The 55,658-nt window shown below is 67.0% G+C and carries 55 protein-coding genes, 1 tRNA gene and 1 pseudogene (2 of these 57 cut by a window edge); 34 read left to right on the top strand and 23 right to left on the bottom strand.

All coding sequences use genetic code 11. The annotated features are described in order from the left end of the window. On the top strand, positions 1-155 hold the 3' portion of the coding sequence (locus tag AC1DXX_RS01720) for an isopenicillin N synthase family dioxygenase (protein ID WP_478132432.1). It extends 853 nt beyond the left edge of the window; 155 of the gene's 1,008 nt are visible here — the last part of the coding sequence; the start codon falls outside the window, past its left edge; it ends in the stop codon at positions 153-155. Here AC1DXX_RS01720 and AC1DXX_RS01715 read toward each other — a convergent pair. Together AC1DXX_RS01715 and AC1DXX_RS01710 are read right to left on the bottom strand one after the other, a co-directional pair. Continuing rightward, a complete protein-coding gene (locus AC1DXX_RS01715) occupies positions 98-421 on the bottom strand; it encodes a hypothetical protein (protein ID WP_478132431.1) in 324 nt (107 codons plus the stop codon). The genes AC1DXX_RS01720 and AC1DXX_RS01715 overlap by 58 nt on opposite strands. Further along, positions 418-1,101: an HAD family hydrolase gene (locus AC1DXX_RS01710; RefSeq protein WP_478132430.1), complete on the bottom strand. Its 684-nt coding sequence runs from the start codon at positions 1,099-1,101 to the stop codon at positions 418-420. The genes AC1DXX_RS01715 and AC1DXX_RS01710 overlap by 4 nt, the downstream gene beginning before the upstream one ends. Positions 1,102-1,161: 60 nt before the next feature. Here AC1DXX_RS01710 and AC1DXX_RS01705 point away from each other — a divergent pair, with 60 nt between their 5' ends. Further along, positions 1,162-1,803 (top strand): hypothetical protein, encoded by a 642-nt coding sequence (locus AC1DXX_RS01705; protein ID WP_478132429.1) that lies wholly within the window; start codon positions 1,162-1,164, stop codon positions 1,801-1,803. An 82-nt stretch (positions 1,804-1,885) separates the two neighbouring features. Here AC1DXX_RS01705 and AC1DXX_RS01700 read toward each other — a convergent pair whose 3' ends face one another. After that, entirely contained in the window at positions 1,886-3,229 is a 1,344-nt protein-coding gene (locus AC1DXX_RS01700) for an MFS transporter (protein ID WP_478132428.1), read from the bottom strand. A 180-nt stretch (positions 3,230-3,409) separates the two neighbouring features. Here AC1DXX_RS01700 and cyoA point away from each other — a divergent pair, with 180 nt between their 5' ends. The 8 genes from cyoA to trhA all read left to right on the top strand — a co-directional run bounded on the left by cyoA (position 3,410) and on the right by trhA (position 11,031). After that, the gene (gene cyoA / locus AC1DXX_RS01695; protein WP_478132427.1) at positions 3,410-4,444 is read left to right on the top strand and encodes a ubiquinol oxidase subunit II; all 1,035 of its coding nucleotides are present in this window, start codon (positions 3,410-3,412) and stop codon (positions 4,442-4,444) included. Continuing rightward, complete coding sequence (gene cyoB, locus AC1DXX_RS01690; RefSeq protein WP_478132426.1) at positions 4,441-6,453, top strand: cytochrome o ubiquinol oxidase subunit I; 2,013 nt, start codon at positions 4,441-4,443, stop codon at positions 6,451-6,453. The genes cyoA and cyoB overlap by 4 nt, the downstream gene beginning before the upstream one ends. Next, positions 6,446-7,099: a cytochrome o ubiquinol oxidase subunit III gene (gene cyoC / locus AC1DXX_RS01685; protein WP_478132425.1), complete on the top strand. Its 654-nt coding sequence runs from the start codon at positions 6,446-6,448 to the stop codon at positions 7,097-7,099. The genes cyoB and cyoC overlap by 8 nt, the downstream gene beginning before the upstream one ends. Next, complete coding sequence (cyoD, locus tag AC1DXX_RS01680) at positions 7,096-7,488, top strand: cytochrome o ubiquinol oxidase subunit IV (RefSeq protein WP_478132424.1); 393 nt, start codon at positions 7,096-7,098, stop codon at positions 7,486-7,488. Before cyoC ends, cyoD begins: the two co-directional genes overlap by 4 nt. Continuing rightward, complete coding sequence (locus AC1DXX_RS01675) at positions 7,485-8,345, top strand: SURF1 family protein (RefSeq protein WP_478132423.1); 861 nt, start codon at positions 7,485-7,487, stop codon at positions 8,343-8,345. The genes cyoD and AC1DXX_RS01675 overlap by 4 nt, the downstream gene beginning before the upstream one ends. Further along, positions 8,329-9,735, top strand: a complete 1,407-nt coding sequence (locus AC1DXX_RS01670; protein WP_478132422.1) for an ATP-binding protein — start codon at positions 8,329-8,331, stop codon at positions 9,733-9,735. Before AC1DXX_RS01675 ends, AC1DXX_RS01670 begins: the two co-directional genes overlap by 17 nt. Further along, positions 9,713-10,261: a response regulator transcription factor gene (locus tag AC1DXX_RS01665; protein WP_478132421.1), complete on the top strand. Its 549-nt coding sequence runs from the start codon at positions 9,713-9,715 to the stop codon at positions 10,259-10,261. Before AC1DXX_RS01670 ends, AC1DXX_RS01665 begins: the two co-directional genes overlap by 23 nt. A gap of 80 nt (positions 10,262-10,341) precedes the next feature. Continuing rightward, complete coding sequence (gene trhA, locus AC1DXX_RS01660) at positions 10,342-11,031, top strand: PAQR family membrane homeostasis protein TrhA (RefSeq protein ID WP_478132420.1); 690 nt, start codon at positions 10,342-10,344, stop codon at positions 11,029-11,031. 327 nt (positions 11,032-11,358) lie between these two features. Here the strand turns inward: trhA and AC1DXX_RS01655 are convergent, their stop codons facing one another. From AC1DXX_RS01655 to AC1DXX_RS01645, 3 genes are read right to left on the bottom strand one after another with little or no spacing between them, the layout of a single operon-like run. Next, positions 11,359-11,583, bottom strand: a complete 225-nt coding sequence (locus tag AC1DXX_RS01655; RefSeq protein ID WP_478132419.1) for a SlyX family protein — start codon at positions 11,581-11,583, stop codon at positions 11,359-11,361. 46 nt (positions 11,584-11,629) lie between these two features. Next, positions 11,630-12,526, bottom strand: a complete 897-nt coding sequence (locus tag AC1DXX_RS01650) for an SDR family NAD(P)-dependent oxidoreductase (RefSeq protein ID WP_478132418.1) — start codon at positions 12,524-12,526, stop codon at positions 11,630-11,632. Positions 12,527-12,557: 31 nt separating this feature from the next. Continuing rightward, positions 12,558-13,301: an SDR family oxidoreductase gene (locus tag AC1DXX_RS01645; protein WP_478132417.1), complete on the bottom strand. Its 744-nt coding sequence runs from the start codon at positions 13,299-13,301 to the stop codon at positions 12,558-12,560. Between the two features lie 125 nt (positions 13,302-13,426). Between AC1DXX_RS01645 and AC1DXX_RS01640 the strand changes: the two genes are divergently transcribed. Then, on the top strand, positions 13,427-14,320 hold the full coding sequence (locus tag AC1DXX_RS01640; protein WP_478132416.1) for a LysR family transcriptional regulator: 894 nt from the start codon (positions 13,427-13,429) through the stop codon (positions 14,318-14,320). Positions 14,321-14,329: 9 nt separating this feature from the next. Here AC1DXX_RS01640 and AC1DXX_RS01635 read toward each other — a convergent pair. The 6 genes and pseudogenes from AC1DXX_RS01635 to AC1DXX_RS01610 all read right to left on the bottom strand — a co-directional run. Further along, a pseudogene (locus AC1DXX_RS01635) lies at positions 14,330-15,286 on the bottom strand (MFS transporter); the annotation flags it as partial. A 150-nt stretch (positions 15,287-15,436) separates the two neighbouring features. Continuing rightward, positions 15,437-16,426 (bottom strand): Bug family tripartite tricarboxylate transporter substrate binding protein, encoded by a 990-nt coding sequence (locus AC1DXX_RS01630; protein WP_478132415.1) that lies wholly within the window; start codon positions 16,424-16,426, stop codon positions 15,437-15,439. A gap of 34 nt (positions 16,427-16,460) precedes the next feature. Next, the gene (locus tag AC1DXX_RS01625; RefSeq protein ID WP_478132414.1) at positions 16,461-17,261 is read right to left on the bottom strand and encodes an enoyl-CoA hydratase-related protein; all 801 of its coding nucleotides are present in this window, start codon (positions 17,259-17,261) and stop codon (positions 16,461-16,463) included. Next, entirely contained in the window at positions 17,258-18,478 is a 1,221-nt protein-coding gene (locus AC1DXX_RS01620; protein WP_478132413.1) for a CaiB/BaiF CoA transferase family protein, read from the bottom strand. Before AC1DXX_RS01620 ends, AC1DXX_RS01625 begins: the two co-directional genes overlap by 4 nt. A gap of 135 nt (positions 18,479-18,613) precedes the next feature. Beyond that, the gene (gene gcvA, locus AC1DXX_RS01615; protein WP_478132412.1) at positions 18,614-19,534 is read right to left on the bottom strand and encodes a transcriptional regulator GcvA; all 921 of its coding nucleotides are present in this window, start codon (positions 19,532-19,534) and stop codon (positions 18,614-18,616) included. Between the two features lie 5 nt (positions 19,535-19,539). Beyond that, on the bottom strand, positions 19,540-20,505 hold the full coding sequence (locus AC1DXX_RS01610) for an AraC family transcriptional regulator (protein WP_478132411.1): 966 nt from the start codon (positions 20,503-20,505) through the stop codon (positions 19,540-19,542). 137 nt (positions 20,506-20,642) lie between these two features. Between AC1DXX_RS01610 and AC1DXX_RS01605 the strand changes: the two genes are divergently transcribed. From AC1DXX_RS01605 to AC1DXX_RS01590, 4 genes are all read left to right on the top strand, one after another. Further along, positions 20,643-21,485 carry an oxidoreductase gene (locus AC1DXX_RS01605; RefSeq protein WP_478132410.1) on the top strand — a complete coding sequence of 281 codons (843 nt, stop codon included), beginning with the start codon at positions 20,643-20,645 and terminating at the stop codon, positions 21,483-21,485. A gap of 117 nt (positions 21,486-21,602) precedes the next feature. Beyond that, complete coding sequence (locus AC1DXX_RS01600) at positions 21,603-21,929, top strand: MFS transporter (RefSeq protein ID WP_478132409.1); 327 nt, start codon at positions 21,603-21,605, stop codon at positions 21,927-21,929. 32 nt (positions 21,930-21,961) lie between these two features. Further along, positions 21,962-22,234 (top strand): type II toxin-antitoxin system Phd/YefM family antitoxin, encoded by a 273-nt coding sequence (locus tag AC1DXX_RS01595; protein WP_478132408.1) that lies wholly within the window; start codon positions 21,962-21,964, stop codon positions 22,232-22,234. Between the two features lie 119 nt (positions 22,235-22,353). After that, complete coding sequence (locus AC1DXX_RS01590) at positions 22,354-22,554, top strand: hypothetical protein (protein ID WP_478132407.1); 201 nt, start codon at positions 22,354-22,356, stop codon at positions 22,552-22,554. A 37-nt stretch (positions 22,555-22,591) separates the two neighbouring features. Here the strand turns inward: AC1DXX_RS01590 and AC1DXX_RS01585 are convergent, their stop codons facing one another. Then, a complete protein-coding gene (locus AC1DXX_RS01585; RefSeq protein ID WP_478132406.1) occupies positions 22,592-24,061 on the bottom strand; it encodes an AAA family ATPase in 1,470 nt (489 codons plus the stop codon). An 84-nt stretch (positions 24,062-24,145) separates the two neighbouring features. Then, positions 24,146-26,662, bottom strand: coding sequence for an ABC transporter permease (locus AC1DXX_RS01580; protein ID WP_478132405.1), 2,517 nt, complete (start codon positions 26,660-26,662; stop codon positions 24,146-24,148). Positions 26,663-26,829: 167 nt separating this feature from the next. On the opposite strand from AC1DXX_RS01580, the gene AC1DXX_RS01575 reads away from it, so the two are divergent. From AC1DXX_RS01575 to AC1DXX_RS01530, 10 genes are all read left to right on the top strand, one after another. Continuing rightward, positions 26,830-29,613, top strand: coding sequence for a hypothetical protein (locus AC1DXX_RS01575; protein ID WP_478132404.1), 2,784 nt, complete (start codon positions 26,830-26,832; stop codon positions 29,611-29,613). 13 nt (positions 29,614-29,626) lie between these two features. Beyond that, positions 29,627-30,985 (top strand): SWIM zinc finger family protein, encoded by a 1,359-nt coding sequence (locus AC1DXX_RS01570; protein WP_478132403.1) that lies wholly within the window; start codon positions 29,627-29,629, stop codon positions 30,983-30,985. Between the two features lie 185 nt (positions 30,986-31,170). Next, positions 31,171-31,461: a hypothetical protein gene (locus AC1DXX_RS01565; RefSeq protein ID WP_478132402.1), complete on the top strand. Its 291-nt coding sequence runs from the start codon at positions 31,171-31,173 to the stop codon at positions 31,459-31,461. Positions 31,462-31,547: 86 nt separating this feature from the next. After that, complete coding sequence (gene fdnG, locus AC1DXX_RS01560) at positions 31,548-34,625, top strand: formate dehydrogenase-N subunit alpha (RefSeq protein ID WP_478132401.1); 3,078 nt, start codon at positions 31,548-31,550, stop codon at positions 34,623-34,625. A gap of 3 nt (positions 34,626-34,628) precedes the next feature. Beyond that, positions 34,629-35,597 carry a formate dehydrogenase subunit beta gene (gene fdxH, locus AC1DXX_RS01555; RefSeq protein ID WP_478132400.1) on the top strand — a complete coding sequence of 323 codons (969 nt, stop codon included), beginning with the start codon at positions 34,629-34,631 and terminating at the stop codon, positions 35,595-35,597. 10 nt (positions 35,598-35,607) lie between these two features. Further along, positions 35,608-36,234, top strand: a complete 627-nt coding sequence (locus AC1DXX_RS01550) for a formate dehydrogenase subunit gamma (RefSeq protein WP_478132399.1) — start codon at positions 35,608-35,610, stop codon at positions 36,232-36,234. 10 nt (positions 36,235-36,244) lie between these two features. Beyond that, positions 36,245-37,276 carry a formate dehydrogenase accessory protein FdhE gene (gene fdhE, locus AC1DXX_RS01545; protein ID WP_478132398.1) on the top strand — a complete coding sequence of 344 codons (1,032 nt, stop codon included), beginning with the start codon at positions 36,245-36,247 and terminating at the stop codon, positions 37,274-37,276. Then, positions 37,276-38,724: an L-seryl-tRNA(Sec) selenium transferase gene (selA, locus tag AC1DXX_RS01540; RefSeq protein ID WP_478132397.1), complete on the top strand. Its 1,449-nt coding sequence runs from the start codon at positions 37,276-37,278 to the stop codon at positions 38,722-38,724. The genes fdhE and selA overlap by 1 nt, the downstream gene beginning before the upstream one ends. 14 nt (positions 38,725-38,738) lie before the next feature. Continuing rightward, complete coding sequence (gene selB, locus AC1DXX_RS01535; RefSeq protein ID WP_478132396.1) at positions 38,739-40,646, top strand: selenocysteine-specific translation elongation factor; 1,908 nt, start codon at positions 38,739-38,741, stop codon at positions 40,644-40,646. Between the two features lie 11 nt (positions 40,647-40,657). Then, a tRNA-Sec gene (locus AC1DXX_RS01530) sits at positions 40,658-40,750 on the top strand. Between the two features lie 135 nt (positions 40,751-40,885). On the opposite strand, the gene selD is transcribed toward AC1DXX_RS01530, so the two are convergent. After that, positions 40,886-41,965 (bottom strand): selenide, water dikinase SelD, encoded by a 1,080-nt coding sequence (gene selD / locus AC1DXX_RS01525; RefSeq protein WP_478132395.1) that lies wholly within the window; start codon positions 41,963-41,965, stop codon positions 40,886-40,888. A gap of 107 nt (positions 41,966-42,072) precedes the next feature. Here selD and AC1DXX_RS01520 point away from each other — a divergent pair, with 107 nt between their 5' ends. The 7 genes from AC1DXX_RS01520 (at position 42,073) to AC1DXX_RS01490 (ending at position 47,854) form a co-directional block, all read left to right on the top strand. After that, complete coding sequence (locus AC1DXX_RS01520; protein WP_478132394.1) at positions 42,073-42,927, top strand: putative selenate ABC transporter substrate-binding protein; 855 nt, start codon at positions 42,073-42,075, stop codon at positions 42,925-42,927. A 10-nt stretch (positions 42,928-42,937) separates the two neighbouring features. Beyond that, positions 42,938-43,753: a phosphonate ABC transporter ATP-binding protein gene (locus tag AC1DXX_RS01515; protein WP_478132393.1), complete on the top strand. Its 816-nt coding sequence runs from the start codon at positions 42,938-42,940 to the stop codon at positions 43,751-43,753. Then, on the top strand, positions 43,744-44,577 hold the full coding sequence (locus AC1DXX_RS01510) for a PhnE/PtxC family ABC transporter permease (RefSeq protein ID WP_478132549.1): 834 nt from the start codon (positions 43,744-43,746) through the stop codon (positions 44,575-44,577). The genes AC1DXX_RS01515 and AC1DXX_RS01510 overlap by 10 nt, the downstream gene beginning before the upstream one ends. Further along, positions 44,574-45,368: a phosphonate ABC transporter, permease protein PhnE gene (gene phnE / locus AC1DXX_RS01505; RefSeq protein ID WP_478132392.1), complete on the top strand. Its 795-nt coding sequence runs from the start codon at positions 44,574-44,576 to the stop codon at positions 45,366-45,368. The genes AC1DXX_RS01510 and phnE overlap by 4 nt, the downstream gene beginning before the upstream one ends. A gap of 47 nt (positions 45,369-45,415) precedes the next feature. Beyond that, positions 45,416-46,474 (top strand): tRNA 2-selenouridine(34) synthase MnmH, encoded by a 1,059-nt coding sequence (gene mnmH, locus AC1DXX_RS01500; RefSeq protein ID WP_478132391.1) that lies wholly within the window; start codon positions 45,416-45,418, stop codon positions 46,472-46,474. 106 nt (positions 46,475-46,580) lie between these two features. Next, entirely contained in the window at positions 46,581-47,156 is a 576-nt protein-coding gene (locus tag AC1DXX_RS01495; RefSeq protein WP_478132390.1) for a cytochrome b, read from the top strand. Next, positions 47,153-47,854 (top strand): VIT1/CCC1 transporter family protein, encoded by a 702-nt coding sequence (locus AC1DXX_RS01490; protein ID WP_478132389.1) that lies wholly within the window; start codon positions 47,153-47,155, stop codon positions 47,852-47,854. The genes AC1DXX_RS01495 and AC1DXX_RS01490 overlap by 4 nt, the downstream gene beginning before the upstream one ends. A gap of 7 nt (positions 47,855-47,861) precedes the next feature. Here AC1DXX_RS01490 and fdhD read toward each other — a convergent pair whose 3' ends face one another. The 6 genes from fdhD to modB all read right to left on the bottom strand — a co-directional run bounded on the left by fdhD (position 47,862) and on the right by modB (position 53,753). Further along, the gene (gene fdhD / locus AC1DXX_RS01485; RefSeq protein WP_478132388.1) at positions 47,862-48,737 is read right to left on the bottom strand and encodes a formate dehydrogenase accessory sulfurtransferase FdhD; all 876 of its coding nucleotides are present in this window, start codon (positions 48,735-48,737) and stop codon (positions 47,862-47,864) included. A gap of 35 nt (positions 48,738-48,772) precedes the next feature. Next, the gene (locus tag AC1DXX_RS01480) at positions 48,773-49,060 is read right to left on the bottom strand and encodes a hypothetical protein (RefSeq protein WP_478132387.1); all 288 of its coding nucleotides are present in this window, start codon (positions 49,058-49,060) and stop codon (positions 48,773-48,775) included. Then, on the bottom strand, positions 49,057-51,411 hold the full coding sequence (locus AC1DXX_RS01475) for an FdhF/YdeP family oxidoreductase (protein WP_478132386.1): 2,355 nt from the start codon (positions 51,409-51,411) through the stop codon (positions 49,057-49,059). Before AC1DXX_RS01475 ends, AC1DXX_RS01480 begins: the two co-directional genes overlap by 4 nt. Before the next feature lie 82 nt (positions 51,412-51,493). Then, positions 51,494-52,285, bottom strand: a complete 792-nt coding sequence (locus tag AC1DXX_RS01470) for an ABC transporter ATP-binding protein (RefSeq protein WP_478132385.1) — start codon at positions 52,283-52,285, stop codon at positions 51,494-51,496. After that, the gene (modA, locus tag AC1DXX_RS01465) at positions 52,282-53,031 is read right to left on the bottom strand and encodes a molybdate ABC transporter substrate-binding protein (RefSeq protein WP_478132384.1); all 750 of its coding nucleotides are present in this window, start codon (positions 53,029-53,031) and stop codon (positions 52,282-52,284) included. The genes AC1DXX_RS01470 and modA overlap by 4 nt, the downstream gene beginning before the upstream one ends. Positions 53,032-53,069: 38 nt before the next feature. Further along, complete coding sequence (modB, locus tag AC1DXX_RS01460) at positions 53,070-53,753, bottom strand: molybdate ABC transporter permease subunit (RefSeq protein WP_478132383.1); 684 nt, start codon at positions 53,751-53,753, stop codon at positions 53,070-53,072. Positions 53,754-54,152: 399 nt separating this feature from the next. On the opposite strand from modB, the gene AC1DXX_RS01455 reads away from it, so the two are divergent. Continuing rightward, a complete protein-coding gene (locus AC1DXX_RS01455) occupies positions 54,153-54,392 on the top strand; it encodes a hypothetical protein (protein WP_478132382.1) in 240 nt (79 codons plus the stop codon). Positions 54,393-54,409: 17 nt separating this feature from the next. Beyond that, positions 54,410-55,048, top strand: coding sequence for a nitroreductase family protein (locus AC1DXX_RS01450; protein WP_478132381.1), 639 nt, complete (start codon positions 54,410-54,412; stop codon positions 55,046-55,048). Positions 55,049-55,091: 43 nt separating this feature from the next. Here the strand turns inward: AC1DXX_RS01450 and AC1DXX_RS01445 are convergent, their stop codons facing one another. Further along, positions 55,092-55,439 (bottom strand): winged helix-turn-helix domain-containing protein, encoded by a 348-nt coding sequence (locus AC1DXX_RS01445; RefSeq protein WP_478132380.1) that lies wholly within the window; start codon positions 55,437-55,439, stop codon positions 55,092-55,094. A gap of 139 nt (positions 55,440-55,578) precedes the next feature. Then, positions 55,579-55,658: the final stretch of an OFA family MFS transporter gene (locus tag AC1DXX_RS01440; protein WP_478132379.1), read on the bottom strand. The gene runs 1,618 nt beyond the window's last position; the window shows 80 of its 1,698 coding nt (coding positions 1,619-1,698); its start codon lies off the right edge, out of view — the gene reads right to left on this strand; its stop codon occupies positions 55,579-55,581.

Below are 55,658 nucleotides of genomic sequence, written 5' to 3'. Positions count from 1 at the left end.
AGCGCATCGAAGGCCTCGCGGGCGCCGAAGCGCTCGACGACAGCGCCGAGCGCTGGGACCGCGCCAACGTGCACGCCTTCAGTGGCCGCTACGGCGACTACCTGCTCGCCAAGGTGTCGAAGGTGTTTCCGCAGTTGCGCGACGAAGTGCTCTGAGGCGGGCTGGCTGGGACGTCGATGAATTCGTCCTCCCAACTGCCGACATCCGCGTCGGGATCTGAGATGGGCACGAGCTTGTCGCTGCGGCAATAGAAGGTCCAGCCCTCGAACAGCACGTCGTAGTAGGTGCCGGGCAGGTAGCGCTCGCTGGGCGCCTCGTAGGGCGGCGAGACCACCTCCACGATCCGGCCGACCGCGCGCTCGGTCATCGGCGACGCGAGGCAGCTGTCGAGCACATGGCACAGCGTGCCGATCTTGATCATGTGCCTGCCGCCGCCTGCCCGGGAAACCACCGCGGCACATGCACCACCGCGTCATGCAGCGAATCGAGCACATGAAATGCCCGTTCGATGATCGAAGCCGGCGGGCGCTTGAGGTCCGGAACGATCACGACCCGCAGGCCCGCCGCCAGCGCGGCCTTGGCGCCGTTCTCGCTGTCCTCGAAGGCGATGCAATCCGACGGGGCCACGCCGAGGCGCGAGGCCGCAAGCAGGTAGAGCGCCGGATCGGGCTTGGCACGCGCCACCTCGTCGCCACCCGCGAAGGCCTCGAAATGGTGGAGCACGTCGAGGCTGCCGAGGCAGGCCCGGATCTGCCCGCTGGTCGAAGAAGACGCCACCGCGCAACGCGTTCCGCGCTGGCGCAACGCGGCCAGAAACTCGGCCGCGCCGGGCTTGATGGGAAACAGCGGGGTGCCGTCCGAGCGCTCCAGCTGCAGCCGCCGGCGAACGTGGGCAATCGCATGGCGGTAGGCGTCCGGCCCGCCGAGCAGGGTGCCGAGGATCACCTCGGACTCCACGGTAGCCAGGCCGACGACCTGCAGGTACTGGGCATGCGAAAGCTCGATGTCGAGCGTGCGGGCCGCTTCGATCCAGGCGGCCATGATGGGGCGTTCCGAATCGATGAGGAGCCCGTCCATGTCGAAGATGGCGGCGGCGAACATCGGGCGATCCTACGCCAGTGCCACCGGGCGATGAAGGCCTGCGGCGACAATCGGTGGCTCTTGAAACCCGATGCACCGATGCCGCCTGAACACTACCTGCTCCTGTCCCTTGCGGATCCCTCACAGACGTCGCAGGGCGGCGAGGTGCGCCGCCTGAATTGCGCAGGCCGATGGGCCGTTCGCGGCACCGTGCGCTCGCCGCTTCTCGTGTGGCATCCCGCGCAGGCAGACGCGGCCCAAGCGGCTGCCGGACGATCGTCCGAGGCCCGTGGCCAGAAGATCGAAGTCGTGTCGCAAACGGATGCCGCCTGGGCGGAAGGACGCGGGATCCAGGTATTCGCCGGCACCTTCGAGCCGGCGCTTCTCGGGTCCGCTGCGCAGAGCGCAGGCAAGGCGCGCCGCCTGCGCACCGAAGCCGAGAAACTCGCGGCGTTCTGCGTCGTCGTTCGTGCAGCGTCGAGCGCGGGGGACCACGCAGCGTTCGCCGAGGTCAGCCGCGCGGCGTCGAAGGCGCTGGGTGCCAAGTTCGGCGGCGGCTCGATCACCTCGGCGTTTGCCTGGCTGGCCGGGCCGGCGGGGCAGGAAGCGCTGGAAAGCGTCGTTTCGGGCGAGGTCGAGCTCACCGGCCCGCTGTCGGCTCAACAAGTCATCGAGGCGGTCGAGCTCGCCAGGAAGGCCGAGACCCTCCGCGAAAAGAGTTGACCCGCCGGGCTGCACAGGTCGGGTCGAAAAACAAAAGGGGCCGATCGGCCCCTTCTTCGTGAAATCGGCAGCGGTCTGCCGGTCAGTCGCGAACCAGCTTCCGGTTCAGCCCCAGCGCCGCCAGCGTGCCGACCGCGCCCGAGAGCAGGTAGACGCTGACATACGCCAGCCCGAAGTGCGCCGACAGGCCCAGCGCGACCAGCGGCGCAAACGCAGCGCCGATCAGCCAGGCCAGGTCGGCCGTCAGGGCCGCGCCGGTGTAGCGGTACTTGGGTTCGAAATTCGAGGTCACCGCGCCGGCCGCCTGGCCGTACGACAGGCCCAGCAGCACGAAGCCCAGCAGGATGAAGACGTCCTGCCCGATGCGGCCGCCGTCGAGCAGCGTGGGCGCAAAACCGCTGAACACCGCGATCATCGCGGCCAGGCCGCCCAGCGTGAAGCGACGGCCCACGCGGTCGGCGATCACGCCCGAAGCCACGATGCCGCCGGCGCAGAACACCGCGCCGATCATCTGCACCACCAGGAACTCGGTGATCGATTGGTCCGAATACAGCGTGATCCACGACAGCGGGAACACCGTGATCAGGTGGAACAACGCGTAGCTGGCCAGCGCCGCGAACGCGCCGATCAGCAGGTTGGCACCCTGCGAGCGGGTCAACTCGACCACGCTGGTGGGCTGCAGCTCGCGCTCTTCGAGCAGGCGGGAATACTCTTCGGTCGCCACCAGCCGCAGGCGTGCGAACAGTGCCACAACGTTGATCGCGAAGGCCACGTAGAAGGTGTAGCGCCAGCCCCAGTCGAGGAATTCCTTGATCGAGAGGCTCGCGTAGAGGTAGGCGAACAGCGCACTGGCGATGAAGAAGCCGATGGGCGCGCCCAGCTGGCCCAGCATGGCGTACCAGCCGCGGCGGTTCGGCGGTGCGTTCAGCGCCAGCAGCGACGGCAAGCCGTCCCACGAGCCGCCGAGCGCCAGGCCCTGGGCGAAACGGAACACCGACAGCAGCACGATGGCCGTGAAGCCGATGCTCTCGTAGCCCGGCAGGAAGGCGATGCCCGCGGTGGAGGTGCCCAGCACGAACAGCGCGACCGTCAGCTTGGCTTCGCGCCCGAATCGTCGCTGGATCGCCATCGAGATGACAGTTCCGAACGGCCGTGCGATGAAGGCGAACGAAAAGACCACGAAGGCGTAAAGAATCCCCTCGAGGCGCTGCTCGAACGGGAAGAACACGTACGGGAACACCAGCACCGAGGCGATGCCGTAGACGAAGAAGTCGAAATATTCGGAGGCGCGGCCGATGATCACGCCGACGGCGATTTCGCCAGGCGCAATATGGGAGTGATCGGCGTCGCTCTGGCTGGCGCCGTTTCCGGACGTGTTCGGCACAGGCTGTGCGCCTTGCGGACTGATGCTGGACGTCGTCGTCATTGCGTTTTGTAATTCGGGTGTCACCGGCAGTGACAAAGGTAGAGCATTGAACAGAGGTTCCAAGCGTCTCACCGAACGAGAATTCCCGCCATAGGACAAAACGTCCAATAGGCGGCGGGAACCTTTGGACGTAGATTGTGGAGTCTTTGCGCAGCCCACGCACTTCTTTCTTTCTTCGGCATGCCCACCCTCCACTCCCTTCGCCGATGGCTCCTGTTGCTCCCCCTTGCCTTGCTGGCAGGCTGCAACACGGTGCTGATGAACCCTTCCGGCGACATCGCCAACCAGCAGGGACGCCTCATCGTCGTCTCCACCGTGCTGATGCTGATCATCATCATCCCGGTGATCGCGCTGACCGTCTTCTTCGCCTGGCGCTATCGCCAGTCGAACAAGGAGGCCACCTACAGCCCCGACTGGGACCACTCCACCCAGCTCGAACTCGCGATCTGGGCCGCCCCGCTGCTGATCATCATCGCGCTCGGCGCGATCACCTGGATCAGCACCCACACGCTCGACCCGTACCGGCCGCTGAGCCGGCTCGATGCGCAGCGCCAGATCTCGCCCGAAACCAAGCCGCTGGTGGTCGAAGTGGTCGCGCTCGACTGGAAATGGCTCTTCATCTACCCCGAGCAGGGCATCGCCACGGTGAACGAGCTGGCCGCCCCGGTGGACGTGCCGATCAGCTTCAAGATCACCGCCTCCTCGGTGATGAACTCGTTCTTCATCCCCGCGCTGGCCGGCCAGATCTACGCCATGCCGGGCATGGAAACCAAGCTGCACGCGGTGATCAACAAGCCGGGCGAGTTCGAAGGCTTCTCCGCCAACTACAGCGGCGCGGGCTTCTCGGGCATGCGCTTCAAGTTCCACGGCATGAGCAAGGGCGAGTTCGACCAATGGGTCGAGAAGGCCAAGTCCTCGAAGGACGGCGAGCTCACCCGCGAGGGCTACACGAAGCTCGAAGTGCCGAGCGAGCGCGAGCCCGTGCGTCACTACGCCAGCGTGGCCTCCGACCTGTATGACGCCATCCTCAACCGTTGCGTCGACCGCAACAAGATGTGCATGAAGCAGATGATGGCCATCGATGCCGATGGCGGCCTGGGCAAGCCCGGCGCCTTCAACGTCGCCACCCTGCAGCGCTGGCAGCCCGACACCCTCCATTCGCCCCAACGTCCGTACGGCAAGTACGTCACGGCGATGTGCACCACCGAAGAATGACGATGCTCGAGAACCTTGACCTGACGAAGCTCGTCTTCGGCCGCCTCACCTGGGAGGCGATTCCCTTTCACGAGCCCATCCTGCTCGTGACCTTCATCGCGGTCGTCCTCGGCGGCCTCGCACTTCTGGGCGCCATCACCTACTTCAAGGTGTGGGGCACGCTGTGGCGCGACTGGATCACCAGCATCGACCACAAGAAGATCGGCATCATGTACATCATCCTCGGCCTGGTGATGCTGCTGCGCGGCTTCTCCGACGCCATCATGATGCGGGCCCAGCAGGCCCTCGCCTTCGGCGACAACGCCGGCTTCCTGCCGCCGCACCACTACGACCAGGTCTTCACCGCCCACGGCGTGATCATGATCTTCTTCGTGGCGATGCCGCTGGTCACGGGCCTGATGAACTTCGTGGTGCCGCTGCAGATCGGCGCGCGCGACGTGGCCTTCCCGTTCCTGAACAACTTCAGCTTCTGGATGACCACCTTCGGCGCCGGCCTCGTGATGGCCTCGCTGTTCGTCGGCGAGTTCGCCAAGACCGGCTGGCTGGCCTACCCGCCGCTGTCGGGCATTCTCTTCAGCCCCGACGTGGGGGTCGACTACTACATCTGGTCATTGCAGATAGCGGGGGTCGGGACATTGCTGTCCGGCGTGAACCTGCTGGCGACCATCGTGAAGATGCGCGCGCCCGGCATGACCATGATGAAGATGCCCGTCTTCACGTGGACGGCTCTCTGCACCAACGTGCTGATCGTGGCTGCCTTCCCGGTGCTGACCGCCGTGCTGGCCCTGCTGTCGCTCGACCGCTACGTCGGCACCAACTTCTTCACGAACGACCTCGGCGGCAACGCCATGATGTACGTGAACCTGATCTGGATCTGGGGCCACCCCGAGGTGTACATCCTGATCCTGCCGGCCTTCGGCATCTTCTCGGAAGTGGTCTCCACCTTCTCGGGCAAGCGCCTCTTCGGCTACGCCTCGATGGTCTACGCCACGGTCGTGATCACCATCCTGTCGTACCTCGTCTGGCTCCACCACTTCTTCACCATGGGCTCCGGCGCCAGCGTGAACTCGTTCTTCGGCATCACGACGATGATCATCTCGATCCCGACGGGCGCGAAGATCTTCAACTGGCTCTTCACCATGTACCGCGGCCGCATCCGTTTCGAGCTGCCCATGATGTGGACCATCGGCTTCATGATCACCTTCGTGATCGGCGGCATGACGGGCGTGCTGCTCGCGGTGCCCCCGGCCGACTTCGTGCTGCACAACAGCCTGTTCCTGATCGCCCACTTCCACAACGTGATCATCGGCGGCGTGCTGTTCGGCATGCTGGCCGGCATCACCTACTGGTTCCCGAAGGCCTTCGGCTACAAGCTCGATCCGTTCTGGGGCAAGTGCTCGTTCTGGTTCTGGATCGTCGGCTTCTGGTTCGCCTTCATGCCGCTGTACATCCTGGGCCTGATGGGCGTCACGCGCCGCATGAGCCACTTCCAGGACATGTCGCTGCAGATCTGGTTCCAGGTCGCCGCCTTCGGCGCCGTGCTGATCGCGCTGGGCATCGCCTCGTTCATCATCCAGCTGGTGGTGAGCTACATCCGCCGCGACTCGCTGCGCGACACCACGGGCGACCCGTGGAACGGCCGCACGCTCGAATGGTCGACCTCCTCGCCGCCGCCGGCCTACAACTTCGCCTTCACGCCGCGCATCCATGACAACGACGCCTGGACCGACATGAAGAAGCGCGGCTACGCACGGCCGATCGACGGCTTCACGCCGATCCACATGCCCAAGAACACCGCCGCCGGCTTCGTCATCGCGGCCCTGGCCGCGGTCTGCGGCTTCGCGCTGATCTGGCAGATGTGGCTGGTGGCGGGCGTGGGCTTCGTCTCCATGCTGACCGCCGTGATCGTCCATACCTTCAACTACAAGCGCGACTACCACATCCCCGCGGAAGAAGTCGTTCGCACCGAAGACGCCCGCACGCGACTCCTGGCGGCTGCCCATGTCTGATACCACTGCACTCTCCTCCAGCGCTGCCGGCAGCCTTGCCGGCAAGTCGCCCACATTCGACCTGTTCCACGTCGGCAACGACCACCACCCCGAAAACGGCACGCTGCTCGGGTTCTGGCTCTACCTGATGAGCGACTGCCTCGTCTTCGCCTGCCTGTTCGCGACATACGGCGTGCTGGGCCGCAGCTATGCGGCCGGCCCCTCGGGCGCCGACCTGTTCGACCTGCCGCTGGTGGCCATCAACACCTCGCTGCTGCTGCTGTCGTCGATCACCTACGGCTTCGCCGTGCTCGAAATGCAGAAGCGGCGCATGGGCGGCACGCTGGCCTGGCTGGTCATCACCGGCCTGCTGGGCGCGGGCTTCATCGGCCTCGAACTCTACGAATTCGCGCACCTGATCCACGAAGGCGCAGGCCCGCAGCGCAGCGCCTTCCTGTCGTCGTTCTTCGCGCTGGTCGGCACCCACGGCCTGCACGTGACCTTCGGCATCGTCTGGCTCATCGTGCTGATGATCCAGCTGCCCAAGCACGGCTTCACCGCCGCGAACCGCCGCCGCCTGATGTGCCTGTCGATGTTCTGGCACTTCCTGGACGTGGTGTGGATCGGCGTCTTCACTTTCGTCTACCTGATGGGATCGATGCAATGAGCGCCCACACCGAAACCGCCGCACACGGTCACGACGACCATCACGACGATGGCCCGGTCAGCCACAGCACCTTCAAGGGCTACATGACCGGCTTCGTGCTGGCCGTGATCCTGACCGCGATTCCGTTCTGGCTCGTCATGGGCAAGGCGTTCGCCAACACGAACACCACCGCGCTCATCATCCTCGGCTTTGCTGCCGTGCAGATCGTGGTCCACATGATCTACTTCCTGCACATGGACGCGAAGTCCGAGAGCGGATGGAACATGCTGGCGCTGATCTTCACGATCGTGCTCGTCGTCATCACGCTGGCCGGATCGCTCTGGGTCATGTACCACATGAACACCAACATGATGCCGATGTCGGTGCACGACATGAAGAACATGCCTTGACGACCCCGCCGCCAGACCACAGCCCCCACCACACACCGGCCGGCCGCCAGCGCTCCGCGGCCGCCCGGGTGGCACTGGCGGTCTGCGCGGCCCTGGCCTTTGCCGGCTTCTTCGCGCTCGGCACCTGGCAGGTCGAGCGCAGGGCCTGGAAGCTCGATCTCATCGCCCGCGTCGACCAGCGCGTGCATGCCCCGGCCGCCGAGGCCCCCGGGCGCGGCAACTGGCCGCAAGTGAACGCGGCCGACGACGCGTACCGGCACGTTCGCATGGCCGGCACCTTCCTCCACGACAGGGAAACCCTGGTTCAGGCCAGCACCCGGCTCGGCGCCGGCTTCTGGGTGCTGACGCCGTTGCAGGCCACCGACGGCACGGTGGTTCTGATCAACCGGGGCTTCGTGCCGCCCGAAGCGCGCGACCGCGCGACGCGCACCGCCACCGAGCCCAAGGGCGAAACCACCGTCACCGGCCTGCTGCGCATCACCGAGCCCCAAGGCGGCTTCCTGCGCAAGAACGATCCCGCCGCGGAGCGCTGGTTCTCGCGCGACGTGCAGGCCATCGCCGCGGCGCGCGGGCTGAAGGATGTGGCGCCCTACTTCGTCGACGCCGAGGCCGATCCTTCCCTGTCTGCCGAAACGACCGACTATCCGGTCCGCGGCCTGACGGTCATCGCCTTCCCCAACAGCCACCTCGTCTACGCCCTCACCTGGTACGGCCTGGCGCTGATGGTGCTGGGCGGGGCCTGGTACGTCTGGCGCGATGAGCGCAGGCGCGGAAAGAAGGCCCTCGGCGGCAGCGGCGAAAATGCAGCCCATGCCGACGCCCGCCCCTCCTCCCCGCCGGATGCCCGCCGCGACTGAAGCCGCCGCGGTCGCGGGGGAGCTGCACGCCCCCCGCGCCGGGGTCGCGAGCCTGGACAACGCCACCGGCCACAAGAACATGCAGCAGCTGATCCAGCTGCGCTGGTTCGCGGTGGTCGGGCAGGTGGTCACCATCCTGGTGGTGCACTACGGCTTCGGCATCCGGCTGCCGCTGGACAACATGCTGCAGGTGCTGACCTGCCTCGCGCTGTTCAACGTGGTGAGCCTGCTGCGCTCGCGCACCCACCGCCGGGTGACCAACGGCGAACTGTTCCTCGCGCTGCTGGTCGACGTGGCCACGCTCACGGCCCTGCTCTACCTGAGCGGCGGCGCCACCAACCCCTTCGTTTTCCTCTACCTGCTGCAGGTCATCCTGGGCGCGGTGCTGCTCAAGGCCTGGTCGACCTGGACCATCGTGGTCATCACCAGCCTCTGTTTCGCGGGCCTGGCGCTGTTCTCGCGCCCGCTCGCGCTGCCGCTGGACCACGACCGCGGCCTGTGGAGCCCCTACATCCAGGGCATGCTGGTCTGCTTTGCGCTCAATGCGGCGCTGCTGGTGATCTTCATCACCCGCATCAGCCGCAACCTGCGCGCGCGCGACGCACGGCTGGCCGACTTGCGCCAGCGGGCCTCGGAAGAAGAGCACATCGTGCGCATGGGCCTGCTGGCCTCGGGCGCCGCACACGAGCTCGGCACGCCGCTCGCCACGCTGGCGGTGATCCTCGGCGACTGGCGCCGGCTGCCGCACTTCAGCTCCGACCCCGAGCTGCTGACCGAGGTGGCCGAGATGGAACTGCAGATCCAGCGCTGCAAGAGCATCGTGAGCGGCATCCTGCTGTCGGCCGGCGAGGCGCGCGGCGAATCGTCGGAAGAGACCACCGTGAGCACCTTCCTCGACGATCTGGTCGAGGAATGGCGAACCACCCGCCCCGTCGAGGACTTCGACTACGAGAACCGCTTCGGCCAGGACCTGCCCATGGTCTCCGACTCGGCGCTGAAGCAGATGATCTGCAACGTGCTCGACAATGCCCTGGAGGCGTCGCCGCACTGGCTGCGCCTCGAGGCGGCGCACGACGCCGACGCACTGACGATCACGGTCACCGACGCGGGCCCCGGTTTCCTGCCAGGCATCCTGAAGGAGTTCGGCAAGCCCTACCAGTCGAGCAAGGGCCGGCCGGGCGGCGGGCTCGGGCTGTTCCTGGTCGTCAATGTGGCGCGCACCGTGGGCGGCCGCGTCGCGGCATCCAACCGGCCCGAAGGCGGCGCCGTCGTGACCATCACGCTGCCGCTTGCGGCCATCGTGCTGGAAGAAGAGGAAGAGGACGAAGAAGAGATCGAGCCGATCGAATCCATCGAAACGGAAAGCCATGACGGAAACCGCCGAAGCTGAGCGCCAGTTGCTGATCGTCGAGGACGACGATGCCTTCGCGCGCACGCTCGGCCGCTCCTTCGAGCGCCGCAGCTATGCGGTGATGCACGCCAGCAATGTCGAGGAGGTCGAGACGCTGCTTCAGACGCGCTCGCCGGGCTACGCGGTGGTCGACCTGAAGCTCAACGGCGAGGCCTCGGGTCTGGCCTGCGTACAGATGCTGCACCGGCACAACCCCAAGATGCTGATCGTGGTGCTGACCGGCTTTGCCAGCATCGCCACCGCAGTGGAGGCCATCAAGCTCGGCGCCTGCCACTACCTGGCCAAGCCGTCGAACACCGACGACATCGAGGCCGCCTTTGGCCGCGCCACCGGCACCACCGAGGTGGAGCTGACCAACCGTTCGACCTCGATCAAGACGCTCGAGTGGGAGCGCATCCACGAGACGCTGGCCGAAACCGGCTTCAACATCTCCGAGACCGCGCGGCGACTCGGCATGCATCGGCGCACATTGGCACGTAAACTCGGCAAACAGCAGGTCAAGTAACATGATCTGCTGGTTTTGCGATAGTCGCGGAACCAAACCCGATCCATGAGGTTCTGTTCTTGATGATGAATCGACCACCGATGCAGCTGCAGCCCGCCGTGTCCGGGGACCTGAAGAAGAAACAGGCCACCGCGGCCCGCGACCAGACAGCAATGGAGGAGCTCTTCAATGCCCTGAGCCACGGCTTCGGCCTGCTGCTGGCCGTTGCCTCACTGCCCATCCTGGTCTACAGCGCCCTGCAGAAGGGCCAGGCGGCCAACGTGGTGGGTGCATGCCTCTTTGCCGGCACGGCGATCATGCTGTACCTGATCTCCACGCTGTACCACGCGCTGCCGATGGGCCGGGCCAAGGCCTGGTTCAACCGGCTCGACCACGCAGCCATCTATCTCTTCATTGCGGGCAGCTACATGCCCTTCCTGTTCGGCGTGCTGCGCGGCCCCTGGGGCTGGACGCTGTTCGGCGCGATCTGCGCCGCGGCGACGCTGGGCGTGGGGGCCAAGCTGTTCAACCGGCTGCAGCATCCGCTGTGGTCGACGGGGCTGTATGTAGCAATGGGCTGGATGGCGCTGATGGCGGCGGTGCCGCTGTATGAGCGCATGTCACCCGCGGGGCTGGGTTGGCTCGTGGCCGGCGGGCTGTTCTACACGGCGGGTGCGGTGGTCTTCCTGTTCGACAACAAGGTGCGCTTCGCCCATTCGGTATGGCACTTGTTCGTGCTGGCCGGCAGCACCTGCCACTTCTTCGCCGTCCTCTGGCACTCGCACGGCTGATCCTGTTGAGGTGAGCTGAACAGCACAGGCAGTTCGGGGCGCGTGCACAGGCCACCGGGTACTCCCCTCCGCGAATGTCCCCCGCTTCGCTCCTCCTTTATTTCGCTGCGGGGAGCACCCGGTGCCCTGTGCACGAGGGCACGCTGCTGGTTTGCGGCCGATCAACCAGTGCTCTGAGCGATCACGCCGATGGGGTGCCTTGCGCAGCGAAATAAAGGAGGAGGCATGCGGCCTTAGGCCGCGCCGGGGGACATTCGCTTCGCTGCGTACCCCGTCGGCGTGAGCGCGCCCTGAACAGCAGCACCCCAACGCGGCCCCAAATAGATCTCAGTAGTGCGGCGGGAGTTCGTCGCGAAGATTGCGTGCCGCCCCGTCCTGCCCCGCGTTCTGGCTCTGTTGCCGGAGAAGGGCCACTTGCTGGATCAGGCTGTCGATCTGCTGCTGTTGCCGGTAGATCGTCATGTTCAGCTGCTCCAGCAGGTCGTCGGCATAGCTCGACTTGATCTCGAGTTCGGTCAGCCGCTCTGCGAGCTCGTTCGGTGGATAGTCCATGCCGCTATTGGACAGGAAGATCCACCGGTTTTTTGTGACGCCCCGCTCAGCGCCTGACCTTCGCTTCGAGCAGGTCGCCCATGCCGATGCGCCTGGCGAAATCGATGCGCACCCGCTCCGACACCTCGAACACTTCCTTCGCGCCGTCGCCCACGAAGTCGATCAGCGAGCGCATCGGCCGGCTGCCGGCGGGCAGCCCCACGATGCGGACGATCTCGTCGGCCACGGCCTGCGGATCGGCGTCATCGGGCGTCAGCGCGGAAAGGCGCTCGCCGATCTGGTCCATCACGCCGTCGTAGCGGCTGTAGGCGGCCGCGGTGGCGGCGTCGGCCGGCTTGCCAGCGCTCGGGAAGTGGTCGGTGCCCTTGGTGAAGGCGCCGGGCACCACGATCGAGGTCTCGATGCCGAAGCGTGCGATCTCGTAGGCCAGCGTGACGGCCAGCGAATCCATCGCCGCCTTGGCCGCGCCGTAAGGGCCCATGAACGGCGGGAAGCCGCCCTTGGTGGTGGTGCTGCTGATCCACAGCATCAGGCCGGACTCCTGCTTGCGAAGATAAGGCAGCACCGCGCGGTTCACGCGCTGGGCGCCGAGCACGTTGGTGTCGAACACCTTGGCGATCTCCTCGGGCGTGAAGGCTTCGGTCGGGCCGACCACGAGATGGCCGGCGTTCTGCATCACCACGTCGAGGTGGCCCTGTTCGCGAACGATGGCGGCCGCGGCGGCATCGGCCGATGCCTGCGAGAGCACGTCAAGTTCGAGCGGGTGCAGCTGCAGGCCCTGGGCCGCTGCGTGGCTGCGCATCTCGGCGGCGCGGCCACTGTTGCGGCCCGCAATGTCGCGCATCGATGCGTAGACCACATGGCCGGCTTCGGCCAGGGATTGGGCGCTGAGCTTGCCGATGCCGGTGCCCGCGCCGGTGACCAGGATGATTTGCTTTTGCATGGTGTTTCTCCGAAGGTTGGAATGGGTGGCCTCAGGCGACGCCGCCGTTGGCACGCAGGATCTGGCCGTTGACCCAGCCCGCATCGGGACCGGCCAGGAAGGCCACCACCGAGGCGATGTCTTCAGGCTGGCCGAGGCGCTGCAGCGGCGGCATCTTCGCGAAGGCCTGGATCTGCTCCTCGGTCTTGCCGTCGAGGAACAGCGATGTGGCGATCGGGCCGGGCGCCACGGCGTTCACCGTGATGTTGCGGCCGCGCAGCTCCTTGGCGAACACGTGCGTGAAGGCCTCGACCGCCGCCTTGGTGGCGTTGTAGATCGCATAGCCGGGCATGTTCAGCGCGAGCGTGGTGCTCGAGAAGTTGACGATGCGCCCGCCCTCGTTGAGCCGGGTGGCGGCTTCGCGCAGCGTGTTGAAGGTGCCGCGCACGTTGATGTCGAAGGTCTGGTCGTAGAGCGCGTCGCTGTGGTCCGCGAGCGGCACGGTCTTCAGCACGCCGGCGTTGTTGACCAGCACGTCGACCTTGCCGAGCTGCGCTTCGACCGTATCGAACATGCGGCGCACTTCCTCTGCGTTGGCCACGTCGGCCTTGACCGCGATGGCCCTGGCGCCGGCGGCCGTCAGTTCGGCGACCAGCGCCTCGGCCTGCGCCGAGCCCGAGGCGTAGTTGATGGCGACGGCAAGACCGTCCTTGGCGAGGCGCTGCGCGACGGCGGCGCCGATGCCGCGCGATGCGCCGGTGACGATGGCGACCTGGGTGTCGAGGGGGGTGTTCATGGTGCGGTTCCTTGCAGTGGTTGGTGGGTGAGACGAATCATCGATCGTTCCATTTGAAAGATAATTACCCCAATATCGCCATGACAGTTCCATTTACTTAAACAATCAGACAAGGGGAATCGCCCGTGGACCGCTTTCAGGAAATGCTGGCCTTCGTGCGCATCGCCGAGCGCCAGAGCTTCACGCAGGCCTCGGAAGACTTGCAGATTCCGCGCGCGACGGTCACCAACCTGATCAAGCGCGTGGAGCAGCGCATCGGCACCCGGCTGCTGGAGCGCACCACCCGCACCGTGCGCCTCACGCAGGACGGCGAGGCCTACTACCGCCGCTGCGTGCGCCTGCTGGCAGACGTGGAAGAAGCCGAGGGGCTGTTCAGGAACGAGGCGCCCAAGGGCCTGCTGCGCGTGAACCTGCAGGGCACGCTGGCACGGCATTTCGTGGTGCCTGTGCTGCCCGGCTTTCTGGCGCGCTATCCCGGGCTGGAACTGCACATCGGCGAGGACGACCGGCTGGTCGACCTGGTGCGCGAGGGCATCGACTGCGTGCTGCGCGCAGGCAACCTGCAGGACTCCTCGATGGTCGGGCGGCGCATCGCGCTGCTGCCGCAGGTCACGGTCGCGAGCCCCGGCTATCTGGCGAAGTTCGGCGAGCCAACCGACATGGCGGCGCTGGCCTCGCACCACGCCATCCACTACATCTCCAGCGCCACCGGCAAGGCGGTGCCGCTCGAATTCACGGTCGATGGCCGCGTGACGGCCGTGAACCTGCCCGCCATCGTCTCGGTGACCGGCGCCGATCTCTACACGGGCTCGTCCGTTGCCGGGCTCGGGCTGGTGCAGGTGCCGCGCTACCGCGTGGCCGGCGAACTCGCGGACGGCCGGCTGAAGGTGCTGCTGCCCGGCTTCGCGCCGCCGCCGATGCCGGTCTCGGTGCTCTATTCGCAGAACCGCCAGCTGTCGTCGCGCGTGCGCGTGTTCACACAGTGGCTGCGGGACGTCTTCGAGGCGGCCGAGTCCTGACCCCGCCCATCAGCAGGCCGACGACTCCAACGCCACAACCCCAGCCTCCGCGTGCGTCTCGCCGCGCAGGAACACGAACACCACCAGCGCCGTCAGCACGGTCACGCCCGCCAGCACGCAAAGCAGCGTGCCGAACGCCGCGCCGTACGCATGCAGCAGCGCCGTGCGGTCCACGCCCGGCAACAGGGCCAGTGCCTGCGACAGGTCGCCCGTCGTCACCCGCTGCGCCGCCTGCGATGCCGCAGCCGGATGCCCCGGCAGACGCCCCAGCTGCAGCGCCACCAGCGCCGTCAGCCCTGCGCCCACCAGCGCCAGCGCAATGCCCTCGCCCGCCACCCGCACGGTGTTGAAGATGCCCGACGCCATGCCCGCACGCTCGCGTGGCACCACGCTCACCGCGAGCCCGTCCATCAAGCCCCAGGGCAGGCCGATGCCGGCGCCGATCAGCAGCAGCGGCCCCACGATCCCGTGCAGCGGCGTACCCGGCGCGCAGCGGCTGAGCCAGAACAGCCCCACCGCGCACACCAGCAGGCCCACGGCCGAGATCGCGCCCGCCGAGAACCGGTGCGCGAGCGAGGCCGCCAACGTCGGCACCACGAGGATCGGCCCCGACAGCGCGAACATGAAGCTGCCCGCTTCCAGCGCGCTGCGCCCCTCCAGCCCGATGAAGCGGATCGGCAGCAGCACCAGCAACACCACGAAGCCGTAGGCCGGTGCCGCAGCCAGCAACTGCACGCCCACGAAGCGCGGAAAGCGGAACAGCGAAAGATCGAGCATCGGGTGCGCTACGCGCCGCTCGACGGCGATGAAGGCCGCGCCCATCAGCGCCGCCCCCGCCAGCGCACCGATCACCCACGGGCTGCCCCAGCCGCTGTCGGGCGCCTGCAGCACGCCGAGCGTCAGCAGCGTCAGTGCGCCGGCGAAGGTGGCCGTGCCCGGCATGTCGAGACCCATCGCGTTCGGATTGCCTTGATCGACAGGCGCAGGGACGTCGCACCGCTCTTGCCTTGGCTGCGGCTCGGCGAGGCACCAACCTGGCGAAGATCATCGCCACGTATCTGCACCTTTGGCGCATGGCTGGGCCGCTGAAGGTCCAGGAGCATCATGCATCGAGGCTCACTCCGGCTCAATGCCCGCGGCTTTGATGACCTCGCCCCACTTGTGCGACTCCGTCACTTGAAATCTTGCAAGCTCATCAGGCTCGGTGGTCCAAGAGGTTGCGCCTGAAGCCTGGAAAAACCCCTGTGCCCTGCGGCCCGCCACAGCCGCTATCAACGCCTCGCGCAGCTTCGCGACCACCGGTGCAGGCGTTGAAGCTGGCACGTAGGCGGCAAACCAGTACCCAAGGTCATACCCCTTGACCCCGGACTCATCGAACGTGGGGATACCCGCCAGCGCAGGGACTCGTTTGGTCGACGACACAGCGATAGCACGAAGGCGACCGCCTTCAATTTGTGGAATCCCGGTGACTGTGTCGACAATCATCATGTCCAACTGCCCGCCGATGAGGTCGGTCATCGCGCTGGGGTTGCTGCGGTACGGCACATACAAGATGTTCGTGCCGCTCATCTGTTTGAACATTTCTCCAGCGATCCGGCTCGAGGAATTTCCAGCGCCAAATGCGAGCTTGCCCGGGGCCGCGCGTGCCGCCGCGATCACGTCGGCCAAGCTCTTCAATGGCGAGTCTGGACGGACCACCAGCACCATGCCGCCTCGACCAAGGCCCGTCACCGGTTTGAAGTCCTTCACTGGGTCATAGGGAAGCTTCTTGAAAAGGTGTTGGTTCGCAACCTGAGTGGTGTTTGTTGTGATCAGCACTGTATGGCCGTCCGCCACGGCTCTCGCTACCTCCTGGCTCGCGATGAGCCCGCTGGCGCCGCCTTTGTTCTCTACGACGACCGGTTGTTTCGTCTGCTCTGCGACGGAGGCACCGAGGGCTCGGGCGAGCTGATCGGTTGCGCTGCCTGCGCCGAAGGGAATGACGAAGGTGATCGGCTTGCTTGGATAGTTGGGAGCTTGCGCCCACGACACAGCCGTCGCAACCAGCGCGCCTGCGAGGATCAATCCCGTACGGATCAACGTGGAACTTTTGATCGCGGTTTTCATTTGTTTGTCTCCTTTTTTGTTTCGCTCTTGTTGGCTACTTGTCGGGGCGGTCTGCCGCCAAGAAGCGGCGCACCGCCTCTTTGTGCTCGTCGCCGCACAAAAGAATGGCCTGCATCGAGGCCGCTTGCTCCAATGCCGATAGAAGTGAAGATTGACTGGACTCGCGAACGAGCTGCTTGGCCATCCGCATCCCGTTTGGAGGGTTTCTTGCGATTCGCTCGGCGAGCTTCTTCGCCTCGCCCAAGAGGCTCTCCGCGCTGACCACCTGGGAGACAACACCGAACCGCAAGGCGGCCTGCGCATCGATGAATTCGCTGGTGAGGGTGAGCTCCATGGCTTTGGAGACACCGACAAGGCGCGTCAGGAACCAGGCCCCCCCAATGCCCGAGACAAGCCCGAGGCGAAGGAAGCTTTCGGAGAAGCGAGCGTCCTCGCTGCACAGCCGCACATCGCACATGAGCGACAGATCGAACCCTGCGCCGATCGCCAGGCCATTGACCGCCGCGATCACGGGTACCTCGATGCCATGAACCGCGTGGGTGATTCGATGAAGGCTCTTGAGCAGACGTGCCCGAACGTCCGTCGGACTTCCTTCCATCAGATCTGTTCCGTTCAACATGTCGTTCACGTTGCCGCCGGTACAGAAGTTCTTTCCGCTCGAGTTCAGAACCACACAGCGAATCGCCTGGCGCTCATTGACGCTCTCGAGCGCATCGGCAAGCGCGGAGGTCATCGCGAGGTTCAGCGCATTGCCTGTGGCGGCGGACTGCATGGTGATCGTGAGGACTGCTCCTTCGACGTTCAATGCGACCAGGTCCGAGTTTGAAGTGATCATGCTGTGATGCCTTGCTCAGTGGTTGTGGTAGTGACCGCGCCGGAGCGCAGCAATGAATCGATCTCTTCCTTCGAGATTCCGTATGCGGTGAGCACTGCAGCTGAATGCTGTCCGACCAGGGGCGGAGGCTTGGTGAACGGACCGACGCCGTGATCGCCTCCGATGGCAAAGCCAGGCATGCGAACAGAACCAGCGACTGGGTGCTCGATTACGGTCTCAACGCCGCTGCTCAGGTACTGCAGCGAAGAGGTGACCTCCGCGTAGCCAGCAATCGGCGCGCACAGGATGTCCACGGCCTCGAGCGCTGCGACCCAAGCCTGGGTCGTGTGCCGCTGAAATTCCGCGGCCAGCAACTGGAACAGTGCGTCGCGATGCTTGACTCGCAAGACGTTGTCAGTGAACCGCGGATCCCTTTCAAGATCAGGCCTGCCGATCGCACCACAAAGTGAGGTCCATCGCTCGGCTTGATAGGCCGCGACCATGATCCAGCCATCGCTGGTCGGGAAGGCCTCGTTCGGTGCCGCATACGGTGCCGCACTTCCGGTTTTTCCAGGTTCCTGACCGGTGGCCAAGTAGGATGAAAGGCCCACCTGCTGGAGCATCAGCGTGGCGTTGTATAGGCTGATGTCGAGGTGCTGACCTTCATGCCCATGCTGCACCGCAAAGAGTGCACCGAGGATCGCTATCGTTGCCAGGTAGCCCGTTGCCATATCGGCGATCGGACTGGGTACCTTCGACGGAGCTGACCCAGTTTGTCCGAGCGTACTCATCAGTCCCGCAACGGCCTGGATGATCCCATCGACACCAGCTTTTGAACTGAACGGGCCCTGCTGGCCGTACGCAGAGATCGAGCAGTACACCAAGTTTGGGTGAGCCTCGCGCACGCTGTCAAAGTCGAGACCGAAGCGCGTCATCACGCCTGGCCTGAAGCTTTCAATGACGACGTCTGCAGATGCCATCATCCGTCGGACGAGATTCCGGCCCTCTTGCGTCTTCAAGTCAACAGCAAGGCCTTCCTTGTTTCGATTCACGCTGAGTGAGATCACGCTTTCGCCGTGGATCCAGGGCGGGCCGATATGCCGCCCCATCTCGCCCTCTGGCGACTCCACCTTGGTAACGTTTGCTCCAAGATCGCCAAGCAGCATGCCGCATAACGGGCCGGCGACGACGTGTGAGAAGTCGAGCACCCGCAGCCCAGCCAGACTGGTTCGTAACATTTTCTTTGCCTCTGTTTCTTGAGGCCGGCGGTCTGCCGGCCCCCACCATTACCGGGTGGGTTCAGTGAGGCTCAAGAATAGAAATCGGCAACTCCGTGGGCAAACGACTTTTCGTGCCAACGCTTTGAGGTTTTGTTAAGGCCCAACCGGCTTGGGGGCGCTTGGCTGGTTCGATCTTGCGACCGCGCCCGCCAACCAAGTCCGGAATGCCGCGAGCTCGACCGACTCCTCGCGTTCGCGAGGCGTCGCAAAGTAGTACGTGTAGTCACCCCGATCGAGCGCGAGACTGAATGGGGCCACAAGCCTTCCCTCTGCAAGGTCCTTTTCAACCAATGCTTTCTGCGCCAGGGCCACGCCGTGGCCCTCCACAGCTGCCTGATAGGAGAGCAACGAGGTCTCGTACTTCATGCCCTGATACGGGTTGACGTCATGCGCACCTGCAGCGCGTAGCCACAACGCCCAGTCATCGATGCGAGCAAGAGAGTGGAGCAGCGTCTCGGACGCGAGTTCTCTCGGCTCCCGCGGGATGCTGGCCTCCTCGCGCGGCGCGATCACCGGCACGAGCTCGTTCGGCACGAGCCTCTGCACGATAAGCTTGGGCCAGTTCCCGTCGCCGAGTTCAATGCCAGCATCGATGTCTTCCCTGCTGAAGTCCAGAGGCACAGCTGAGGCGGTGAGCTGAACGTCAACGCCTGGGTACATCTGATGGAATCCGGCCAGCCGAGGAATCAGCCACCGGACAGCGAAGGTGGCAGGGGATCGAATCCTCAGTACCCGGCGTCGGTGACTCCCGCCCATCGCGACGTTTGTGGTTTCCCTCAACGCCATGAAAAGCGGGGTGATGTCCGAAAGGTACTTTGCGCCCGCTGGAGTCAGGGACAGGCCCCCATGCTCGCGTCGAAAGAGCTGAAGGTCCAGGAACTCCTCGAGTACGCGGATCTGCCTGCTGACTGCAGCTGGTGTCACGTACAGCTCTTCGGCCGCCTTCGAGATGCTCAGGAGGCGGCCTGCTGCTTCGAACATCTTCAGAGGGTTGAGCGGCGGAAGGGGCGTCATGGCGCTCAGTGTGACGCCACATACAACTCATGCGGCGACGGATCCGGTTTTGCGAACACCTGACGCATACGAGTCGCCTCTTCGGCCGGGCCCCGCCCGAACATTCGCTTGAACTCCCGGCTGAACTGGGACGGGCTTTCGTAGCCCACTTGCGCGCTTGCATGCGCCGCGGTCACTTCCTTGCGGGCCATGATCAGCCTGGCTTGATGAAGGCGTGTCGTCTTCAAGTACTGGATCGGCGACGTCGACGTGACAGCCTTGAAGTGGGCGTGAAACGAGGTGGGGCTCATGCCGGCCTCATACGCAAGGCGGTCAATGTCGAGCTTTTGATCGAAGCTCGCATGGATGGTCCGGATCGCCTTGGCGATCTTGCCGAACTGCCCTTGTCGCGTGAGCGAGGCCCTCATGGAACTACCTTGCTCTCCGGTGAGAACTCGGAAGTAAATCTCGCGAACCAGGTCCGGCCCAAGGATCCGCGACTCCAGAGGGGAATTCATCACCTCCAGGAATCTGAGCACAGTGTGGGCTAGGCGATCGTCCATCAAGGTCGACATCAACCCCTTTGGCGCCGCGCCTTCGGCGGATCCATACTCATCGAGCTTCATCATCAAATCCGCGGCGACCTTGAAGTCGAGGCGAAAGTAGATGGCCAGCAATGGCTCTTCCTCCGACGCTTCCGTATCCATCGAGAAGGGAACAGGCACAGACACCGCCAAGTAGTGCTGCGCGTCATAGAGGTAGACCTGGTCCCCCAGGAATCCACGTTTGCGCCCTTGGAGAACGATCACGATGCCAGGGTCATAGAGTACCGGGGCACGGCGTAGAGGTCGATCGGATCTCAGAATCCGAACGTCGGAAAGCACGGTCAGGTTGTAGCCTTCGAAAGGGGCAAGTGGCTTCACGAGATTGACCATCTGCCGTTGCGCGTCGGAGTTCGGTAGAGGTGTTTTTTGCATGTGGGCGTCGTCCATTTCGGGTGCCTAATCTGCCACACCCTACTCGCTTGGCTCATGGCGTTGTAGCTTTAGGCAAGCTATACGTGCGACTCGGCATATCAACTTTCTGTCCCGATTCTTACGATCGACTCCTCACTTTCTAGGAGCCGACCATGACCCAGACTTCACCGAAAACGTTCCTCATCACGGGCGTCAATTCGGGATTCGGAAAGGCATTCGCAGCCGCCGCCCTGGCAGACGGACACACGGTCCTTGGAACCGTGAGAAACGAAGACAACCGGGTGGTGTTCGAGAGCACCCTGCCTGGGCGAGCGCACGCCGTGGTGCTTGACGTCACCGACTTCGATGCGATCGAAAAGTCGATCCCGCAGCTTCTCGCCACCCACGGGCACATCGACGTTCTGGTCAACAACGCAGGGTATGGGCACGAGGGCACCTTGGAAGAGTCCAGCCTGGCAGAGATGGAGCGTCAATTCGATGTGAACGTCTTCGGCGCGGTCGCGATGATCAAGGCGGTCCTGCCGTCGATGCGCACGCGTCGCTCCGGACACATCATCAACATCACCTCCATGGGCGGCTTCATCACGATGCCCGGTATCGCGTACTACTGCGGCAGCAAGTTCGCGCTGGAGGGTATCTCCGAGGTGCTCGGCAAGGAGGTCGCGGGCTTTGGGATCAAAGTCACTGCAGTTGCTCCTGGGTCGTTCCGAACGGACTGGGCCGGTCGCTCCATGGTGCGATCGGATCGCACGGTGCAGGACTACGACGCACTCTTCGAACCCATCCGTAAGGCGAGGCAGGCGAAGAGTGGCGCGCAGACCGGCGATCCGGCGAAGGCAGCCCAGGCGCTTCTGATGATCGTCAAGGATCCAAGCCCGCCAGCGCATCTGCTTCTTGGCAAGGACGCTCTGGAACTGGTCCGTGGCAAGCTCGCTGCGATGTCAAAGGAGATTGACACGTGGGAGACGGTGACCGGGTCGACAGATCATGAATGAACGTCATGGCGCTGACGGTCGAGCCGGCAAGGGAGAGCTCGAATGCGCCCGATAGCTCCAGCTTTGCAACAGGACATGGCCCTTTTGAGTGRCGCCGAGAAATCGCCCCCCAAATCGATGATCCTGTTGCTCGCTACTTCTGGAGGGATGGCTATTGCGTCAATCTACTACGCGCAGCCGATGCTGCCCCTTCTCAGCAACGGAGTGCACGCGTCCACGCGTGTCGCCGGATTCATTCCGACACTCACGCAGATTGGATATGCCTTGGGGATTCTGTTCCTCGCGCCGCTGGGCGACCGATACAACAGGCGTCTCATCATTCTGATCAAGGCCGGGGTGCTCTGTCTCGCGCTGCTGCGGGCCTTCGTGGACTTTGCGAGCGAGCACATGTTCAGGGACGACGGCATGGCAACACAGCCAAGCAAGACCGAATTCAGACCATGATTAGTCCGACTAATAACCGCAGGGCGAACACAATGAATTTCTCCACGCAAGTCAAGCCCATCAGCTATCTCAAGAGCCATGCAGCGGACATCGTGAAGACCCTCTCGGACACCCGCGAGCCCATGGTCATTACCCAGAACGGCGAGGCCAAGCTCGTGGTGATGGATGTCCGCTCCTACGAAGAACACGAAGCAACCCTCGCACTGCTGAAAGTCCTGGCACTCGGCAATCGCGAAATCGAACAGGGCCAATTCCGGTCCGCAGATGACGTGTTCGCCGAACTGGACCAAGAAGACGCCCAGTGAAGGTTGTGTTCCTGCGGCCCGCAGAGGCCAACCTGAAGGACCCAAGGCGCTACATCCTGAAGAACTTCGGCGCGGACACCTGAGCGGCGAGCGACGAAAAGATCAAGCAATCCGTCGCGATGGTCGAAGCGCATCCCCAGGCAGGCCGGATTCCCGAAGAACTGGAAAACCTGAACGCGGCCCAATACCGGCAAGTCATCTCGGGCATGAACCGCATCATTTATGAAGTGCGAGTGGATGTCGCCTACATCCACTTGGTCTGCGACACGCGGCGAGATTTGAAAGGCCTGCTCATGCGGCGCATGGTTGGCGCCGTTTGAGATCGAGCGTTCCGCAGCATGGGCGTACAGCGCACGTCTATGCTGCGTGCGCCAGCTGACTCTCCTCTTTTTCGCCAATCGTCACGGACGCGGCCTTGACGGGCGCGGCGCCCCCCATCCGGCTCAGCGCAAGCGCAGCCTGCAACGGATAGAGCGTGCGCGCATCCCCCTCCGCCTTGTTGCTCACGGTGGTGCCGGCGGCTTCGCTCATGCTGGCCGTGCGCACCGAATCGATCCGGTGCGTCGGCACCATGAAAGGCGAGTGCGTGGTGTAGATGATCTGGTTGCCGAAATCGTGCTCGAAGTGCGCCAGCAGGTCGGTCTGCGAGCGCGCATGCAGATGCAGGCCGGGCTCGTCCAGCAGCAGGATCGCATTGCCGGCGCGGCCGCCCTTCGTGTCCGCGAAGAAGGTGATGTAGAACGAGAAGAACCACTGGAAGCCGCGGCTTCGCTCGTCGAGATTCACTTCCACCTCGTAGGCGCCGTTCGGGTCGGACACCAGCGTGTCCATGTACGGCCCGTCGAGGTTGAACCGGACCTTGAGCTCGCGGTCCTTCCACACCCGGCGGATTTCCGAAGTGACGACGGAGCCGGCGCGGTTCGCGAGCTGGTTGCGCGTGGCCTGGTCGTTCTTCTCCAGCAGGTCTTGCAGTTGTTGCGGATCGAGCCCCGCCACCTTGCAGAGCTTCTCGAAGCTCTGCTGCTCGGGCGTCGCCTGCCCCCAGCCCTTGCGCACCAGGTAGTCGGCGATGTTCTGGCGGCCGGGCAGCGCCGGGTACTCGTCCACATAGATGAACCGGGGCAGCTTCTCGAGGACCCAGGCCTGCGCCCTGGCGAGCGCCGGCGTGTCGTTGGCGATGGACCGGGCCACGTCCTCGAGTTCGACCAGCATCTGTTCCTGCTTGTCGCTGAGCTCGGCATCCGCGGCAGCCATCGCCTTGCGCAGGGCCTGCAGCGCCCTGACCGCGCCTTCCGACCACTTGATGTAGTCCGGGCTCAGGATCATCGCGGCGTCGAAGGCGTCAGCCTCCTGCTCGAGCGTCGCCCTGGCTTGCTCCGCGACTTTCTCGGCCGCGGCCTTGACGGCGGGCACGATCTTGCGGACCTTGCCCTTGATGTCCGACACGTCGAGCGACAGCTCGCCGAGTCCTTCGAGGCCGGTCCAGCGGGTCGTGCCGTAGCCCCGGCCCGCGGTGACGTGGCTCACCTTGGCCGCGCGCGGAAGAATCTCCGTCAGTTCGGCCCGCTCGCCGTCGTCGAGGGCCCAGCGCGTCGAGACGACCGGCGTATCGCCTTGGCATTCCTCAAGGCGGCGGTGCCGCGGAAAGTCCTTGATCGGACTGAGTTCGTTCAGGCCCTCTGCCGGGTTCAGGCTGTGGAGCGCGCGCAGCAGGTTCGATTTGCCGCTGTCATTTCGACCGAGGATCGCCGTGATCTGTGTGGAATCGATGGGGCCGCTGTCGTTGATCGAGCGAAAGTTGGTGATCTGGAATGACGCCAAGCGCATGTAAGGAGGTTCTCTTCGAATGAATGCAGGGTCGGGGAATGTATTGCATTCCCCGGCCCTTCCCCGCCCATGCCGAAAGAAAAACTACTCGGCCGCCCGTCGCAGCGTATCGACCACCGGCCTGCGCAGCACGTCGCGCAAGCCCCACCACCCCGCGCCCAGCGCCAGCACCGCACCGGCCAGCGCGCCCGCCACGGGCACGATCGGCGATGCCGTCCAGGTGAACTCGAACACGTAGCGCGCCAGCGCCCAGCCGATCACCGAGGCGACGATGCTCGCGAGAAAGCCCGCCAGCAGCCCCACGCCCACCAGTTCGGCGCGCTGCACCTGCCGCAGCAGGCTGGCGCGCGCACCCACGGCGCGCATCACCGCAAACTCGCGCGCCCGCTCTTCGCGCGTGGCCGTCACTGCGGCGAACAGCACCACCAGACCCGCCGCGAGCGTGAAGCCGAACAGGAACTCGACCGCGCGGATCACCTGGTCGAGCACGCGCTGCACCTGGTTGATGGTCGCGCTCATGTCCACGTTGGTCACGTTGGGGTAGCTGCGCACCAGCGCGTTGTCGAAGCCCTTGGTCTCGGGCGCGCGGAAGGCGCCCATGTAGGTGACCGGCACGTCGGCCAATGCGGCCACCGTATACATCACGAAGAAGTTCGCATGCAGCGAACCCCAGTCGACCTTGCGCAGCGAGGTGATGCGCGCATCGTTCTGCATGCCGCCGATGTCGAAGCGCAGCATGTCGCCGAGCTTGAGGCCGAGCGTGCCGGCCAGGCCCTCTTCCACGCTCACCTCACCGGCCGCGTTGGGCTTCCATGCGCCCGAAGTGATGCTGTTGTGCGCCGGCGCTTCCACGYTGTTGCTGAGGTTGAACTCGCGGTCCACGAGGCGCTTGGCACGGTCTTCCGCATAGTCGTCGGGCGTCACCGGCTTGTCGTTGATCGCGACCAGGCGGCCGCGGATCATGGGGTACCAGTCGAACTTGCTCACGCCGGCATCGCGCAGCGACTTCTGGAACGCATCGCTCTGGTCCGGCATCACGTTGATGACGAAGCGGTTCGGCGCATCGGGCGGCGTGGCCTTGCGCCAGCTCGCGACGAGGTCGGTGCGCAACAGCACCAGCAGCACCAGGGCCAGCAGGCCCACCGCGAGCGCGCTGACCTGCACCACGGCGTAGGCCGGCCGTGCCGAGATCTGGCGCGTGGCCAGCACCAGCCAGCGCGGCGCCGTGGTTTCGTTGACGCTGCGGCGAAGCACCTTCACCGCAAGCCAGCTCAGCAATGCGAACACGGCCACGGCGCCCGCGAAGCCGCCGACCGCGATCAGGCCCAGCTTGATGTCRCTGCTGGCCGCCATCAGCAAGGCCGCGAAGCCCGCCACGCCGATGCCGAGCACCGCGAGCGATGCGGGCTTGAGCCCGCCCACGTCGCGCCGGATCACGCGCAGCGGCGGCACGCGGGCCAGTTGCAGCACCGGCGGCAGGCCGAAGGCGAACAGCAGCGTGAGTCCCATGCCGAGGCCGAAGGCCACCGGCCACAGCGTGGCGGCCGGCAACGCGGTTTCGACCAGCCCGGCCAGCAGCAGCACGAAGACATAGTGCACCGCAAAGCCGATGGCCACGCCGAGCCCGCTGGCCACGAGGCCGATCACGGCGAACTCGAAGGCATAGGCCGTCGCGATGGTGCGCTGGCTCTGGCCGAGCACGCGCAGCATCGCGCAGTCGTCGAGGTGGCTGGCCGCGAAGCCGCGCGCAGCCAGCGCCACCGCCACGGCCGACAGCAGTGCCGCGAGCAGCGCGACCAGGCTCAGGAATTTCTCGGCGCGGTCGAGCGTCTGGCGCATCTCGGGCCGGCCGCCTTCGAAGGAGTCGAGCCGCACGCCGCGCAGTTCGCCCTTCTTGATCGTGGCATCGGCCCAGTCGGTGAAGCGCTTGACCGCCGCGTCGCTGCCCGCCACCGCGTAGCGGTAGCCCACGCGGCTGGCCGGCTGCACGAGGCCGGTGCGCGCCACGTCGGCCTGGTTGAGCATCACGCGCGGCGAGAAGCTCATGAAGCCGGCCCCGCGATCGGGCTCCAGCGTGATCACGCGGCCGACGCGCAGGCCGGTGTCGCCGAGCAGCAGCGTGTCGCCGACCTTGAGCGCGAGCGCGTCGAGCAGCGAGGCATCGACCCACACCTCGCCGGCCGGCGGGATTTCACGCGTGACCGTGCCCGGTCCGTCGACGATGGCGGAGGTCTGCAGGTTGCCGCGCAACGGATAGCCCGCGGCCACGGCCTTCAGCGCCACCAGCTTGCTCGCACCGCCCTTCGCGTCCTCGGCCCGCGCCATGGTCGGAAAGCCGTAGGTGCCGGAGCCTTCCAGGCCCATCGACTTCGCCTGCGCCACGAAGGCATCGGGCGTCGGGTTGTCGCTGACGATCACCGCGTCGCCGCCCAGCAGTTGCCGCGCATCGCGCTGCAGGCCGCCCTGCAACCGGTCGGCGAAGAAGCCGACGGCCGTGAGCGCGGCCACGGCCAGCAGCACGGCGACGATCAAGAGGCGCAGCTCGCCGGCGCGCAGATCGCGCCGGAGCGTGCGCCAGCCAAGGCGGAGGGAGTCGGTCATGGCGCGAACGATAGCCGATGGGAAGCCCCGATGATTCTGCAGGGAATAGATGACGGGCACGCCTGCCGACTGTCGCGGCGGGACGATAAAGTCCGGCACGCGCACCATTCGAAAACCCGGACCAGCTCCGGACAACCCGGCACCACCGGCGAACGAAAAAGAAGCACATGCAGGACATCGAGGATCTGGTACGAGGGGGAGACCATCAACGCTTGCTGGACGCCACGGCCACGTGGAGCGACAAGCAAAAGCGTGCCGCGCAAAGCTGGCTGCTCGCGCATCGGGAAGCAGAAGCGGTAGCGATCGAAGCCGCCTTTGAGAAGCACGGCGACAGCACGCGCTGGATGCACGTCCTGGTCGCCGTGGTGGCGACGTCCCGCACGCCCAAGCAGGCGCTGGCGATCAGTCCTCCCGGATCGCGGGTGACCGGCGTCGCCGAATGGGACGCCTTGTGCGACCTGTATGCGGCGCGCGGCGACGCCAAGGCTGCACTCATCAACGCCGTAGCTCGCAACGGCCGCGAGTGGACGCAGGCCTATCTGAAACTGGCCATTGGCGGCAAGCGCAAGAAGCCGATGTACGCCGACGTGCTGCTGGCATTGACGAAAGGCTTCGACCTCGATTCGCCCGACGAGGCCTTCATGGTCGAAGCCTGGGCCAGGAGCCTCTCGACGCTGATGCCATACCGCCTGCCGGAAGACCCGCCGGGCGACCACGTCCGGAAGGTTTCGCGGCTCTGGCTCGAAAACCGGGCCGACGGGCAATGGCTGGCGCACGGGGAGGAGATCGACGCACCATCTAGCGTGGAGGTTGCCGGCGCATTGTTCGGCCTCCCCGACATGATGCGGGCCGTCTTTTCGCGCAAGGACGCGGTCTTGCATCTGATCGGCGGCTGGATGGCGGCAGAGCGTTCCGAGTACCTCTGCCGCACATTCGCGGGCCTGCTGCATCGCGGCCTGCTGGACCGGCGCACCATGACGCAAGACGTGGTGACTGCGCTGACCCGCAACGACTCGGTGAGCGCGCAACGCCTGCTGGCGCGTTTGCTCCTGGCCACGGCACCCGGCCCCGAGCTGCTGGCGCCGCTGGCAGACACTCTCTGCGGAATCATGGCCAGCGCACACGGCAGCGCGGCCGAGTGTGCCCAGACGCTGCTGCAACAGCTTGATGCAGCCGAGGCACTGGACGAGGATCTGTTCGTCAATGCCTGCCAGATCGTGTTCGCGCGCAAGGAAAAGGGCTTGCGGCGAAGCCAGCTCGCCTGGGCGACGAAGCGCAGCCATGAACACCCCGCCTCTTTGGCTGCCTCGCTGTCGGGCCTGACGAACGCATTGATGGTGGAAGACTTCGCGATCCAGAAAGACGCGGCTGCAAGAATCTCGTCGCTTGCAGGTCAGCTCGCACCTACGGATCGGGAAGCGCTGGACATGCAGATCGACGCCCTGCGCACGGCCATGGATCCGACGGTCTACGCCGCACTGCGGCCTGCATCGTCGAACGCGGCCGCTCAGTCCCCCGAAGTCTTCTCGGTCGCGCAAGCCGTGACGATCACGCCCCAGGTCCTGCACGCTTTCATTCCGATCAACGATGCATCCGACGGCGTACCGGACATGGCACATGGCTCGCCATTGATCCCGGGCGATGAGCGGTTGGCGTCGATCGAACACATCATCGAGTTTGCGGTCCGTGCATCCAATGCAGGCATCACCACCTTGTCGGAGCACATGCGTGCGCGGCTGGGCCAGCCAATGGACCCAGCGATACGTCGTCGTCTCCTGGCTGTCCATGGCCGCGACCGGATGCCCAAGCCGGAGAGGTTCGACCATGACTACTGGAATGCCGAACGCGTGCCAGTGGCGGCCGTGGTGATCAACCTAAGAGCTTCCGAAGTGGTCGAAGCCCTGCAGCACGGCGTGCCGTATGCGCTGGTGTCGCAGCCCAGCTACGACCATGGCGCCATTGCGGCCGATGATTTGCTCGCTCGCCTGCGTCGCCTCGCGGTGCAGGACATGCAAGCTCAGCCCATGGACCTGCTGCTCGCCTTGATGCGCACGCAGCAGCCCAATGCCGCGCAACTGGAAGCCTTGCGCGCGGTCGGCACCACGCAGACGCAGACCGCCGCCCGCTTCTTCGAGGCCGGCGGCATGGCGCAACTGCAGACGCAGTGGCAAATCGTCGACGGGAGGCCGACCGCTCGGCACTCGCGGCCCAGCCATTGGATGGAATCGGGCAGCCGCGAGGTTTGTGTCGCGCTGCAGGGCATGCAGCTTTTACCGAACATCGACGGCATACCGACACTCTGGGGTGAAGGCTTCACTCCAGATCGCGTGCAGGACGTTTGGTACTGGGACCTTCTTGATCGCTACATCGCGGAGGCCATGCCCAACAACCCCGAAGTCATGGCCGCCATGCACCTCTGGGGCTTCCGCAAGGCGGGCGCCGATTTCGAATCGGACGGCGGCAAGGCCTTCGCCTGCTCGCTGCCGCTCTTTCTCGCGGCGCACGGACCGGCCGGGCCAGCGCTGCATCTGGCGGTGCTGTTCTGCATGTCCGCCAATGACACCGAGGGTCGCCTGGCCGGCAGCGACGGCCTGCTCGAACTGATCCACCAGGGCCGCTACGACAGCGCGCTGGCCTGTGAACTGGCGGCCGCGGCCATCGACTGCGGTACCGTCAAGGCCGGTCGATTGGCTGCGTCTCTCGGCCAGGTGGCCGCCGCTGGCACGGAGGCTGTGGTGTGGCCCCTGATCCGAGCCACTGTGTGCGCAGCGCTCGCCCGGGATGTGCCGCCAACCAATACCCACGAATTGCTGGCACTGGCAAGCCGCGTGGCCGGTGCCCTGGGGACCCGTGCAACCCTCGAGCCGCTCGACGTCGTGGCCGTCAAAAAGGGAAACACGAAACTGCTGCTGGAAGCGCGTCGCCTTCAACGATTGCTCCGCGGCACGTAAGGAGAAAACGGCCATGACCGAAGTCACCGACACCTACTTGCAGGCCTCCAGCTACACGGCCGACGCCACGCGGGACTTGATGACGCTGCAGACCGCGGCCGGACTCACACCACAGGGCCTGGTCAGCCATCCGGTGTTCTTCAACGGCACAGTCATCCGGCCCGACGTTGCCGCTGCCGGTCTTCGGACTTTGGTCGAAGTGGCGTCCACGCGCTACTTCAATCCGATTCCCGGCGGTTTCGCATCGCTCGATCCGGTGGTCACGGCCAATGGCGACCGACTGCGCTGCGAAGCTTTCTCGGCCTGCAACGGCGTCTATGCACGGCTCGACCTGCTGGGCCAGACCTTCGACGGCGCGAGCCTGGGCTTCGGCACCACCAACATCGACATCAACCCGCCGCTGGCGCGAGCGCTGGCCGGCGTGCGCGCCAAACACCCTTTGCACCTGAGCGTCGGCCCGACGCAGATCCAGTTGACGATGCCGCAAGGCAGCTTCGTCGAACGCAAGGTCCATCTGCCGGAGCGCTGGGTGAGAGCGTTGGCAGAAACCCAGTCGATAGCTCCCACCTTGCGCCCACGCGCGAGCCTGGACGCAATGAACTGGCTGCGCTTCATCAACGGGTTGCCGATGTCGGGCGGTAGCGGGGCCGGCGTGGCCCTGTGGCTGCAGCCCTCCCTCACGGGGCTGCGTCAGACCAGCAAGCCGTCCGCCGGCGGCATCTCTCTGGCCGGCACCGCGCGGCTGTCGGCCATCAAGCGGATGCAGCACCTCGTGCAGAGCGTGCAGGTCTATGGCCCGGACCTCGATGCCGAAAGCCGGGCTGCGGTGAGCGCCTGGGAGTTTTTTCTGCCAGGTGCACGACTCCTTCTGATGCTCTCGCCCCAGCCCTACCGCGGCTTTTCCGGCGAAGGTTCCGTGCTGCCCGCATTGACACAGGCGAGCGGCGAGGACGCCGCCACGGTGAGCGCGTTGCTGGCCTGGGAAGCCTCGATCGACGAGGCGGCGCTGGTGAGGGAGACAGGTTTTTCCGCCGAGCAGGTGCAACGGGCGCTCCAGTACCTGGCGACTTCAGGGCACGTGGGTTTCGACCTGCACGAGCAGAGCTACTTCCATCGTCAGTTGCCTTTCGTCGAATCGCGGCTGGACAAGAACTACCCGCGGCTTGCAGCCGCCAGGGCATTGGTCGAAACAGGTGCCGTCACGCCCGAGGGCGCCTATCTGAAGGTGGCGAGCGGCGACCACTTCCACCGGGTCGGCTTTGCCAACGGTGCGCCGCGCTGCACCTGCGAGTTCTGGGCGAAGTACGCGGGATCGCGCGGGCCGTGCAAGCATGTGCTCGCGGCGCAGCTGTACCTGGAAGCCCAGGCCTGAGACCTGTAGGCCGATTGCTGATTCAAGGGTTATTGCGCCCTTCGAGCCCTTGATCGCGGCGGCATGCTGTCGCATGATGCGAAAAATGCATCCAGTTACCGCCCCTCGGGAGACCCGGGCCAGCGGCGACAGGCGCCAGAAAAACAGTCCGTTGCCAGACCGTCCTTCCCCCACAAGGAGTGTCGATGTCACGATGTCAGCGCTTGCAAACCGTCGGCCTTTGCCTGGCCCTGGGTTTGCTGTTGAGTGCCTGCGATCCCAAGCCGACCACGTCGGCAGCGGGCGCAGCCTCTTCGTCCGGTGCCAGCCCCAGCGGCGTCAAGCCCGCCGACTCCGGTGACAAGGTCGATTCCACCTCCGCCCACAAAGGCCCGTCCGAAGGCGGCGCAGCCGTGGGCGGCATGAGCGGTCAGGGCGGCGCCTCGACTGGCGGCACGCCTGCGCCGAGCGGTGGCGATGGCACGGCACCCAAATAGAGGCACCGGCCTCGTTCTCTTTCCCACGCAAAACAGAAGAAGACCTCGATGAAACACCCCACTTCACCCGCGCAGGAGGTTCCGTCATGGACATAAGCCGCCGGCAATTCTTCCGCGTCAGCAGCGCGGGCCTGATCGGCTCCAGCATCGTGGCGCTCGGCTTCTCCCCGACCGCCGCGCTGGCCGAGGCCCGCAACTTCAAGCTCGCGCGCACCACCGAGACCCGCAACACCTGCCCGTACTGCTCGGTGGGCTGCGGGCTCATCATGTACAGCCTGGGCGACAAGGCGAAGAACGTGGTGTCCGACATCCTCCACATCGAGGGCGACGCCGACCACCCGGTGAACCGCGGCACCCTGTGCCCCAAGGGCGCCGGCCTGCTCGACTTCGTGCACAGCCCCAACCGCCTCAAGTACCCCGAGGTGCGCGAGGCCGGCGGCACCGAGTGGAAGCGCATCGGCTGGGACGAGGCGCTCGACCGCATCGCCAAGCTGCTCAAGGCCGACCGCGACGCCAACTTCCAGACCACCAACGCCGACGGCAAGACCGTCAACCGCTGGACCAGCTCGGGCATGCTCTGCGCCTCGGCCTCGTCCAACGAAACCGGATACATCACGCACAAGGCATTCCGCTCGACCGGAATGCTGGTGTTCGACAACCAGGCACGCGTTTGACACGGACCTACGGTGGCCAGTCTGGCCCCGACGTTCGGACGCGGTGCGATGACCAACCACTGGCAGGACATCCAGAACGCGGATGTCGTGCTGATCATGGGCGGCAATGCCGCGGAGGCGCATCCGTGCGGCTTCAAGTGGGTCATCGAAGCCAAGAAGCAGAACAAGGCGCGCCTTGTCGTGGTCGACCCGCGCTTCACGCGCTCGGCCGCCATGGCCGACTACTACGCACCGGTGCGCGCGGGCTCGGACATCGCGTTCCTCGCGGGGGTCGTCAACTTCCTCCTGAGCAACGACAAGATCCAGACGGAGTACGTGCGCAACTACACCAACGCGCCGTTCATCGTCGGGCCTGACTACAAGTTCGAGGACGGCCTCTTCAGCGGCTACAACGCCGAGAAGCGCAACTACGACCCCAAGTCGTGGGGCTACGCGCTCGACGATGCCGGCATGGCCAAGGTCGACATGACCATGCAGGACCCGCAGTGCGTGCTGCAGGTCATGAAGCGGCACTATTCGCGCTACACGCCCGAGCTGGTGAGCCGCATCACGGGCACCCCGCAGGACAAGTTCCTGAAGGTCTGCGAGTACATCGCGAGCACCAGCACCTCGACGCGCACCATGACCATCATGTACGCGCTCGGCTGGACCCAGCACAGCCAGGGCTCGCAGATGATCCGCACCGGCGCCATCGTGCAGCTGCTGCTCGGCAACATCGGCGTGCCCGGCGGCGGCATGAACGCGCTGCGCGGCCACAGCAATATCCAGGGCCTCACGGACCTGGGGCTGCTGTCGAACTCGCTGCCCGGCTACATGTCGCTCGCGCGGGACAGCGAACAGAACCTGCCCGACTACTACAAGACCCGCGCACTGAAGCCGCTGCGTCCCAACCAGATGAGCTACTGGCAGAACTACCCCAAGTTCTTCGTCAGCATGCAGAAGTCGTGGTGGGGCGATGCGGCCACGGCGGAGAACGAGTGGGCCTTCCACTACCTGCCGAAGATCGACAAGCTCTACGACATCCTGCAGGCCTTCGAGCTCATGAGCCAGGGCAAGCTCAACGGCTACATCTGCCAGGGCTTCAATCCGGTGGGCTCCTTCCCTGACAAGAAGAAGATCATCGAAGGGCTCTCCAAGCTCAAGTTCCTCGTCACCATCGACCCGCTGATCACCGAGACCAGCGAGTTCTGGCGCAACTTCGGCGAGTTCAACGACGTCAAGTCCACCGACATCCAGACCACGGTGTTCCGCCTGCCCTCGACCTGCTTTGCCGAGGAAGACGGTTCGCTCACCAACTCCAGCCGCTGGCTGCAGTGGCACTGGAAGGGCGCGGAGCCGCCGGGAGAAGCCAAGCCCGACATCGACATCGTGGCCGGCATCTTCAACCGCATGCGCGCAGCCTACGTGAAGGACGGCGGCGCCTTCCCCGACCCGATCGTCAAGCTGACCTGGCCCTACAAGATTCCGCACGCACCCTCCCCGCAGGAGATCGCGATGGAATACAACGGCCGCGCGATCACCGACCTGCTCGACCCGAAGGACCCGGCCAAGCCGCCGCTGGCCAAGGCCGGCGAACAGCTCCCGGGCTTCGGCCTGTTGCGCGACGACGGTTCGACGGCTTCGGGCTGCTGGATCTACGCCGGCGCCTGGACGCAGGCGGGCAACCAGATGGCGCGGCGCGACAACGCCGATCCGTTCGGCATCGGCATGGTGCAGAACTGGGCCTGGGCCTGGCCGGCCAACCGGCGCATCCTCTACAACGGCGCCTCGACCGACCCCACCACCGGCAAGCCGTGGATCGCGAAACGCCGGCTGGTCGCGTGGGACGGCGCCAAGTGGGCCGGCGCCGACGTGCCCGACATCCGGCCCGATGCCAACCCGATGGATGCGGAGGCCGTGCGCCCCTTCATCATGACGGCCGAGGGTGTGGCGCGGCTCTTCGCGCCCACCGGCATGGCCGAAGGGCCGCTGCCCGAGCACTACGAGCCCTTCGAGTCGCCGCTGGTCAACAACCTGATGCACCCGAACAACGAGAAGGCGCGCGCCAATCCCGCGGCGCGCATCTTCAAGGGCGACCTCGAAAAGCTCGGCGTGCCGAAGGATTTCCCGTACGTGGCGACCAGCTACCGGCTCACCGAGCACTTCCACTACTGGACCAAGAACGTGCGCAGCTCGGCCATCCTCCAGCCGCAGCAGTTCGTCGAAATCGGCGAAGAGTTGGCCAAGGAAAAGGGCATCGCGAACGGCGACATGGTGAAGGTCTGGAGCAAGCGCGGCTTCATCAAGGCGGTGGCGCTCGTCACCAAGCGCATCGTCGGCCTGCAGGTCGACGGGCGCACGGTGCACACGGTGGGCCTGCCGAACCACTGGGGCTTCGTCGGCATCGCGAAGCCCGGGTACCTGGTGAACACGCTGACGCCCTTCGTGGGCGACGCGAACACGCAGACGCCCGAGTACAAGTCGTTCACCGTGAATATCGAGAAGGCATAAGCGATGTCCTCCCTCCAAACCCTCGACATCGTCGCCCGCTCGGCCACCACCACGCCGTCGCCCGACATCCGCAGCCGCCCGCAGGTGCAGCAGGTGGCCAAGCTGATCGACGTCTCGACCTGCATCGGCTGCAAGGCCTGCCAGGTCGCATGCATGCAGTGGAACGACCTGCGCGACGACGTCGGCACGGTGCACGGCACCTACGACAACCCGACCGACCTGACGCCGGCCTCCTGGACGGTGATGCGCTTCTCCGAGGTGGAGCCCGAGGCGGGCAAGCTCGAATGGCTGATCCGCAAGGACGGCTGCATGCACTGCGACGACCCGGGCTGCCTCAAGGCCTGCCCGGCGCCGGGCGCGATCGTCAAGTACAGCAACGGCATCGTCGACTTCATCAGCGAGCATTGCGTGGGCTGCGGCAACTGCGTCACCGGCTGCCCCTTCGACGTGCCGCGCATCAGCAAGGCCGACAACAAGGCCTACAAGTGCTCGCTGTGCTCCGACCGCGTGGGCGTGGGCCTGGAGCCGGCCTGCGTGAAGGCCTGCCCGACGGGTGCGCTGCATTTCGGCACCAAGGAAGACATGCACGAGTACGCCTCGGAGCGCATCGTCGACCTCAAGGAGCGCGGCTTCTCGAACGCCGGCGTGTACGACCCGGCCGGCGTGGGCGGCACGCACGTGATGTACGTGCTGCAGCATGCCGACCGGCCGGGCCTCTACGCCGGCCTGCCGAAGGATCCGCACATCAGCCCGCTGGTCTCGCTGTGGAAGGGCGTGGCCAAGCCGCTCGCGATGGTCGCGATGATCGGCGCGGTGGTCGGCAGCTTCTTCCACTACATGAAGGTCGGGCCGGTCGAGGCCAAGGACGATGCGGATGCGCGCGATGGTGGCGACGACGATGTCGTCGTCATCGAGGAAGCACCGGCCTCGGCCACCGGCGATCCGGCGGTGCGCGAAGCACCCCGTGCCTGAGGAGAATGCGATGACCACACGCTACTACCTTCGCCGCTACCGCGACGCCACGCGCATGAACCACTGGTTCGTGGCGATCATGTTTTTCGCGGCCGCGCTCTCGGGCCTGGCCTTTTTCCACCCCAGCCTGTTCTTCCTGAGCACGCTGTTCGGTGGCGGGCCGTGGACGCGCATCCTGCATCCCTTCATGGGCGTGCTGATGGTGCTGGGCTTCGTGTTCCTGTTCGGCGCGATGTGGCGCGAGAACATCCTCGACCGCAGCGACCGCGAATGGATCTCGAACGCGCCCAGGATGCTCAAGGGCGACAAGTCGGGCATGCCGCCCGTGGGCAAGTACAACGCGGGACAGAAGCTGGTGTTCTGGGCCTTCGGCATCAGCCTGCTGCTTCTGTTCGTGACCGGCTTCATGTTCTGGAGCCCGTGGTTCGTGGGCTTCTTCCCGATCCTGGTGCGGCGCATCGCGGTGGTCGTGCATTCGGTCTCGGCCGTGGTGCTGATCCTCTCGGTCATCACGCACATCTACGCCGCGATCTGGGTCAAGGGCACGCTGCGTGCCATGACGCGCGGCACGGTCACCGAGGGATGGGCCAAGCTCAACCATCCGTTGTGGCATCGCAAAATGACCCGCGGTGAGTAATACTGTCCGGATGACGAGCCCCACCGGCAATCCGCCGCCGATCCGGACCACACGCGTTCTCGACCCCGAACAGATCGCCATGCAGGCGGGGCGGCAGATGCCGTTCCTGCGCCTGCCGGTGCGCGCCGCCGTGTTCTCCGACCGGCAGTTGCGGCTGCGCCAGCTCGCGGCCTCGCATCCGATGCGCGAGTACCTGATCTTCATTGCCGATCTTGCGCAGGCGCAGCACCAAGTGCTGCAAGACTACCCGCCGGTCGCGCTGCCCGAATCCGCCGCGCTCGAAGCCGCGGCGCAGGCGCTCAAGCCGCCGATGCCCGCCTTCGGCTGGCCGCGCGATGCGGTGTGGCGGCAGGAGCTTCGGCGCCTGCTCGGTCTCTTTCGCGTGCGCCTGCCCGAAGGCGCGGCGCGCGACACGCTCGACCGCGTGGTGGCTGCGGACGATGCCTGGATCGACCAGCAGGCCGATCGCCTTTCGCAACGCGTCATGTTCGGCCTCGACCTGGCCGCTGCGCCATTGATCGCAGCGGGCCTGCAGGCCTACTGGACGCAGCTGGTGCTGCAAGTCGCCGAGCGCGACGGCGAGAACATCTACGGCCGCACCGACCCCGGCAACGAGTGCCCCTGCTGCGGCAGCGCGCCCACCGCGAGCATCACGCGCATCGGTGCCGACGAGGCGGGCTTCCGCTACCTGCACTGCTCGCTGTGCAGCACCGAGTGGCACTACGTGCGCATCAAGTGCACGCACTGCGAGAGCACCAAGGGCATCCACTTCGAATCGCTCGCGCCGCAACCCGGCGTCGAACTGCCGGCCACCGGCGCGCGCGAAGGTGCCGTCAAGGCCGAGTGCTGCGACAGCTGCGGCCACTACCTCAAGCAGATCGCGATGGAGAAGGACCCCGAGGTCGAACCCGTCGCCGACGACCTCGCCAGCGTCACGCTCGACCTGCTGGTCTCTGAAGCGGGCCACCAGCGCAGTGGCCACAACCTGATGCTGCTGTTCGGCGACCCTGAAGAAATCCTCGACGACGGCGGAGGCGGCTGATGGCGGCGCCCGAAGAGTCCGTGGTCCACGGCTCGACGGCAAGGCCCCAGGATCTGCCTTCTGTCGATCAACTGCTGCGCGCCGACGCACCGCGCGCCCTGCTGGCCGAGCATGGCCATACGCTCGTTGTCAGCGAAGCGCGCAGCCTGCTTGAAGGGCTTCGGGCGCGCGCCGTGGCCGGCAAGCTTTCCATTGCGGAAGTGCAACAAGAGGCCCTTGGCAATGCACTCGCCGCCCGCGTGCAAGGCCGCCTCGCACCGCGCATGCGCGCCGTGCTGAACCTCACCGGCACCGTCATCCACACCAACCTCGGGCGTGCGCTGCTGGCCGATGCGGCCTTGCAGCGGCTGCTCGCGGTGATGACCTCGCCCAACAACCTCGAGTACGACCTCGCCACCGGCAGCCGCGGCGACCGCGATTCGCTGGTGGAGGAGCTGCTGTGCACCATCACCGGCGCCGAGGCGGCCACGGTGGTCAACAACAATGCGGCGGCCGTGCTGCTCACCATCGCGGCCCTTGCGCGCGACCGCGAGGTCATCGTCTCGCGCGGCGAGCTGGTCGAGATCGGCGGCGCCTTCCGCATGCCCGACGTGATGGCCAGCGCCGGCGCGCGCATGGTCGAGGTGGGCACCACCAACCGCACGCACCCGCAGGACTACGAGCGCGCCATCAACCAACACACCGCGCTGGTGATGAAGGTGCACACCAGCAACTACGCCGTGCAGGGTTTCACCGCCGCCGTCGACGAAGCCACGCTCGCCGGCATCGCGCATGCGCGCGGCGTGCCGCTGGCCACCGACCTGGGCAGCGGCTCGCTGGTCGACCTGGCCCACTACGGCCTGCCGCGCGAACCGCTGCCGCAGGAGATGCTCGCGGCCGGCTGCGACGTGGTCACCTTCTCGGGCGACAAGCTGCTGGGCGGCCCGCAGGCCGGGCTGATCGTCGGCAGCAAGGAGGCCGTGGGCCGCATCCGCAAGTTCCCGATGAAGCGCGCGCTGCGCATGAGCAAGCTGCCGCTGGCCGCGCTCGAAGCGACGCTGTCGCTGTACCTGCGGCCCGAGCGCCTCGCCAAGGACCTGCCCACGCTGCGCCTGCTGACCCGGCCCACCGATGCGATCCGCGAGATGGCCGAGGCGCTGCAAGGCCCCGTGCAGGCCGCCGTGTCGCCCCGCTTCACCGTCGAAGTGATTTCGCTGCTGGGCCAGATCGGCTCGGGCTCGCTGCCGGTGGAACGACTGCCTTCGGCCGGCCTTGCGCTCGCACCGGCCGGCACCTCGAAGAAGGGCCTGGGCACGGCGCTCGACAAGCTCGCCACCGCATTGCGCGGCCTGCCGCTGCCGGTGATCGGCCGCATCGCGGAAGACCGCCTGCTGCTCGACCTGCGCTGCCTTGAAGACAGCACCGCATTCGTCGCGCAGCTGCCCCTTCTGCGCGAACGACTGGCATAGCACGGCAGCCGGCGATGATCATCGGCACCGCAGGCCACATCGACCACGGCAAGACCACGCTGGTGCGCGCGCTCACCGGTGTGGATACAGACCGCCTGCCCGAAGAAAAGCGGCGCGGCATTTCCATCGAGCTCGGCTATGCGTACCTGCACACGCCCGACGGCGTGTCGCTCGGTTTTGTCGACGTGCCGGGCCACGAACGCCTGCTGCACACCATGCTGGCCGGCGCGACCGGCATCGACCATGCCCTGCTGGTGGTGGCCGCCGACGACGGCGTGATGCCGCAGACGCGCGAGCATCTCGCCGTGGTCGCGCTGCTGGACGTGCGCTCGGCCACCGTGGCCATCACGAAGATCGACCGCATCGACGCTGCCACGCGCGCGGCGCGGCTTGCCGAAGTGCAGGCCGAGGTCCACGCATTGCTCGCATTGACGCCGCTGGCGGGCGCGCCGGTGCTCGCGGTGTCGGCGACCACCGGCGAAGGCATCGATGCACTGCGCGCACGGCTGGTCGACGTCGCACGCGAGGCACGCACACGCGAAGACGACCTGGCCTTCCGCCTTGCGGTCGACCGCGCCTTCACGCTCTCCGGCGTCGGCACCGTCGTCACCGGCACCGTCTTCAGCGGCACGGTGCGCATCGGCGACGAACTTCGGATCGCGCCTCGCGAGCGCACGGTGCGGGTGCGCGGCATCCATGCCCAGAACAAGCAGGCCGAGACGGCGCACGCGGGGCAGCGCTGCGCGCTGGCGCTGGCCGGCGTAACGAAGGATGAAGTGCATCGGGGCGACTGGGTCTGCGCGCCGGACATCGCGCTGGCGACCGACCGCATCGACGTGCTGCTCGCGCTGTGGCCGGACGAAGCCAAGCCGCTGCGCTCGGGCGCCACGGTGCATGCGCACCTGGGCACCAGCGATGTGATGGCCTCGGTGGCGCTGCTCGACCGCGATGCACTGGCGCCCGGCGAAACGGCGCTGGCCCAGCTGGTGCTGCGCGAGAAGGTCGGCGCATGGCACGGCGACCGCGGCGTGCTGCGCGATGCCTCGGCCACCCGCACCGTGGCCGGCGTGCATGTGCTCGACCCCTTTGCGCCGGTGCGCTACCGGCGCACACCCGAAAGGCTGCGCACGCTCGCGGCCTGGGCCATCGACGACCGGGCGCCACGCGTTGCGGCGCTGCTGCACAACGCACCGCTGGGCATCGACACCGCACGGCTCGCGCGTGCGCTCTCGCTGGCGGACGAGGCATCGCTGTCGCTGCCCGACGATGCGCGGCGCATCGCGCACACGGCCGTTGCGCAGACACACCTCGACGCGCTCGAAGAGCAGATCGCCGAGCGGCTGGCCGACTTCCACCGCACCGCGCCCGACGAGGTCGGCCCCGATGCGCGCCGCCTCAAGCGGCTCGCCGCCCCCCGCACCGACGATGCGCTGTGGCGCCATGCGCTCGATGCACTGGTCGCACGCGGTGCATTGGTGCGCAGCGGCACATGGCTCCACCTGCCCGACCATGCGGCGCGCCTCGGCGAAGCCGAGCAGAAGCTCGCGCAAAAGCTGCTGCCCAGGCTGGCCGACGGCGGCTTTGATCCGCCCTGGGTGCGCGACCTCGCCAAGGACTGCGGCGCGAGCGAACCGATGGTGCGGCAGACCCTCGCAAGCCTCGCGCGGCGCGGCGAGACTTTCCAGGTGGTGAAGGACTTGTACTATCCGCTGGCGACCATCGAACGGCTGGCCGAACTGGCGCGCGATTGCCTCGCGCAGCCCGAAGGCCTGCAGGCGGCGAGCTTTCGCGACGCGACCGGCCTGGGGCGCAAGCGCGCGATCCAGTTGCTCGAATTCTTCGACCGTGTGGGCTATACGCGGCGCGTGAAAGACACGCACCTGCTGCGGCCCGATACGTCACTGTTTGGAGCAGGCCCATGACAGGGCTGCATGGGAGGGGATCGTCCCTGGTGGGGCGGCTGGGCTTCAAACCCAGTGGGTGGCGCCACGCGTCGCCGGGAAGGTTCGACTCCTTCCCCCTTCCGCCGTCTTGCTCCTTCCCCCTCTGGGGGAAGGCTGGGATGGGGGCTGACGGCGCCTGCAATGCGACGGCGCTTGATCGGCGGCCGCGTGCCCCCACCCCAACCCTCCCCCGGGAGGGGAGGGAGGAATGCGGGGAACTACGGCACCACGCACAGCAAAGGCTTTCCGGCCTCGACGCGCCCGATCACCGCCGCTTGCGCAAAGCCTTCCCTGCGGAAGATCTCCAGCACGGCATCGACGGCCTCGGGCGCACAGCTCACGAGCAGGCCGCCGGATGTCTGCGGGTCGCTCAACAGGTCCTGCGCCGTGGCCGGCAGGCCAGCGGCCAGCGCCACATCGGCGCCATAGCCCGCCCAGTTGCGGCCGGACGCGCCGGTGACGAAGCCCTCGGCAGCCATCGCCGCCACGTTGTCGAGCAGCGGCACCTTCGACCACTCGACCACCGCCGCGAGCTTTGCGCCCCGCGCCAGTTCGAGCGTGTGGCCGGCCAGGCCGAAGCCGGTGACGTCGGTCAGCGCATGCACGCCGTCGAGCGCCGCGAGCGCGATGCCCGGCGTGTTGAGCCGGGTCGCGTTGTCGATCAGCTGGCGGTAGCCGGCCTCGGACAGCTGCTCCTTCTTGAGCGCGGCCGACAGCACGCCGACGCCCAGCGGCTTGCCCAGCACCAGCACGTCGCCGGCCTTCGCATCGGCATTGCGCCGCACGCGGTCCGGATGCACCAGCCCCATCACGACGAGGCCATAGATGGGCTCGACCGAATCGATGGTGTGGCCGCCCGCAATCGGGATGCCGGCCGCGCGGCACACGTCCTGCCCGCCGCGCACGATCTCGGCGATCACCTCCACCGGCAGCTGGTTGATCGGCATCGCCACCAGCGCCAGCGCCATGATCGGCCGGCCGCCCATCGCATACACGTCGCTGATGGCGTTGGTGGCCGCGATGCGCCCGAACTCGTAGGGGTCGTCCACGATGGGCATGAAGAAGTCGGTGGTCGCGATCAGCGCCTGCTGGTCGTTGAGCCTGTAGACTGCCGCGTCGTCGGCGGTCTCGATGCCCACCATGAGCTCGGGCGGGATCATTCCCCCCGCGTGGTTCTTCAGGATCTGCGACAGCACGCCGGGTGCGATCTTGCAGCCGCAGCCGCCCCCGTGCGAGAAGCTGGTGAGCCGCAGCGGCGCCAGCGGATTCAGGAGCTTGGAGGGTGCGGCATCGGTCATGGCAGCGATTCGGTCGAATGAGACAAGCCGCAATTATCGAAGCCCCGCCCGCGTTGCGCCCGCCACCGCCGATACACCCCTTTTTTCATCACCACCACAGGCATTCCATGAACATGCTCTCCCGACTGGCGCTTGCGCTGACCTTCTCCTTCGCCAGCTTCGGCGCGCTCGCCCAGGGCGTGCTGCGCGTGTCGGCCATTCCGGACGAGGCCCCCACCGAGCTGCAGCGCAAGTTCACCCCGCTGGGCGACTACCTCAAGAAGGAAACCGGCATGGAAGTGCAGTTCACGCCCGTGACCGACTACGCCGCCGTGGTCGAAGGCCTGGCCACCAACAAGATCGACATGGCCTGGCTGGGCGGCTTCACCTTCGTGCAGGCGCGCATCCGCACCAACGGCGGCGCGGTGCCGATCGTGCAGCGCGCGGAAGACGAAGTGTTCACCAGCAAGTTCATCGTGCCGGTCGACAGCACCGCGAAGACGCTGGCCGACCTGAAGGGCAAGACCTTCGCCTTCGGCGCGCCCTCGTCCACCTCGGGCAGCCTGATGCCGCGCTACTTCCTGCTGCAGGCGGGCATCGACCCCGAGAAGGATTTCAAGACGGTCGCGTTCTCGGGCGCGCACGACGCCACGGTGGCCTTCGTGGCGGCCTCGCGCGCCGAGGCCGGCGTGCTCAACGCCTCGGTGTGGGAGAAGCTGGTCGAATCGAAGAACCCCAACGCCGCCAAGGTGCGCGTGCTCGCAACCACGCCAACCTACTACGACTACAACTGGACGGTGCGTCCGGGCATGGATGCGGCGCTGCAGAAGAAGCTGACGGATGCGTTCCTGAAGCTCGACCCGGCGAACCCGGCGCACAAGGAAATCATGGCGCTGCAGCGTGCGAGCAAGTTCATTCCGACCAAGTCGTCGAACTACGACGGCATCGAGACGGCGGGCAAGTCGGCCGGTCTGATCAAGTAAGGCTGCGCCGATGAGTTTTTCGCTGGAAAGCGCGGGCGTGGTGCACCCCAACGGCCAGCGCGCGCTGGCCGGGGTGACGCTGTCCGCGCGCGAAGGCGAACGGATCGCCGTCATCGGCCCCTCGGGCGCCGGCAAGACCACGCTGCTGCGCGTGCTCGGGGCTGCGCTGCGGCCGGGTGAAGGCGATGTGCAGGCGCTGGGTGCAAGGCCCTGGCAACTGCCGGCCGGCGCGCTGAAGAAGCTGCGTGCGCGCATCGGCACCGTGCACCAGGCGCCGCCGATCGCGCCGCGCCTGCGCGTGGTCACTGCGGTGCTTTCGGGCCGCCTGGGCGAGTGGTCGGCGGTGCGCGCGCTGGGGTCGCTTTTCTATCCGTCCGACATTGCCGGCGCGCACGAGGTCTTGTCGCGCCTTGCGCTGGAAGACCGCCTGTTCGACCGCTGCGACCGCCTCTCGGGCGGCCAGCTGCAGCGCGTGGGCATCGCGCGGGCGCTCTACCAGCGCCCGGCCCTGCTGCTGGCCGACGAGCCGGTGTCCGCACTCGATCCGACGATGGCCGACGCGGCGGTCGGCCAGCTCGTCGCACAGAGCGAATCGACGGGCGCCACGCTGGTGGCGTCGCTGCATGCGGTCGATCTGGCGCTGCGCTGGTTCCCGCGCATCGTCGGCATGCGCAGCGGACAGCTGATGTTCGACCTGCCCACCGCAGAGGTCACGCCCGCGATGCTCGACACCCTCTATGCCAGCGAAGGCGGCGTGGCGACCCAGAGGCCGCCGCCCTCGAGCGCCTCGCTGGAAGCGGCCTTCCACCGGCCGGACTGCCCTTGAACGCTGCCGCCATCCAACGCGACCCGCATGCGGCACGCCGGCTGGCCGGCTGGCTCACCGCGCTCGTCGTCGCGTGGCCGATGCTGGCGCTGTCCGAGTTCAAGCCCTGGGCGCTGTTCGGCAGCGGCAACCTGGCCGTCATCGGCGGCTTTCTCGCGGGCTTCTTTCCGCCCGAAGGCTCGCCTGCCTTTCTCGCCATGCTCGCCAAGGCCACGCTCGAGACGCTGGCCATGGCCACGGCCGGCACCGCGCTCGCGCTGCTGATCGGCGCGCCGCTGGCCTTCGTGACGACGCGCGCCCTCTCCATCTCGCGCATCGGCCCGGGACCCGGCCGTGTGCAGGCCGCGATGGTGCGGCAGGCGGCGCGCTGGCTGCTGATGGTGTTGCGCGCCATCCCGGAAATCGTGTGGGCGCTGCTCTTCGTGCGTGCGCTCGGCCTCGGCCCGGCCGCCGGCGTGCTGGCGCTGGCCATCACCTACGGCGGCATGCTGGGCAAGGTCTACGCGGAGATTCTCGAATCGACCGACACGCGCCCGGCGCGCGCGCTGCTCGAGAGCGGCAGCGGCCGGCTCGCGGCGCTGTGCTATGGCCTCTTGCCCCATACGGCGCAGGAGCTGGCCTCGTACACCGTATACCGCTGGGAATGCGCGGTGCGCGCCTCGGTGGTGATGGGCTTCGTCGGTGCGGGCGGTCTGGGCCAACTCATGGACCAGTCGATGAAGATGCTCAACGGCGGCGAGGCCAGCAGCATCCTGCTGGTGTTCCTTGCGCTGGTGCTGCTGGCCGACCTGTTGAGCACCGCATTGCGGAGGCTGCTCGCATGAACGTCCCGCCGCGCCATCGTCCCTGCCTGCGCTGCTGGGCAACCGTGCTGCTGATCGCGGCAGCGGTGATCGCGAGCTTCGTCTACCTCGGCATCGACTACCGCGCGCTGGGGTCGGCGGAGTCGCTGAAGCTGATGGGCAAGTTCATCGCCGAGTTCTTCCCGCCCGACCTGTCGCCGGATTTCCTGGCCAAGGTGGGCAGCGGCGCATTGCAGACGCTGGCGGTGTCGGCGCTCGGAACCGTGCTGGCCGCCGGGGCGGGCGCCGTGCTCGCGCTGCCTGCCTCGGGCCGCGCCGGCTGGCTGCCGCGCCATGTCGCGCGCTTCGTCCTCAATTTCCTGCGCAGCGTGCCCGAACTGGTCTGGGCCGCGCTGATGGTTCTGGCGGCCGGCATCGGCCCCTTCGCGGGCGCGCTGGCGCTCTCGCTGCACACCACCGGCGTGCTGGGCCGGCTGTTCGCCGAGAGCCTGGAGAACGCGCCGCGCGAACCCGAACACGCGCTGACGCTGGCAGGCGCCGGCCCCGTGACGGCCTTCAGCTACGCCAGCCTGCCGATCGTGCTGCCGCAATGGGTGGCCTACACGCTCTACCGGTGGGAGATGAACATCCGCATGGCCGCGGTGCTGGGCTTCGTGGGCGGCGGCGGGCTGGGCCAGTTGCTGTACTTCCACCTGTCGATCTTCCAGCAGCAGCAGGCGATGACGGTGCTGATCGCGATGTTCGTGCTGGTGACGCTGGTGGACTTTGCGAGCGCTCGCCTCCGTCGCGGCTTGGGCCCCGCTTACGCCTGAAGGCCTCGGCCCGGGAGCGCCGACAATGGGGGCATGAGGTTCCTGCCATGAGTCATCGCCAGCCCGTGCGGGTCGGCGACCGCCACGCCTTCGACACGATCATCGACGCCCGCTCGCCGGCCGAGTTCGCGCTCGACCATATTCCCGGCGCCATCAACTGCCCGGTACTCGACGACGAGGAGCGCCGCATCGTCGGCACCATCTACGTGCAGACCGGCGCCTTCGAGGCCCGCCGCGTGGGCGGCGCGATGGTCGCGGCCAACATCGCGAAGCACCTGCGCGACACGCTGGCCGACCGGCCCGAGAAGTGGAAGCCGCTGGTCTATTGCTGGCGCGGCGGCATGCGCAGCGGCTCGATGGTCACGTGGCTGCGGCTCGTGGGCTGGGACGCGCAGCAACTCGCCGGCGGCTACAAGAGTTTTCGCCGGCACGTGATCTCACAGATCGATTCGCTGACCCCGCAGCTCGACCTGCGCGTGATCTGCGGCGCCACGGGCAGCGCCAAGACGCGCGTGCTGCACGCGCTGGCCGAGCGCGGCGAGCAGACGCTCGACCTGGAAGACTTCGCGAGCCACAAGGGCTCGCTGCTGGGTTCGCTGCCGGGCGTGCCGCAGCCTTCGCAAAAGCATTTCGAGACGCGCATCGCGACGGTGCTCGAAACCATTGACCTGAAGCGCCCGCTGTATGTCGAAGGCGAGAGCATCCGCATCGGCCGGCTCTCACTGCCCCTGTCGCTGGTGGCGCGCATGCGCGCCGCGCCCTGCATCGAGGTGGCGGCAACGCCCGAAGCGCGGCTGGCCTACCTGCTGCGCGACTACGCCTACCTGGGCGACGACCGCGACGCGCTGGCCGACAAGCTCGGCGTGCTGAAGGAAATGCAGGGCAAGGAAACGGTGGCGCGCTGGCAGCAATGGGCGCACGAGGCCAACCTGCCGAAGCTGTTCGCCGAGCTGATGGCGCTGCACTACGACCCGCATTACGAGAAGTCGCAGGAGCGCCACTTCCAGGCCTGGGAACGCCGCCGCAGCGTGGCGGCGACCGACCTGAGCGATCAGGGCATCGAGGCGGTGGCCGACGCGGTGCTGAAGCTGGGCGGCGCCCACTGACAAGGTGCGAGCGCGTGGCAGGTTTTCTTGCTCCTGATCAAAGGGGCATGCCGTGGCGCCATCGACACTGGCGCCAAGGCGGCTCGCACGCTACGAGGAAAAACACATGAACTGGAAAAACACCCCGCAGCGCTACAGCACCGTGCTCGTCGCGCTGCACTGGCTGATGCTGATCCTGCTGGTCGCCGTCTACGCCAGCATGGAACTGCGTGGCCTGGCGCCACGCGGCAGCGCGCTGCGCGCCGGCCTGAAGTCGCTGCACTTCTCACTGGGCCTGTGCGTGCTGGCGCTGGTGACCGTGAGGCTCGCGGCGCGCTGGACGGCGGGCGCCGCGCCGCTCATCGACCCGCCGATGCCGCGCTGGCAGGCCGGGTTGGCGCGGTTCATGAGCGTGGCGCTGTACATCTTCATGATCGCCATGCCGGTGCTGGGCTGGCTGGCGCTGAGCGCGGACGACAAGCCCATCGGCCTCTTCGGCCTGGCGTTGCCGTCGCTGATTGCGCCGGACACGGGCCTGGCTCACCAGCTCGAGGACATCCACGAGGCACTGGCCACGGTCGGCTATTTCCTGATCGGGCTGCACGCGGCCGCGGGGCTGTTTCATCACTATGTCGTCAAGGACAACACCCTGCGGCGCATCGGGCCCGGCGCCGGCCATCACCAGGCGGGGAGCCCTCGGTGACATGGGTGCGGGCTCACCGCGAGCGGCATCGCGCCGAACGCATCGGCTGGCTGCGCGCCGCCGTGCTGGGCGCCAACGACGGCATCGTCTCCACCGCCAGCCTGGTGCTCGGCGTCGCAGCCGCCGGTTCGAACCACAGCGCCGTGCTCGTGAGCGGCATCGCGGGGCTGGTGGCCGGTGCCATGTCCATGGCCGCGGGCGAGTACGTGTCGGTGCACTCGCAAGCCGACACGGAAAACGCCGACCTCGCCCGCGAGCGCCGCGAACTCCAGGAGCAACCCGCCAGCGAGCTGAACGAACTCGCGGGCATCTATGTATCGCGCGGCGTGGCGCCCGACCTGGCCCGGCAGGTCGCCGCGCAGTTGATGGCGCACGACGCGCTCGGCACGCACGCGCGGGACGAGCTCGGGTTGTCCGATGCTGCCAGCGCCAGGCCCGTGCAAGCGGCCATGGCTTCGGCGGCCAGCTTCTCGGTCGGCGCCGGATTGCCGCTTGCGATCGCAGCCCTCGTTCCGGGCCCCAGCCTGGGCTACGTGGTGGGTGGTGCGTCCCTGGCTTTCCTGGCGCTGCTCGGCGCCATTTCCGCCCGCGCCGGCGGTGCGCCCGTGCCGATGGCGACATGGCGCGTGACCTTCTGGGGCGCGCTGGCGATGGGGGTCACCGCCGGCATCGGCGCGCTGTTCGGCGCCGTGGTGTGACAGCGCCTCAGCGGCCGGGCCGGCCGCTGGCGTAGAGCACGCCGCGCGGCGCGCGGCACAGCCCCCAGAAGCGCAGGCCACTCAGTTCGGCCATGCGCACGCCCATGGCGGTGGGCGCCGAGATGGTGGCCATCGCCGCGATGCCGAGGCGTCCGCACTTGCGCACCAGCTCATGGCTGCCACGGCTGGACATCAGCACGAAGCCCGGCTCTTCGAGGCGGCTCGCCCGCGCCAGTCTTCCCAGCAGCTTGTCGAGCGCGTTGTGGCGGCCCACGTCTTCCATCACGTCGGTGAGTTCGCCCTCCACCGTGGCCCAGCCCGCGGCGTGGATCGCGCCGGCTTCGGAATTCAGGACCTGTCGCGCAGGCAGTGCGGCAAAGGCGCGCAGCACGGTCTCGAGGTCGATGCGTTCGATCCAGTCGCGCGGCGGCACCGGTTGCGGCGTGATGTCAAGCCCGGCAAAACTTTCGACGCCGCACACGCCGCATCCCGTGCGGCCTGCGAGGCTGCGGCGGCGGCCCTTGAGGCGCTCGAAGCTGCGGGTGGAGATATCGAGCCGCACCTCGATGCCTGGCATGCCCTCGGGCAGTCCGGCCGAGACCGCATCGATCGCCTGCACCTCGATGCCGCGGCAGTCGGCGGCGCTGTCGAGGATGCCTTCGCTGAGCGCAAAGCCGAGCGCGAAATCTTCGAGGTCGAGCGGCGTGGCCATCATCACCGCGTGCGAGACGCCGTTGAAGACCAGCGCCACCGGCACCTCGGCCGCCAGCGTGTCGTCGCGCACGGCGCCCTCGGGTGCAACGCCGCGTTCGCCGAACACGCGCACGGCGTGCTGCGAGAGGGGCGGCAGGGTTTCGGATTCGGCGAGGTCTGGCAGGGGCATGGTGGCTGGCTCCGCTTGGCCGGGCCATTGTCCGCTCAGCCAGGGATTTCGTCAGCAGGCGGCAGTGTTTGAACCTGCGCGCGCCCGGGCGCCTGCAGGTGCGCGACCCAGCGGTCGTCATGCTGCACCACGCGCACCCAGCCGGGGCCTCGCACACCGCCGATGGCCGCATCGCCCATCAGCGTGAGCCGGCGCATCAGCACGCTCGCGCCCTGCCCCAGCCGCTTGCCAAGGCGCGGCAGCGAGACGCCGCTGTCCGCCGGCTCCTGCGCGAGCATGCGCAGGATCGCGACCGAGAGGCTGTCTTCGAGCAACGCGCTCATGCTGTCGCCACCATCCCGTCCGCCTCGTCCTCCGCCAGCTTCTGGATCGGCAGCTCGTGCGGCACCAGCACCACGGGAATGGATTTCGAAGTCGGCGTGCCAGCGTTCTCGGCCACCGACGACAGCGGCACCAGCGGATTGGTCTCGGGGTAGTAGGCCGCGATGTTGCCGCGCGGAATGTCGTAGGCCACGAGCTTGAAGCGATCGGCGCGGCGTTCCTGGCCGTCGTTCCAAACGGTCTGCAGATCGACCCAGTCGCCGTCCTTCATGCCCAGCGCGCGGATGTCCTCGGCGTTGATGAAGACCACGCGGCGCTGGCCGAACACGCCGCGGTAGCGGTCGTCCATGCCGTAGATGGTGGTGTTGTACTGGTCGTGCGAACGCGTGGTGAAGAGCGTGAAGACCAGCGTGTCGCGGATACTTGCGCGGGCCCGGTGCGAGGGCGTGTCGCGCGGCACGGCATGCGTGAAGAACACGGCCTTCTTCGATGCGGTGGCCCAGACGCGCTCGCTCGCGGTGTTGCGCAGGCGAAAGCCGCCGGGCTTGGCGACGCGGGTGTTGAAATCCTTGAAGTCGTCGAACACCGCTTCGATCTTGTCGCGGATGCGCGCGTAGTCTTCGACGAGCCAGAGCCAGGGCGTGCGGCTGCGCGCGCCGATGGTGGCGGCCGCGAGCCGCGCCACGATGGCCGGCTCCGACAGCAGCAGCTCCGATGCAGGCGGGTTGATGCCCATCGAGATGTGGACCATGCTCATCGAGTCTTCCACCGTCACGCCCTGCGGGCCGTTGGCCTGCATGTCGATCTCGGTGCGGCCCAGGCACGGCAGGATCAGCGCCTCGCGCCCGTGCACGATGTGGCTGCGGTTGAGCTTGGTGGTCACGTGCACCGTGAGGTCGCACTGCCGCAGGCCCTTCCAGGTCTGGTAGGTGTCGGGCGTGGCGGCCGCGAAGTTGCCGCCGAGCGCGAAGAAGACCTTGCCCTTGCCGTCGAGCATCAGTTGAATCGCCTCGACCGTGTCGACGCCGTTCTGGCGCGGCGGCTCGAAGCCGAACACCTGCTGCAGCCGGTCGAGCAGCGCCACCGGCGGCTTTTCCCAGATGCCCATGGTGCGGTCGCCCTGCACGTTGCTGTGGCCGCGCACCGGGCAGGCGCCCGCGCCTTCACGGCCCATGTGGCCGCACAACATGAGCCAGTTGAGGATCATCTGGATGGTCGCGACCGAATGCTGGTGCTGCGTGATGCCCATGCCCCAGCAGGCGATGACCCTCTTGGCGCCCAGGTACACCTCGGCGGCGGCACGGAGCTGTTCTTCCGACAGGCCCGACTCCTGCACCAGCACGTCCCACGATTCGGCGCGCAGGTCGTCGGCCAGCGTCTCGAAGCCGGTGGTGTGCGTGGCGATGAAGGCATGGTCGAGCACCGAGGCCTCGCCGCGCGCGGCGGCCGCATCTTCGCGCTCGATGACGTGCTTCATCATTCCCTTGACGGCCGCGAAGTCGCCACCCACGCGCAGCTGAAAGTAGTGCGTGCTGATGGGCGTGGAGCCCATGGTCGCCATCTCGAGCTTGTCCTGCGGATCGGCAAAGCGCTCCAGCCCGCGCTCGCGCAGCGGGTTGAAGCTCACGATGCGCGCGCCGCGCTTCGAGGCCGCGCGCAGCTCGCCGAGCATGCGCGGATGGTTGGTGCCGGGGTTCTGGCCGAAGATGAAGATGGCGTCGGCCTTCTCGAAGTCTTCGAGCGTGACCGTGCCCTTGCCCACGCCGATCTGCGGGCGCATGCCGCTGCCGCTGGGCTCGTGGCACATGTTCGAGCAGTCGGGAAAATTGTTGGTGCCGTACTCGCGCACGAACAACTGGTACAGGAAGGCGGCTTCGTTGCTCGCGCGGCCCGAGGTGTAGAAGATGGCCTGGTCCGGGTCGGGCAGCGCATTCAGGTGGCGCGCGACGAGCGCGAAGGCGTCGTCCCACGAGACCGGCACGTACTTGTCGCTGGCCGCGTCGTAGGCCATGGGGTGCGTGAGCCGGCCCTGGTCTTCGAGCCAGAAATCGCTTTGCTCGGCCAGCTGGGCCACGGTGTGCTTCGCGAACAGCTCGGGGCCGGCGCGGCGCGCGGTGGCTTCGGCGGCCACGGCCTTGACGCCGTTCTCACAGAACTCGAAAGTCGAGGCGTGGTTGCGGTCGGGCCAGGCGCAGCCGGGGCAGTCGAAACCATCGGGCTGGTTGGCGGAGAGCAGCGTCTTCGCGCCCTTGAGGGGAATGTCCTGGCGCAAGAGCGCGTTCGTCACGCTGCGCAGGGCGCCCCAGCCGCCCGCGGGGCCCTTGTAAAACTCGATCTTCTGCTCACTGCTCATGGCAGCGAGTGTTCGCCGCGGGCCTGAAAAGCGTCAAATTGAATCGGAACATGCGGCGATTCAAAAAGGAAATGAAGCGGCCTCAGGTTCCTCGCGTGTCCTGCGTCAGGAGGCCGCGCAGCTTGCTGCGCAGCGGCGTCTCCGCGACGGCCGGCACGCCGGCCACTTCGCGCAGCGCGACGTCGCGGCTCTCGGCCGTGTGCAGGTCGATCTCGCGCACCACCTGGCCGTCCTTGTAGACGAAGGCCACGTCGGCCAGGGCCAGCACGTCCTCGATGTCGTGCGTGATCATCAGCACCGGAATGCCCCACTGCCGGCGCACCTGCGCGAGCTCGTTGCGCAGCTCGGCGCGCAGCATGGGGTTGAGGGCGGCGAAAGGTTCGTCGAGCAGCAGCACCTGCGGCTGGCAGGCCAGCGCGCGCGCCAGTGCCACGCGCTGCTGCTGGCCGCCGGAAAGCTTCTGCGGCCGGCTGTCGGCCAGCGCGGCGAGGCCGAAGCCTTCGAGCAGGGCCTGCACCGTCTCCGCCTCCTTCGGCGGCAGCCGCCGGCGGTGCCAGGACGTGAGGCCGAACGACACGTTCTCGCGCACCGTCAGGTGCGGGAACAGCGCGTAGTTCTGGAACAGGTAGCCGATGCGCCGCTCGGGCGCCGGCACGTCGATGCGCCGCGTCGCGTCGTAGAGCGTGCGGCCGTCGAGCCGCACATGGCCCGCGGAGGGATGCAGCAGGCCCGCGATGGCCTGCAGCGTGAGCGACTTGCCCGCGCCCGAAGGCCCGTAGAGCGCGGCAAAGGGAACGTCGGTCTGGAAGCGCGCGGCCAGGTCGAAGCGCCGTGCGCCGTCCCGGACCGTGAGCTTCAGATCGACGTCGATCATGGCTTGCCGAATCCGTAGCGGGTCAGCACGGCCTGCGCGACATCGGTGGACAGGAAGGCGATGAAGTCGCCGGCCAGCGCCTTCTGCCTGCTCTCGGCCACCACCGCGATGGGGTAGCTCACGGGCGCGTGGCCCGAAGGCGTGAGCGCGACCTTGACCTTGTCGCCCGCCACGGCCGCATCGGTGCGGTAGACGAAGCCGGCCTCGACCTCACCGCGGCTCACGTAGTCGAGCACCTGGCGCACGCTGTCGGCCTGCACGAACTTGGGTTCGAGCACGGTCCAGAGGTTGGCACCGTCCAGCACCTGCTTGGTGTAGCGGCCGACCGGCACGGTGGCGGTCTTGCCGACGGCGATCTTCTTCACGCTGGCACCGGCCAGCTCCTGCAGCGACGTGACGCCCACGCCTTCCTTCGCAGGCTCGATCAGCACGAGGCTGTTGCTCACGAAGTTCTTGCGCGTGGCGGTGTCGATCAGCTTCTGCTCGGCGCCGCGGTTCATGGTTTCCTGGTCGGCGCTGGCGAACACGTCGACCGGCGCGCCCTGCCCGATCTGCTGCAGCAGCACGCCCGAGGCGGCGAAGTTGAAGCGCACTGTGGCACCGGGCTTGGACGCCTCGAACTTGGGCCCGATTTCCTTGAACGCGTCGGTCAGGCTGGCGGCCGCGGACACGGTGATCTGCTGCGCGGCGGCCGCCAGCGGCAGGGCCAGCGCAAGAACGACGGACAAGAGGCGGAACGGGCGCATGGACATCTCCTGGGAACTATTGAAGAAGAAGGAACGGATCAGCGAAGAGAAAAGAAGCGGTTCGACAGCACCAGCACGACGATCGATAGCACCGAGGTCACGACGACCAGCAGCAGCGCGAGGTCGTCATGCCCGGCCTGCACCGCGTCGTAGATGGCCATCGACAAGGTCTGGGTCTGCTTGGGAATGGAGCCCGCCACCATCAGCGAGGCGCCGAACTCGCCCATGGCCCGCGCAAAGGCGAGCAGCGTGCCGGCCAGGATGCCCGGCCAGGCCAGCGGCAGCGTCACACGCAGGAACACCGAGAACGACGACTGGCGCAGCGTGCTGGCCGCGGCTTCGAGCGAGCGGTCGACGTTCGCGAAGGCGGCGCTGGCCGACTTGAGCACCAGCGGCAACGCGACCACGGCCGAGGCGATCACGGCGCCATGCCAGCTGAAGATGATCGTGTAGTCGAGGTGCTCGCGCAGCCAGGCGCCCAACGGACTGCGGCGCCCCGCCGCCACCAGGATGGCATAGCCGATGACCGTGGGCGGCAGCACCAGCGGCAGCATGAACACCGCCTCGATCACGGTGCGGCCGAAGAAGCGCTTGCGCGCGAACACCCAGCCCAGCGCCACGCCCGCGATCAGTGCCAGCACGGTCGCGACCGCGGCGACCTTGAGCGACAGGACCAGGGGCGACCAGTCGGTCGAGGCGATGAGCGCGTTCGTCGTGTTCATTGGAATACGGCGTGATTGTTACATGATGAGCCCTGAGAGCCTGTTCCTGATCTATCTGGACGCGTGCACAGGACACCGGGTACTCCCCTCCGCGAATGTCCCCCGCTTCGCTCCTCCTTTATTTCGCTGCGGGGAGCACCCGGTGCCCTGTGCACGATGGGCGCGGTCGTTGTGCTGGCCGATCAACCGCTGCGCTGAGCGATCACGCCGATGGGGTGCCTTGCGCAGCGAAATAAAGGAGGAGGCATGCGGCCTTAGGCCGCGCCGGGGGACATTCGCGGAGCAAGGTACCCCGTCGGCGTGAGCGCGCCCCGGACAGGCTCCGAGGTTCTCACGGGGGTGCACGAATCCCTCAGTCTTCATATACTGCGGGATATAGCGTTGCAAAATTGCAAGCCCATGCGCCCATCCGCTCACGACACCGTTGTCCGATCGATCTCCGGCAGGCCGGAGTTCCGCCATGTGACGCGGGTCCAGGAATGGCGCATCGAGCGCGCCATGGACTCCGACAGTTTCGTGATCTCCATCATCGCCCCAGGCGGCGAAAGCCAGTCCTTCCTCGTCGCACAGACCGACGCCCACGACATCGGGGAGGTCCTGCGCCGCAAGGCTGTGTGGACCGACCGCCAGGCGCAGTGACACCGATGTGGCGGCACATGACCGGTGCGGAACGCATCCTCGAAGTCCTGCTGACGCGGCGCTCGGTGTCGCCGCGGCGGCTGCAGCCGCCCGGTCCCAATCCCGACGAGCTCGACGGCATGCTCCAGGCCGGCCTGCGCGCGCCCGACCATGGCGGGCTGCATCCGTGGCGCGTGATCGAGTTCCGCCCGCAGAACCGCGAGGCACTGGCCTGGTGCTTCGAGCAGGAGAAGCTGCGGCGCGATCCGCTGGCAAGCCCTTCGGACCTGGAGCGGGCGCGCGAACACGCCACGCGGCCTCCGATGCTGCTGGGCTTCGTGGTGTCGCCGCGCGAGCGCAGCAAGATCCCCGGCCGCGAGCAATGGCTCTGCGCGGGTGCGGCGCTGGGCAACATCCTGGGCGCGGCGCACCAGCTGGGCTATGGCGCCATCGTGCTGAGCGGCGAACGCTGCTTCGACGAGACGCTGGCGCGGCAGCTGGGCGTGCAGCCCGGCGAACACCTGGTGGGCTTCATCAGCGTGGGCACCATCCAGGAAGCACCGCCGCAGGCCCGCGAGACGCTGTCGCAGGACGTGTGGTCGTGCTGGCAGGGCGACCGCATGCCGGACGCACCCGATCCACCCATCCTGCCGGCGGACCGGACGCCCGACGGCTGACCGGCCCGCGCGCCGGGCCCGCCGCACGGCCGGCCCCGGGGACTCAGGGTGCCAGCAGCCGCGTCAGCGCCCGGATGTCCGCGGCCGTGGCCAGCTTGGCGGCGTTCTCGATGGCGCGGTAGTGCTTGACGATTTCCTCGCCCACCGGCGTGAGCGCCGTGCCGCCGCCGCGCGAGCCGCCGGCGGCGGTGTTCACCGCGGGCGAAGCCAGGGCCTGGTTCATCTCGTCGATCAGCATCCAGGCCCGCCGATACGACATGCCCAGCAGGCGGGCCGCCGCGGAAATCGAACCGGTCTCGGCCACCGCTTCGAGCACGGCGATCTTGCCGGGGCCGATGGCGATGACATCGTCCCGGTAGACGCGCAGGCGGAACTGGACTTTGGATTTCATGCCGAGGGTGGTGAGGAGCGGGAACAGCGTTGGCGCGAAGGGTAAACCATGCCGCCGCCATTGTCCGCCCCCAGCCGCCGGCGCCATGTCGGCGCGGACATCACGGGCCGGCGGGCGCATGCCCTGCCGGCCGCGTCCTTCAATTGAAGAACTTCGCTGCGCTGATCAGCGTCTTGTAGACGCCCCATGCGAGGGGGATGCCCACTGCAACCCAGGCCA

The sequence above is a fragment of the Variovorax sp. P4_B10 genome (assembly GCF_056402375.1).
The sequence above is the reverse complement of the archived record's forward strand: the minus strand, read 5'-3'. Positions and strand labels throughout refer to the sequence as shown.

Bases quoted from the DNA above. Each gene is read 5' to 3' on its own strand.
- AC1DXX_RS01715 (WP_478132431.1), bottom strand. From the start codon at position 421: ATGATCAAGATCGGCACGCTGTGCCATGTGCTCGACAGCTGCCTCGCG.
- AC1DXX_RS01710 (WP_478132430.1), bottom strand. From the start codon at position 1,101: ATGTTCGCCGCCGCCATCTTCGACATGGACGGGCTCCTCATCGATTCG.
- AC1DXX_RS01700 (WP_478132428.1), bottom strand. From the start codon at position 3,229: ATGACGACGACGTCCAGCATCAGTCCGCAAGGCGCACAGCCTGTGCCG.
- cyoA (WP_478132427.1), top strand. From the start codon at position 3,410: ATGCCCACCCTCCACTCCCTTCGCCGATGGCTCCTGTTGCTCCCCCTT.
- cyoB (WP_478132426.1), top strand. From the start codon at position 4,441: ATGACGATGCTCGAGAACCTTGACCTGACGAAGCTCGTCTTCGGCCGC.
- cyoC (WP_478132425.1), top strand. From the start codon at position 6,446: ATGTCTGATACCACTGCACTCTCCTCCAGCGCTGCCGGCAGCCTTGCC.
- cyoD (WP_478132424.1), top strand. From the start codon at position 7,096: ATGAGCGCCCACACCGAAACCGCCGCACACGGTCACGACGACCATCAC.
- AC1DXX_RS01670 (WP_478132422.1), top strand. From the start codon at position 8,329: ATGCCCGCCGCGACTGAAGCCGCCGCGGTCGCGGGGGAGCTGCACGCC.
- AC1DXX_RS01665 (WP_478132421.1), top strand. From the start codon at position 9,713: ATGACGGAAACCGCCGAAGCTGAGCGCCAGTTGCTGATCGTCGAGGAC.
- trhA (WP_478132420.1), top strand. From the start codon at position 10,342: ATGCAGCTGCAGCCCGCCGTGTCCGGGGACCTGAAGAAGAAACAGGCC.
- AC1DXX_RS01655 (WP_478132419.1), bottom strand. From the start codon at position 11,583: ATGGACTATCCACCGAACGAGCTCGCAGAGCGGCTGACCGAACTCGAG.
- AC1DXX_RS01650 (WP_478132418.1), bottom strand. From the start codon at position 12,526: ATGCAAAAGCAAATCATCCTGGTCACCGGCGCGGGCACCGGCATCGGC.
- AC1DXX_RS01645 (WP_478132417.1), bottom strand. From the start codon at position 13,301: ATGAACACCCCCCTCGACACCCAGGTCGCCATCGTCACCGGCGCATCG.
- AC1DXX_RS01630 (WP_478132415.1), bottom strand. From the start codon at position 16,426: ATGAAAACCGCGATCAAAAGTTCCACGTTGATCCGTACGGGATTGATC.
- AC1DXX_RS01625 (WP_478132414.1), bottom strand. From the start codon at position 17,261: ATGATCACTTCAAACTCGGACCTGGTCGCATTGAACGTCGAAGGAGCA.
- AC1DXX_RS01620 (WP_478132413.1), bottom strand. From the start codon at position 18,478: ATGTTACGAACCAGTCTGGCTGGGCTGCGGGTGCTCGACTTCTCACAC.
- gcvA (WP_478132412.1), bottom strand. From the start codon at position 19,534: ATGACGCCCCTTCCGCCGCTCAACCCTCTGAAGATGTTCGAAGCAGCA.
- AC1DXX_RS01610 (WP_478132411.1), bottom strand. From the start codon at position 20,505: ATGGACGACGCCCACATGCAAAAAACACCTCTACCGAACTCCGACGCG.
- AC1DXX_RS01605 (WP_478132410.1), top strand. From the start codon at position 20,643: ATGACCCAGACTTCACCGAAAACGTTCCTCATCACGGGCGTCAATTCG.
- AC1DXX_RS01600 (WP_478132409.1), top strand. From the start codon at position 21,603: ATGATCCTGTTGCTCGCTACTTCTGGAGGGATGGCTATTGCGTCAATC.
- AC1DXX_RS01595 (WP_478132408.1), top strand. From the start codon at position 21,962: ATGAATTTCTCCACGCAAGTCAAGCCCATCAGCTATCTCAAGAGCCAT.
- AC1DXX_RS01590 (WP_478132407.1), top strand. From the start codon at position 22,354: ATGGTCGAAGCGCATCCCCAGGCAGGCCGGATTCCCGAAGAACTGGAA.
- AC1DXX_RS01585 (WP_478132406.1), bottom strand. From the start codon at position 24,061: ATGCGCTTGGCGTCATTCCAGATCACCAACTTTCGCTCGATCAACGAC.
- AC1DXX_RS01575 (WP_478132404.1), top strand. From the start codon at position 26,830: ATGCAGGACATCGAGGATCTGGTACGAGGGGGAGACCATCAACGCTTG.
- AC1DXX_RS01570 (WP_478132403.1), top strand. From the start codon at position 29,627: ATGACCGAAGTCACCGACACCTACTTGCAGGCCTCCAGCTACACGGCC.
- AC1DXX_RS01565 (WP_478132402.1), top strand. From the start codon at position 31,171: ATGTCACGATGTCAGCGCTTGCAAACCGTCGGCCTTTGCCTGGCCCTG.
- fdxH (WP_478132400.1), top strand. From the start codon at position 34,629: ATGTCCTCCCTCCAAACCCTCGACATCGTCGCCCGCTCGGCCACCACC.
- AC1DXX_RS01550 (WP_478132399.1), top strand. From the start codon at position 35,608: ATGACCACACGCTACTACCTTCGCCGCTACCGCGACGCCACGCGCATG.
- fdhE (WP_478132398.1), top strand. From the start codon at position 36,245: ATGACGAGCCCCACCGGCAATCCGCCGCCGATCCGGACCACACGCGTT.
- selA (WP_478132397.1), top strand. From the start codon at position 37,276: ATGGCGGCGCCCGAAGAGTCCGTGGTCCACGGCTCGACGGCAAGGCCC.
- selB (WP_478132396.1), top strand. From the start codon at position 38,739: ATGATCATCGGCACCGCAGGCCACATCGACCACGGCAAGACCACGCTG.
- selD (WP_478132395.1), bottom strand. From the start codon at position 41,965: ATGACCGATGCCGCACCCTCCAAGCTCCTGAATCCGCTGGCGCCGCTG.
- AC1DXX_RS01520 (WP_478132394.1), top strand. From the start codon at position 42,073: ATGAACATGCTCTCCCGACTGGCGCTTGCGCTGACCTTCTCCTTCGCC.
- AC1DXX_RS01515 (WP_478132393.1), top strand. From the start codon at position 42,938: ATGAGTTTTTCGCTGGAAAGCGCGGGCGTGGTGCACCCCAACGGCCAG.
- phnE (WP_478132392.1), top strand. From the start codon at position 44,574: ATGAACGTCCCGCCGCGCCATCGTCCCTGCCTGCGCTGCTGGGCAACC.
- mnmH (WP_478132391.1), top strand. From the start codon at position 45,416: ATGAGTCATCGCCAGCCCGTGCGGGTCGGCGACCGCCACGCCTTCGAC.
- AC1DXX_RS01495 (WP_478132390.1), top strand. From the start codon at position 46,581: ATGAACTGGAAAAACACCCCGCAGCGCTACAGCACCGTGCTCGTCGCG.
- fdhD (WP_478132388.1), bottom strand. From the start codon at position 48,737: ATGCCCCTGCCAGACCTCGCCGAATCCGAAACCCTGCCGCCCCTCTCG.
- AC1DXX_RS01480 (WP_478132387.1), bottom strand. From the start codon at position 49,060: ATGAGCGCGTTGCTCGAAGACAGCCTCTCGGTCGCGATCCTGCGCATG.
- AC1DXX_RS01475 (WP_478132386.1), bottom strand. From the start codon at position 51,411: ATGAGCAGTGAGCAGAAGATCGAGTTTTACAAGGGCCCCGCGGGCGGC.
- AC1DXX_RS01470 (WP_478132385.1), bottom strand. From the start codon at position 52,285: ATGATCGACGTCGATCTGAAGCTCACGGTCCGGGACGGCGCACGGCGC.
- modA (WP_478132384.1), bottom strand. From the start codon at position 53,031: ATGCGCCCGTTCCGCCTCTTGTCCGTCGTTCTTGCGCTGGCCCTGCCG.
- modB (WP_478132383.1), bottom strand. From the start codon at position 53,753: ATGAACACGACGAACGCGCTCATCGCCTCGACCGACTGGTCGCCCCTG.
- AC1DXX_RS01455 (WP_478132382.1), top strand. From the start codon at position 54,153: ATGCGCCCATCCGCTCACGACACCGTTGTCCGATCGATCTCCGGCAGG.
- AC1DXX_RS01450 (WP_478132381.1), top strand. From the start codon at position 54,410: ATGACCGGTGCGGAACGCATCCTCGAAGTCCTGCTGACGCGGCGCTCG.
- AC1DXX_RS01445 (WP_478132380.1), bottom strand. From the start codon at position 55,439: ATGAAATCCAAAGTCCAGTTCCGCCTGCGCGTCTACCGGGACGATGTC.